This is a genomic window from Streptomyces sp. NBC_01267 (assembly GCF_036241575.1).
Lineage (GTDB): Bacteria > Actinomycetota > Actinomycetes > Streptomycetales > Streptomycetaceae > Streptomyces.
Genome location: NZ_CP108455.1, coordinates 4,388,014 through 4,443,714, shown reverse-complemented (window position 1 = coordinate 4,443,714; position 55,701 = coordinate 4,388,014). Strand labels below are relative to the sequence as shown.

Below are 55,701 nucleotides of genomic sequence, written 5' to 3'. Positions count from 1 at the left end.
GCGCTGGAGCGCGACGGCTTCCGGGTCACCGCGATGCCCGACGGGCTGTCGGGCCTCGACGCGTTCCGTACGAACCAGCCCGACATCGCACTGCTCGATGTGATGGTGCCGGGCCTGGACGGGGTCTCCCTGTGCCGCCGGATCCGTGACCAGTCGACCGTGCCGGTGATCATGCTGTCGGCGCGCGCCGACTCGATCGATGTCGTGCTGGGCCTGGAGGCCGGGGCCGACGACTACGTGACCAAGCCGTTCGACGGTGCGGTGCTGGTGGCCCGGATACGCGCCGTGCTGCGCCGCTTCGGGCATGCGAACGGCTCCGGTTCGGACGGCGGCACACAGCCGGACGAGCGCGGGGTGCTGGTCTTCGGTGCCATCGAGGTCGACACGGAGGGCATGGAGGTGCGCAAGCACGGCGAGCACGTGGCCCTGACCCCGACCGAGATGCGGCTGCTGCTGGAGTTCTCGTCGGCGCCGGGCACGGTGCTCTCCCGCGACAAGCTCCTCGAACGGGTCTGGGACTACGGCTGGGGCGGCGACACCCGGGTGGTCGACGTCCATGTACAGCGGCTGCGCACGAAGATCGGGCAGGACCGGATCGAAACGGTCCGCGGCTTCGGATACAAGCTCAAGGCATGAGGCACTTCGCACTGCGCACCGGGGTCCGGTGGAAGATCAGCATCGCGATCGCCGGGGTCGGCGCGCTGATCGCCATCGCGCTCAGTCTCGTCGTACACAACGCGGCGCGCGTCTCGATGCTCGACAACGCGCGGGACACCCAGGTCGGCCGGCTCCAGTTCGCCCTGCGGCTCTACGAGTCGAAGAAGCAGCAGCTGCCGCAGTTCGGCTCCAAGGTCAATGACCCGACCCTCCCCGCGGAACTGCGCCGGCGGGCAGCCGACAACCGGCTCTCCACCCTGATCGTCGAGCACGCCGACGACGTGCCCGACGTCTGGGCCGCCGCCCCGCTGGCCAACGGCAGCGTGCTGTCCCTGCACAGCCGCTACAGCAGCAACGCCACCGTGATGCAGGACCTGGACCGGGCCCTGGTCATCGGCTCGGTCTCGGTGGTGCTCGGCGGCAGCGCGCTGGGCGTGCTGATAGGGGGGCAGCTCTCACGGCGGCTCCGCAAGGCGGCAGCGGCGGCGAGCAAGGTCGCACACGGCGGTACGGATGTCCGGGTCAGGGACGCCATCGGCGGTTTCGTACGCGACGAGACCGACGAGCTGGCCCGCGCCGTGGACGCGATGACCGACACCCTCCAGGAGCGGGTGGAGGCCGAACGCCGGGTCACCGCGGACATCGCGCACGAGCTGCGGACACCGGTCACCGGGCTGCTGACGGCGGCGGAGCTGCTGCCGCCGGGCCGCCCCACGGAGCTGGTGCGCAACCGGGCGCAGGCGCTGCGGACGCTGGTCGAGGACGTACTGGAAGTGGCCAGGCTGGACAGCGCGTCCGAGCGGGCGGAGCTCCAGGAGATCGCGCTGGGCGAGTTCGTCAGCCGACGGGTGACGATCATGGCCCCGGACGCGACGGTGCGGGTGATCCACGAGTCGTGGGTCAACACCGATCCGCGACGGCTGGAGCGGATCATCGGCAATCTGCTCGGCAACGCGGCCAAGCACGGCGGTACGCCGGTGGAGGTCACGGTCGAGGGCCGGGTGGTACGGGTGCGGGATCACGGCCCCGGGTTCCCGGAGGATCTGCTGCGGGAGGGGCCGAGCCGGTTCCGCACCGGCAGCAGCGACCGGTCCGGCGTCGGACACGGCCTGGGGCTGACGATCGCGTCCGGGCAGGCCCGCGTGCTGGGTGCGCGGCTGACGTTCCGCAACGCGGCTCCGGAGGGCGCGAAGGAGACGGGCGGCGCCATCGCGGTGCTCTGGCTCCCGGAGCACGCCCCGACGAACACCGGCAGCTACCCGACGCTGACCCGGCCGAAGCCGTAGGGACGTCATGCCGGAGGGGCCCCGGGGTGCGTGCGCCCCGGGGCCCCTCCGTGTCTACGTCCGTGCTGGTCAGACGGTCTCGACCGCCGCCTTGACCTCGCCCTCCTGGGACGCCGCCGTGGGGGCCGGGCCGCCGCCGCGCAGCGCCACTTCCTTGACGAAGACCGCGGCCACGATCACGGCGAGACCGGCCACCGCGCCCAGCAGGAACCCGCCGTGCGTACCGGCCGCCACCGCGTACTGGTACGCGTCCCTGGCCTGCGCCGGCAGCTTCGCGAGGTGCGCCGCGTCCAGCTGCGCCGAGGGGAGCGAGACGCCCTTGCCCATCCGCGCGGCCATCTCGTCCTGCACCTTGCTGGTGAAGAGCGCGCCCATGATCGAGACGCCGAAGGAGGAGCCGAGGGTACGGAAGAGGGTGGTGGAGGACGAGGCGACGCCCATGTCCTTCAGCTCCACGCTGTTCTGCGCGACCAGCATGGTGATCTGCATCAGGAAGCCCATACCGGCACCGACCACGGCCATGTAGATGCCGGTCGTCAGGCGGGTGGTGTGGACGTCCATCGTCGACAGCAGGTACAGCCCGGCGACCATCAGGACGCCGCCCACGATCGGGAAGAGCTTGTACTTACCGGTGTTGGTGGTGATGCGGCCCGCGATCAGCGAGACGGCCATCATCGCCAGCAGCATCGGCATCAGCAGCAGACCCGAATTGGTCGCGGACGCGCCCTGCACCGACTGCTGGAACAGCGGCAGGAAGAGCATCGCGCCGAACATCACGAAGCCCGTGAGGAAGCCGATGACGGACATCAGCGTGAAGTTGCGGCTGCGGAAGATGTGCAGCGGCACGACCGGCTCGGCGGCCTTGGTCTCCCAGAAGACGAAGCCCAGCAGCGCCGCGATACCGATGAAGATCAGTTCCATGATGATGGCCGAGCCCCAGGCGTACTGCGAGCCGCCCCAGGTGGTGACCAGTACGATCGAGACGATGCCCACGGTGAGCAGCGCCGTACCCAGATAGTCGATCCGGCCCCGGGCCCGCTTCTTGGGCAGATGCAGTACGGCGGTGACCATCGCGAGCGCCACGGCGCCCAGCGGGAGGTTGATGTAGAAGGTCCAGCGCCAGCCGAGGTGGTCGGTGATCGCGCCGCCGACGAGCGGCCCGCCGATCATCGCGACCGCCATGACGCCGGCCATCATGCCCTGGTACTTGCCCCGCTCACGCGGCGGGATGAGGTCGCCGATGATCGCCATGACGCCGACCATCAGACCGCCCGCACCCAGCCCCTGGACGGCCCGGAAGCCGATCAGCTGGGACATGTCCTGGGCCATCCCGCTCAGCGCGGAGCCGACCAGGAAGATGACGATGGAGGCGAGGAAGGCGCCCTTGCGCCCGTACATGTCGCCGATCTTCCCCCAGATCGGCGTCGAAGCGGCCGTCGCGAGGGTGTATGCGGTCACCACCCAGGACAGATGTTCCAGTCCGCCCAGTTCGCCGACGATCGTCGGCATGGCCGTATTCACGATCATGTTGTCGAGCATCGCGAGCAGCATCGCGATCATCAGCGCGAACAGCACCACCCTGACACTGCGCGCCCGTGGCTCGGCTTTCGCCTCTGCCCCGGCCTTCGCCACATCTACGGTCTCCGACACGTACCCCACCACTCCCCTGGAAACTGCCGGCCCGACTCTGCACTTACTTGCCGCCCGGCTAGCTGACTACAATGCGGAAAGGTAGTCCCGCAACTAGCCGGGCGTCAAGTAAGTATCGCAGGAGAGCACCATGGGCAGCAGGGGCAACACTCGCCAGCGCATCCAGGACGTCGCCCTGGAGCTCTTCGTCGAGCACGGATACGAGAAAACATCGCTGCGGGAGATCGCCGAGAAGCTCGACGTCACCAAGGCGGCGCTCTACTACCACTTCAAGACCAAGGAAGACATCCTCATCAGCCTCTTCCGGGATCTCTCCGCGCCGATCGACGAAGTGATCGCCTGGGGCCAGTCGCAGCCGCGCACCCTGGAGACGAAGACCGAGGTCCTGCGCCGCTACAGCGAGGCGCTCAGCGGCGCCACCCCGCTCTTCCGCTTCATGCAGGAGAACCAGGGGACGGTGCGCGAGCTGAGCGTCGGCGAGAACTTCAAGGACCGGATGCTGGTCCTGCTCGACCTGGTCCGGGCGCCCGACGCCTCCCTGTCCGACCAGGTCCGCTGCTTCACGGCGCTGTTCACGATGCACGCCGGGCAGTTCGCGCTCAAGGACGCAGAAGGCGACCCCGAGGACAAGCGCGAAGCTGTCCTCGAGGTCGCCACCGAACTCATGACCCGGGCTCACCGGGACACGGGCACGGACTCCGTCACAGGTTGACGCCGTGGGCCTTCAGGAACGGGACCGGGTTGATGCCCGAGCCGTAGTTGGGGCCCGTACGGATCTCGAAGTGCAGGTGCGGACCGGTCACGTTGCCGGTGGCACCGGACTTGCCTATGACCTGGCCGGCCTTCACGGTCTGACCGACGTGGACATCGATCTGCGACAGGTGCGCGTACTGCGCGTACGTGGTGTTGCCGACCTTGATCTCGATGGCGTTGCCGTAGGCGGGGCCGTCGCCGCCACCGTTGGGGCCGGCCTTCACGATGGTGCCGTCGTGCACGGCCTTCACCGGGGTGCCGGTCGGCATGACGAAGTCCTGGCCCGAGTGCTTGTGGGACCACATCTTGCCGCCGATCCCGAAGGGCTCACCGATCACGACGTGGTCGACCGGCTTGACCCAGGCGTCCTGGGCGTTGGCCGCGTTCACGGTCTTGATGGGCGTCGTGGTCTTGGCCGCGGCCTGCGCCTGGGCTTCGGCCTGGTGGGCGACTGCGGTGGCGACGGACGAGGTCCCCGCCGAGGAGGACGGGTGTGCGTCGGCGGCCACCGCAGCACCGGCACCCAGCGCGACCGACACTCCGAGCCCGGCGGCTATGACCGCGGCGCGGCTACGGAACGGGGACAGGCGGGGCGTACGGAACTTGGTGTGCTTCTGCATACGTGCAACAACTCCGGGGCGTAAGAGGACCCAGCCGCACAGGCCGGGCTGACCACTCATTGGTAACCCGACCGGACACAACACCCAAAACGCCCATCTACGACATCAGGCCGTAGCGACGGCACCAGGAACCCGGCGCCGTTCGGCGGCCCCGGCGCGCTCCGCAGCGACCCGACCCGATCCGGCCGAGGCAGGAAACCGCAGCTGAACCCGGTACCGAGCTGTCCCGCACAGGGGTTCCACCGCGCAGGACGAAGGTCCCGGCCGCCGCCGGCCGGAAGGCCTGGCCGCCTGTACCGGCCGATCCCCTATTCCGCCTAGTAGGCCTCGAACCCCCTGTGGCCCTTGTCACCGGCGTGGGACCAATGCCTGCCGGTTCCGGGACCTTCGGCCCTCGGGCACAACGGGCTGATTCTGTGAGCCAGTTCACCGCCGGGCAGCGCTGAGCGGCGGTGAACCGAGGGACTCGGAGGGGTTCGGAGGACGCAGAAAGGGCGGCCCCGGAACCGATGTACTCGGTTCCGGGGCCGCCCTTCTGTCACTCGGGCCGTTCAACGCATCCGCGTCAGACGTCCTTCGTCATGTTCGGGCCGGAGCCACCCGCCGCCTGCTCGATCGGCGGGGCGTCGGGCAGTGCCGACTTCTCCTCGCCGCGGAAGGTGAACTTCTTCTCCTCACCCTCACCCTCGACGCCGACGACCACGATGTGACCGGGGCGCAGCTCACCGAAGAGGATCTTCTCGGAGAGGATGTCCTCGATCTCGCGCTGGATCGTGCGCCGCAGCGGACGCGCGCCCATCACCGGGTCGTACCCGTGCTTGGCGAGGAGCGCCTTGGCGTCCGGGCTGAGCTCAAGGCCCATGTCCCGGTCGCGCAGCCGCTCGTCGACCTTCTCGACCATGAGGTCGACGATCTGGATGATGTCTTCCTCGGTCAGCTGGTGGAAGACCACCGTGTCGTCGACACGGTTCAGGAACTCGGGGCGGAAGTGCTGCTTCAGCTCCTCGTTGACCTTGGCCTTCATCCGGTCGTAACCGGTCTTGACGTCGCCCTGGGCCGCGAAGCCGAGGTTGAAGCCCTTGGAGATGTCCCGGGTCCCGAGGTTGGTCGTCATGATGATGACCGTGTTCTTGAAGTCCACGACCCGGCCCTGGGAGTCGGTCAGACGACCGTCTTCCAGAATCTGGAGCAGGGAATTGAAGATATCGGGGTGGGCCTTCTCGACCTCGTCGAAGAGAACGACGGAGAACGGCTTCCTGCGCACCTTCTCGGTGAGCTGGCCGCCCTCTTCGTAACCCACGTATCCGGGGGGAGAACCGAAGAGACGGGAAACCGTGTGCTTCTCGCTGAACTCCGACATGTCGAGGGAGATCAGTGCGTCCTCGTCGCCGAAGAGGAATTCGGCGAGCGTCTTGGAGAGCTCGGTCTTACCGACACCGGACGGACCGGCGAAGATGAACGAGCCACCGGGGCGCTTCGGGTCCTTCAGTCCGGCCCGCGTACGGCGGATCGCCTGCGACAGGGCCTTGATGGCGTCCTTCTGCCCGATGACGCGCTTGTGCAGCTCGTCCTCCATGCGGAGCAGCCGCGAGGACTCCTCCTCGGTGAGCTTGAAGACCGGGATGCCCGTGGCCGTGGCCAGCACCTCGGCGATCAGCTCGCCGTCGACCTCGGCGACGACGTCCATGTCGCCGGCCTTCCACTCCTTCTCCCGCTTGGTCTTCGCGGCCAGCAGCTGCTTCTCCTTGTCGCGGAGTGAAGCTGCCTTCTCGAAGTCCTGGGAGTCGATGGCCGACTCCTTGTCGCGGCGGACGTTCGCGATCTTCTCGTCGAACTCGCGGAGGTCCGGCGGCGCGGTCATCCGGCGGATGCGCATCCGTGAGCCGGCCTCGTCGATCAGGTCGATCGCCTTGTCCGGCAGGAAGCGGTCCGAGATGTACCGGTCGGCCAGGGTGGCGGCCTGGACGAGGGCCTCGTCCGTGATGGAGACACGGTGGTGGGCCTCGTAGCGGTCCCGCAGGCCCTTGAGGATCTCGATGGTGTGCGGGAGGGACGGCTCCGCCACCTGGATCGGCTGGAAACGGCGCTCCAGCGCTGCGTCCTTCTCCAGGTGCTTGCGGTACTCGTCGAGCGTCGTGGCGCCGATGGTCTGGAGCTCACCACGGGCGAGCATCGGCTTCAGGATCGAAGCCGCATCGATCGCGCCCTCGGCGGCGCCCGCACCCACCAGGGTGTGGAGCTCGTCGATGAACAGGATGATGTCGCCGCGGGTGCGGATCTCCTTGAGGACCTTCTTCAGCCGCTCCTCGAAGTCACCGCGGTAGCGGGAACCCGCGACGAGCGCGCCGAGGTCGAGGGTGTAGAGGTGCTTGTCCTTGAGGGTCTCGGGCACCTCACCCTTGACGATGGCCTGCGCCAGCCCCTCGACGACCGCCGTCTTTCCGACGCCGGGCTCGCCGATGAGAACCGGGTTGTTCTTGGTACGGCGCGACAGCACCTGCATGACCCGCTCGATCTCCTTCTCGCGCCCGATGACCGGGTCGAGCTTGGATTCGCGGGCAGCCTGGGTGAGGTTGCGGCCGAACTGGTCCAGGACGAGCGAGGTCGAGGGCGTGCCCTCGGCGGGACCGCCTGCTGCGGCGGTCTCCTTGCCCTGGTAGCCGGAGAGCAGCTGGATGACCTGCTGCCGCACCCGGTTCAGATCGGCGCCCAGCTTCACGAGGACCTGGGCGGCTACGCCCTCGCCCTCGCGGATCAGGCCGAGCAGGATGTGCTCCGTACCGATGTAGTTGTGGCCGAGCTGAAGAGCCTCCCGGAGCGACAGCTCCAGGACCTTCTTGGCACGAGGGGTGAAGGGGATGTGGCCGGACGGGGCCTGCTGCCCCTGACCGATGATCTCCTCCACCTGCTGGCGGACCGCCTCGAGCGAAATCCCGAGGCTCTCCAGGGCCTTAGCGGCGACACCCTCACCCTCGTGGATAAGGCCCAGGAGAATGTGCTCGGTGCCGATGTAGTTGTGGTTGAGCATCCGGGCTTCTTCCTGAGCCAGGACGACAACCCGCCGCGCGCGGTCGGTGAACCTCTCGAACATCGTTAATCGCTCCTCAGAGCGGTCGGGCAGCGAGGGGTCGGTCCCCTCCCAGTCCTTCCGCATGCTAGTCCCGCGGGGCGGGACAGCTCATTCCAACTGCCGACACCCGTCCATGGCCTCCGGCCCCGAACAGCCGACAACTGCTCCAACCCGATGGTGCGAGACGATGTTCCCGCAGGCCAGGCAGATACCCCTGTCTCCAGTACGCCGATGGCGAACGTGAGACCGCCTGAACCGCGTGTCGCCCCTCCCCACTAGGTATGTCTTACCCGCAAGCACTGACAGTCCATGCGGCGCGCACCGGTTCCCTCCGCTACGGGCGAACAACTTGGCGCCTCTGAACGCGCGCGCACGCCTCTTGCACGTCAACGGAAAGCAATCAAACGGAAACGCTCCGTAACTCTCCCGCCTTCCGGGAGTTGCTCCGGGCATGGCCCTCACCGTTCCGTCCCCCCGCGAACCGGTCGCAGAAGGCGCCCGCGCCGGAATCAGCCACGGCGAAAGCATCACCCGGTGGTACGAGACGCGGCTCGGCTGGGCGGCGCTCGCGGGGCCGCCGGTGGAGTTGCTGACCGGACTGCGTTTCGACGTGATCGAGCTGCCGTCCGACGCCGGGTTCGCCCTGCTGCGCCGGGTGCCGGGCACCGGGCCGGTGGCTCTCTCGGGCCGCCGGATGCGGCTGCTGGTGGCCGCGGGCAGCGCCGACGAGCTACCGGGGCTGCTCGACTGGCTGGAGTGGGGCGGGATCGCGCTCGATCTGACCGCCATCGGTACGGGCGGCCGGATCACGGCCCCCGCACCTCCCGGCCCGGGTGGCTCGCAGGGGGTCGCCGGCTGGCTGCGACCCCCGGAGCCGGGGCACGAGGTTGAGCCTGCCCTGCCCGTGTTCAGCGGGTTCCGGAAGCACGGCAGCGCTCCCGATCTGGTGCGGCTCGTGGACGCGGCGGCAACGGAATGCCACCGGGCCCGGATGGTGCGTAACGCTGCTGCTTTCCGGAGAGCGCTCCCCGGAAACCGGACTGCAGTTGCCCGGGGGGCGACCCCCGGACCTCTCGGAAATCAGCCGTTGGCCTTCTCGTAAGCCTCGCGGATGTCAGCGGGCACACGGCCGCGGTCATTCACGTTGTAGCCGTTCTCCTTGGCCCACTTACGGATCTCCGCAGTGTCCTTGTTGCCACCGACCGCGATACGGGTCTTGCCACGGCCACCCGCGCCGCGGCCACCGGTGCGCCGGCCGCCCTTCGCGTACGGCTCCAGCAGCGTACGCAGCTTGTCCGCGTTCGCCGTGGTGAGGTCGATCTCGTAAGTCTTGCCATCCAGAGCGAACGTCACTGTCTCGTCCGCCTCGCCACCGTCGAGGTCATCGACAAGAAGGACCTGAACCTTCTGTGCCACCGGATTTCCTTTCATCGAAAAATTCAGTACGCGGAAAGGAAACCGCTTTTCCCAGGAAAACACAAACCCCCGGCAGAGGTTCAGGAGTGCAAGAACACGGGAAACATGCGCGATTCGGACATAGGGTTCCGACGGGGTTCCGACGGCTAGTGGCGCTCACAGGTGCAGAAGCATCCGGCTGTTGCCCAAGGTGTTCGGCTTCACTCGTTCGAGACCGAGGAACTCGGCGACTCCCTCGTCATAGGAACGCAGCAGCTCGCTGTAGACATCTCCGTCGACCGGAGTCTCGCCGATCTCGGTGAAGCCGTGCTTCGCGAAGAAGTCGACTTCGAAGGTCAGGCAGAATACCCGGCGCACACCGATCCACCGCGCGGTCTGCAACAGCTTGTCGAGAACCTGGTGTCCGACCCCGGCGCCCTTGAACTCGCGGTCCACCGCGAGAGTGCGCACTTCGGCGAGGTCTTCCCACATCACGTGGAGTGCTCCGCAGCCGACGACCCTGGCGTCGTCGTCGCGTTCCGCGACCCAGAACTCCTGGATGTCCTCGTAAAGAGTGACCGTCGCTTTGTCGAGCAGGATCCGCTCCCGTACGTACGCGTCCAGGAGTCTGCGTACTGCGGGCACATCGCTGGTCCTGGCCCTGCGGACCGTGAGGGCTTTTGCTGGCGTACCTGACATACGGCCGACGCTATCGGTCCGCGTCTCCGTCACGGTCATCGCGGTCCGCATCACCCTGAACGATGCGCAAAGCATCACGCAGCGCATCGCGCTGCTCGGACGACATCATGCCGAAGAAGGCGACAAGCGCGGCAGCGGAGTTGTCGCTCGTCGACCAGGCTTCGTTCATCAGTGCGGCGGAGTAGGCGGCACGGTTGGAGACCGCGGTATATCGATAGGCGCGGCCCGCCACTTCCCTGCGCACCCAGCCCTTCTGATGGAGATTGTCCAATACGGTCATGACGGTGGTGTAGGCGATGGAACGTTCCCGTTCGAGGTCTTCCAGGACTTCCCGGACGGTGACCGGTCGGTTCCACTCCCAGACCCGTGTCATGACGGCGTCTTCCAGCTCTCCCAATTGGCGGGGCACATACGCACCATAGTGCGAGATGTCATGAATGGCTGGCTATTTACACAGAAAAGGGCGTACGGCGTGAAATGAGCCGTACGCCCTTCGGGCACTGCTGCGATCAGGCGGAGCTGCCGCCTGCCGCCTGGGTCACAGCCTCGGCGCGGGCGAGAGCCTCGTCCACCGCCGCGTCTTCCTTGGCCTTGTTCGGGCCGCCTTGGGTCTTCACGATCGTCATCACGAGGAAGGTGAAGAAGACGGCCATCACCACGGGGGGCACAAGCGCGGAAACGTAGTCCATACGGACAGAGTAGCCAGGGGGTGTCCGGCCCGGTCGACCGGACACCCCTTAGTGACGGACTCAGCGGACCCGGACGGACTCAGCCCACCGCGAAGCGCTGTGCGGGAGGCGTGGCCGGTTTGCGGCGGGGCGGGAAGACCTCGGACGGTTTCGGGGCCGGGCGGGGCGGCACGGGGACGCCGTCGGGCGCCGGGCGCTTGGGCTGGACCGGCTCCCCCTCCTTCCGCCCGCCCGGCAGCGCCAGGAGCCGGGTGCGCTGGCCGGGGGCCGCCGTACGGCCCGCCAGTCCGGCCCGTACCGACCGCTCGGCCAGCGCCCGGCAGCGCCGTAGCAGGGCGTCGCCGGACGGCAGGTCCCGCAGGGTGCGCAGGGCGGCCAGGTCCTCGGCGCGGGGGTCGTAACCGGCGGCCAGGGCGTCCTGGAGGAGCTCGGTGTAGCTGCGGGCCGCACCGGGCAGGGCGTCGCGGTAGCGGGCGAGGTCGGCGAGGAGGAAGGCGCGCAGCCTGCCCGTCTCTCCGATGGCCTCGTCCACGGACTCGGCGAGACGCAGGCAGTCCTGGATGTCCTCGTCGGCGACGGGGGTCGGATTGAGGGCGATGGCAAGGGCGCGTCGGAGCACACGCAGCTCATCCGCGCTGAAGGCCATGCCGCCTCGGGAACCGTAGGGCGTGGGCATGGAACGACGATACGTACTAAAGGGGCAATATCTGCTTAATGCACCGGAAAGCGGCGCGGCGGGGATTTCGGCCCCGCCGCGCCGCTTTCCGGCCGGGTTCCGGCGGATCACATGCGGGAGACGTTGCGCTCGTACACCAGGCGCAGCCCGATCAGCGTCAGCCAGGGCTCGTGCTCGTCGATGACGGTGGCCTCGCTGAGCACCATCGGGGCGAGACCGCCCGTCGCGATGACGGTGACGTCCTCGGGATCGTCGGCCAGCTCGCGGGCCATCCGGGTCACGACGCCGTCGACCTGTCCGGCGAAGCCGTAGATGATGCCGGACTGCATGGCCTCGACGGTGTTCTTGCCGATCACGCTGCGCGGGCGGGCCAGCTCGATCTTGCGGAGCTGGGCGCCCTTCACACCGAGCGCCTCGACCGAGATCTCGATGCCGGGGGCGATCACCCCGCCGGTGTACTCGCCGCGCGCGGACACCGCGTCGAAGGTCGTCGCCGTACCGAAGTCGACGACGACGGCCGGGCCGCCGTAGAGCTCGACGGCCGCGACCGCGTTGATGATGCGGTCCGCGCCGACCTCCTTCGGGTTGTCCATCAGGATCGGGACGCCGGTCTTGATGCCGGGCTCGACGAGGACCGCGGGGACGTCGCCGTAGTACCGGCGGGTCACCTCGCGCAGTTCGTGCAGGACGGAGGGGACGGTGGAGCAGACCGCGATCCCCTCGATGCCGTCGCCCAGCTCGTCGCCGAGGAGGGGGTGCATGCCCATCAGGCCCTGGAGGAGTACGGCCAGCTCGTCGGCGGTGCGGCGGGCGTCCGTGGAGATGCGCCAGTGCTCGACGATCTCGTCGCCGTCGAAGAGACCGAGGACGGTGTGGGTGTTGCCGACGTCGATGGTGAGCAGCATGGGCTACTTCGCCTCGCGCAGGTCGAGACCGATGTCCAGGATCGGCGAGGAGTGGGTGAGCGCCCCGACCGCGAGGTAGTCGACGCCCGTCTCCGCATACGCCCGCGCGTTGTCCAGCGTCAGTCTTCCCGAGGACTCCAGGGCGGCCCGGCCGCCGACGAGGGCGACCGCCTCGGCGGTCTGTGCCGGGGTGAAGTTGTCCAGCAGGATCAGGTCGGCTCCGGCCGCCAGGACTTCGGTGACCTGGGGCAGGGTGTCCACCTCGACCTCGATGGCGAGATCGGGGAAGTCGGCCCGTACGAGCTTGAACGCCTCGGCCACACCGCCCGCCGCCACGACGTGGTTGTCCTTGACCAGGGCCGCGTCGGAGAGGGACATCCGGTGGTTGACACCGCCGCCGCAGCGCACCGCGTACTTCTCCAGGGCGCGCAGCCCCGGGGTGGTCTTGCGGGTGTCGCGGACCTGCGCCTTGGTGCCTTCCAGTGTGTCGGCCCACGCGCGGGTGGCCGTAGCGATGCCGGAGAGGCGGCAGAGCAGGTTGAGCGCGCTGCGCTCGGCGGTCAGCAGGTCCCGGGTGCGGGTGGTCACCGAGAGCAGCTTCTCGCCCGCCGCGACGCGAGCGCCGTCCTCGACGTGCCGTTCGACCTCGAAGGTCTCCGTGCAGACGATGGAGAGAACCGCTTCGGCGATGCGCAGACCGGCGACCGTACCGGCCTCGCGGGCGGTGAAGTCGGCGGTGGCGACGGCCTCTTCGGGCACGGTCGCGAAGGTGGTCACGTCCACGCCGCCGTCGAGGTCCTCGTCGATGGCGAGGTGCGCGATGTCCTCGACCAGGATGGGGTCGAGGCCGGAGTCGGCGAGCAGCGCGGCGAGATCGGGGTCGAGCCCGCACTCCATGGCCTCGGGGTCGTACGCGTCGTCGCCGCAGGCGCAGGCGTCTCCGCAGCCGCCCGCGGACACGGCGCCGTCGGCTTCGCCGCCGATCTGGTGGAGGGGGAGGTCGGGGGTGGTCACGGTCACTGCTCCTGGGGACGCTGGGGGAGGGTCGGGGGAAAGTCCGCGCTGGCCGTGGTGCGTACGTCCAGCGAACGGTCGTGTTGCAGCTGTACGACGAGGTGGCGGCGCCAGTCGGTGTCGTCCCGGTCGGCGTGGTCCTCGCGCCAGTGGCAGCCGCGGGTCTCCTCGCGGCGGAGTGCGGCGGCGGTGAGGACGCGGGCGACGCAGAGGAGGTTGGTGGCCTCCCACGCCTCGACGCCCGGTTCGGCGGGCTTGGCGGGTGTGGCGGACGTGGCAGGTGTGGCGGGCTTCGGTGCGGTGGCTGCTGTGTCCGCCGGTGCCGGTGGGTTCACAGATGCCGCTGTGCTCACAGGTGCGGGAGTGTCCACTTCCGCGCGGATGGCCTCCAGCTCCGCCGCGGCCGTCCTGAGGCTGTCCGCCGAGCGCAGCACTCCGGCGCCCGCCGTCATGATCCGCTGGATGCGGAGGCGGGACTCGGGGGCGAGCAGCGGAAGCGTGACGGGTTCGGCGGGGGCGACGGCCGCGGCGGCCTTCCTGGTGGTGGCAGCGACGTCGTCCGCGATGCGCTCCGCGAAGACCAGCCCCTCCAGGAGGGAGTTGGACGCCAGGCGGTTCGCGCCGTGCACGCCGGTGCAGGCGACCTCACCGCAGGCGTACAGACCGGGGACGGTCGTACGGCCGTGCAGATCGGTGCGGACGCCGCCCGAGGCGTAGTGCGCGGCGGGGGCCACCGGGATCGGCTCGGTCACCGGGTCGATGCCGTGGGCTCGGCAGGCGGCCAGGATCGTCGGGAAGCGCTGCTCCCACATCTCGGCGCCGAAGTGGCGGGCGTCGAGATACATGTGTTCCGCGCCGTGCTCGTGCATGCGGCGGGTGATGGCCTTGGCCACGATGTCGCGCGGGGCCAGTTCGGCCAGCTCGTGCTGACCGACCATGAACCGGACGCCCTCGGCGTCGACGAGGTGGGCGCCCTCGCCCCGTACCGCTTCGGAGACCAGTGGCTGCTGGCCCTCGGCGCCCGCGCCGAGGAAGAGCACCGTGGGGTGGAACTGGACGAATTCGAGGTCCGAGACGTCCGCGCCCGCGCGCAGGGCGAGGGCCACGCCGTCGCCGGTCGAGACGGACGGGTTGGTGGTCGCCGAGAAGATCTGGCCCATCCCACCGGTGGCGAGGACGACCGCGGGTGCACGGACGGCGCCCACGCCGTCGTGCTGGCCCTCCCCCATGACGTGCAGGGTGACACCCGCCGTACGGCCTTCGGCGTCGGTGAGGAGGTCGAGGACCAGGGCGTTCTCGACGGTGTGCAGCGCAGCGGCGCGGACCGCTTCGACCAGTGCGCGGGAGATCTCCGCGCCCGTCGCGTCGCCGCCCGCGTGGGCGATCCGGCGGCGGTGGTGGCCGCCCTCGCGGGCGAGCGCGAGGGTGCCGGTGGCGTCGGTGTCGAAGTGCGCGCCGGTCGCGATGAGGCGGCGTACGGCGTCGGGGCCCTCGGTGACCAGGGTGCGTACCGCGGTCTCGTCGCAGAGCCCGGCGCCGGCGACCAGCGTGTCGTCGAGGTGCTGTTCGGGGGTGTCGCCCTCACCGAGCGCGGCGGCGACGCCGCCCTGTGCCCAGCGGGTCGACCCGTCGTCGAGGCGGGCCTTGGTCACGACGACGGTGCGCAGGCCCGCCGCGGTGCAGCGCAGCGCGGCGGTGAGACCGGCGACGCCGGACCCGACGATCACGACGTCGGCGTCGAGCGACCAGCCGGGGACGGGTGCGTGCAGGCGTATTCCGGTTCCGGTCACTGTGGCTCCCCGAAGGTCAGCGGGATGTTGTCGATCAGGCGCGTCGCACCGACCCGGGCGGCGATCGCGAGGACCGCCCCGCCCTTGTGGTGGTCGTCGGCCTCGGTGAAGTCGGACGGGTCGATCAGGGACAGGTAGTCGAGGGTGAGCGGCGCGCCCGCGACGGCGGCCCGTGCCGCGGCGCGCACGGCCGCGGGGGTGGCGTCGCCGGTCGGCGACGGTGCCGCCGCCAGGACGTCCCGGCCCGCGAACAGGGCCCGGGAGAGGACCAGCGCGGTGGCGCGGTCCTCGGCGGAGAGGAAGCGGTTGCGGCTGGAGAGAGCCAGGCCGTCGGGCTCGCGGACCGTCGGTACGCCGACGATCTCGACCGGGAAGTTGAGATCGCGCGCCATCCGCCGGACCAGGGCGAGCTGTTGGGCGTCCTTCTGCCCGAACAGCGCGAGGCCGGGCCGGGTGAGGTGCAGCAGCTTGGCGACGACGGTGAGCATCCCGTCGAAGTGGCCGGGGCGCGCCGAGCCCTCGAAACGCTCGCCCATGGGGCCCGCCGCGATCCGCACCTGAGGCTCCCCACCCGGGTAGACCTCGTCCACGGCCGGGGCGAACACCGCGTCCGCACCGGCCAGTTCGGCGACGGCGAGGTCGGCTTCGAGGGTGCGGGGGTAGCGGTCGAGGTCTTCACCCGCACCGAACTGGAGCGGGTTGACGAAGATTGTGACGACGACCTGACCGGTCCTCCCCACCAGCTCCCTCGCCGTACGGATCAGGGTGGCGTGGCCCTCGTGGAGGGCGCCCATGGTCATGACGACGGCGCGCCTGTCGGTGGACGGCGCGGTGCGCGGCAGGGCGTCCAGCTCGGCGGCCGTGTGCAGCAGGGCGGTCATCGGGTCTCCTCCTCGCCGAGGACACCGAGCAGGTCCTCGGCCAGTTCCGGCTTGAGCAGACCGTGCGCGAGGGCGCGGTCCGCCGTCGTACGGGCCATCGCGAGATATCCGGCGACGGCCTGCGGGGCGTGCTTGCGCAACTCTTCGACGTGCGCCGACACCGTGCCCGCGTCGCCGCGGGCGACCGGTCCGGTCAGCGCCGCGTCACCGGACCTGAGGGCGTTGTCGAGGGCGGCGCCGAGGAGCGGGCCGAGCATCCGGTCGGGGGCGGCGACCCCGGCCGTACGCAGCAGCTCCATGGACTGGGCCACCAGGGTGACCAGGTGGTTCGCGCCGATGGCGAGCGCCGCGTGGTAGAGCGGCCGGGACTCCTCGGCGATCCACTCGGGCTCGCCGCCCATCTCGATGACCAGTGCCTCGGCGGCGAGCCGCAGCTCGTCGGGGGCGGTCACGCCGAAGGAGCAGCCGGCCAGCCGCTGGACGTCCACCGAGGTGCCGGTGAAGGTCATCGCCGGGTGCAGTGCCAGCGGCAGGGCTCCGGCGCGCAGCGCGGGGTCGAGCACCCGGGTGCCGAACCGGCCCGACGTGTGGACCAGGAGCTGTCCCGGGCGGACCGCGCCGGTCGCGGCCAGTCCCTCGACCAGCGCGGGCAGCGCGTCGTCGGGCACGGTCAGCAGGACCAGCTCGGCCCGCGCCAGCACCTCGGCCGGGGGGACCAGGGGGACATCGGGGAGCAGGACGGCGGCCCTGCGCACGGAGGCGTCGGACACACCGGACGCGGCGACCGGACGGTGCCCGGCCAGCTGGAGCGACGCGGCGAGCGCGGGGCCCACCCGGCCGGTGCCGACGACGCCGACGGTGAGCCGGGCGGGGCGGGTGTCTACTGATGCGTTCATGTGGGACGGCCTTCCGTTCCAGTCCGCGAGGGGTACCGGACGATTTCCCCGTCATGCTACGCCCAGGTTTCGGGGCACTCGGGAGACTGTCCACAGGCTGTGGGTGATGATCTGAATATGACCCATGACACGGACGAGAACGAGCAGGACGAGCAGAACGAGCGGGACGAGCAGAACGAGCGGCAGCGCAGAACGGCCGCGCTGCGGGGGGCGAAGCACATACTGTCGCGTCCGTCCGCGCACGCCACGCTGGGCGAGCGGCTGACGGCGCTGGCCGCGGACGCGGGAACGGTGTACGACCTCGGCGAATCCGTCGACCTGTACGGCGGCGGGGTCGTCGCCGCGTTGGAGGAGCGGGTGGCCTCGCTGCTCGGTTTCCCCGCGGCGGCCTTCTTCCCCACCGGCACGATGGCCCAGCAGGTCGCGCTGCGGTGCTGGGCGGAGCGCACGGGCAACGCCACGGTCGCCCTGCATCCGCTGGCGCACCCGGAGATGCACGAGGGGGGCGCTTTCGGGACGGTGAGCGGACTGCGTACGGTCCACCCGACGTCGGCGCCCCGGCTGCCCACCGCCGACGAGGTGCGCGACTTCGGCGAACCGTTCGGGACGCTGATGCTGGAACTTCCGCTGCGCGACGCCGGTTTCTCCCTGCCGACCTGGGACGAGCTGGTGGCGGTCGTCGATGCGGCCAGGGAACGTGACGCGGTGGTGCACTTCGACGGCGCACGGCTGTGGGAGTGCACCCCGCACTTCGGCCACGGCCTGAAGGAGATCGCGGGGCTCGCGGACAGTGTGTACGTGTCCTTCTACAAGTCGCTGGACGGCCTTTCGGGCGCGGTGCTCGCGGGTCCCGAAACGCTCGTCGACGAGGCGCGGGTCTGGCGGCACCGGTACGGCGGGCAGATCTTCCAGCAGTACCCGGCCGCGCTGTCGGCGCTGGTGGGGCTGGAGCGGGAGCTGCCGCGGCTGGCCTCGTACGTCGCTCAGGCGAAGGTGGTCGCGGCCGGGCTGGCGGAGGGGTTCCGGGAGGCCGGGCCGGCGTGGTTCCGGATCAACCCCGAGGTGCCGCACACGCACCAGTTCCAGGTGTGGCTCCCGTACGACGCGGAGATGCTGACCCGGGTGGCGGTCGAGCAGGCGGAGGAGACCGGGGTGGCGCTGTTCCACCCGTTCCATCCTGCGCCGGGCGGGGTGCCGGAACTCTCGTTCACCGAGGTGACGGTGGCGGGGCCGGGGCTGTCGTGGACGGTGGCGGACGTGGTGTCGGCGGTACGGGAGTTCGTGCGACGGGTGGGGTGACCGGCGGCGGACCTGCGAGGGGGAACCCGCGCCGTACCGGCTGCTTCAACCGGTTCTCCGCAGCAGGCCCCACCAGCGCCGCCGCCCTGCCCGTCGGCGCCCGGACGGTGCGGTCCCGGCGGACCGCGCCATCCGCGCCGTCCGCGCCATCTCCCCGATGGCCTCCCAGTCGTGCTTGCCGGGCAGCGGCGGAGCCAGTTCCCCCCGTTGGGCCGCACGGTAGGCGTCGAACATGTGCTGCTGATTGGCGTTCATGGCCCCACCCTGCGTGCCCGCTCCGGCCCCCTGAGCGCCGTTTGACGAGGCCCGTCAATCGACGGCCGGTTGTCAGTGGGGGCAGGCACCATGGATGCATGAGCGTGGACATCGACATCACCGGACTGCCGCCGGACGGGATCACTTTCGAGCCGTCGCCGCTGGCCGAGCTGGGCAACGCCCTGCATGTGCTGTCCGAGCCGGGGCACCACCCGGGACTGCACGGCTGGGCCACGGCGACGTCCGCCGCGCTCCCCGCGGACCTCGCCGACCGGCTGCACGAGGCGGAATTCCTGTGGCGCTCCACGTTCTCGGACATCTTCATGCCGTTCGCGGGGGTCCGGCCGGCGTACAGAGGGCGTACGGACGGCGGGCCCACGCACGGCGCGCACCTGGGTGACAGGCATACGGGCAGCAGGCCCGGAGCGACGCTGGCCGAGGACCTGGATCTGCTCGATCTGCTGCCGGACGACGAATTCGTCACCGTCGCGATGGAGTTCACCTGTTCCGTCACCTACAACATCGGTGGGCCCTCCCCGCTCTCGGACTCCGGAGTGCGGGCGCGTTCCCTGGACCTCGCGGCGGCGCGCGGCCCCAGACAGCTCGACTTCACCAGACAGCTGCTGAACGACCCGGTCACCGTCCGGGCGTGGATCCGGCGTCTCTTCGAGGACTGCGAGCAGGCGTTCTTCGGCGACACCTGGCGGCGCATACGGTTCCAGCTGGCCGCCGACGCCCGGCACAAGACCGAGCTGCTGCGGCACAAGGGCCTCGCCGAGGCCGTGACCGCGGTCTCCGCCGCCCTGTCGATGGACGAGACGGGTACCCGCATCAGCGCCGACAAGCTCTCGGAGGGCCGGTCGGTGGCCATGGGCTCGCCCGCCGGGGACGGACTCACCTTCGTACCGACGAGTTTCGGCTGGCCCCACCTGCTGGTGCTGCACCGCCCGGACTGGCGCCCGGTGGTCCAGTACCCGGTCGCGGCGCCCGAGCTGCCCTCCCCCGCCTCCGTGGAGCTGCTGAAGCTGCGGCTCGAAGCGCTGGCCCACCCGATGCGGATGCGACTGTGCAGAGATCTGGCCCGCGCCTCGCACACCACGGGCGAACTGGCCGACACGCACGGCATATCCGCGCCCGAGGTCTCCCGTCATCTGGCGCTGCTGAAGCGGGCCGGGCTGATCACCACCAGGCGCCGCGGACGGTACGTACTGCACCAGCTGGACCTCACCGTGGTGGCCCGGCTCGGCAGCGACTTCCTGGAGGGGGTACTCCGCTAGGACCTGCCCGACAGGAGCTGCCCGGCCGGATCTGCCCGGCCGGTCTCTGCCGGGCCTGCCTCCGACGGCGCGGCTCAGCGCGCTCCCGAGCCGCCCGCCCTGACCAGCCCCGTCTCGTACGCGAGCACCACCACCTGCACCCGGTCCCGGAGCTCCAGCTTGGTGAGGATGCGGCCCACGTGCGTCTTGACCGTGGCCTCGGACAGCACCAGGTGCGCCGCGATCTCGCCGTTCGACATGCCCTGGGCGACCAGCAGCATCACCTCGCGCTCGCGCTCGGTGAGCCGCCCGACGCCCTTGTGCTGGGGACCGGACGCCCGGCCCGGCAGCATCGGTGAGAAGCGGTCGAGCAGCCGCCTGGTCGTCGACGGCGCCACCACCGCGTCGCCGCTGTGCACCGAGCGGATCGCGGCGAGCAGTTCCGCCGGGGGCACGTCCTTCAGCATGAAGCCGCTGGCGCCCGCCTTCAGACCGGAGAAGGCGTACTCGTCCAGGTCGAAGGTCGTCAGGATCAGCACCTTGGGCGCGTTCGGCTGCGCACAGATCTGCCGGGTCGCCTCGACACCGTCGAGCCTCGGCATCCGGACATCCATCAGCACCACGTCGACCGCCGACGTCCTGAGGATGTCGATGGCCTCGGCGCCGTCGCCCGCCTCCGCGACGACCTCCATGTCCGGCTGGGCGGCGAGCACCATCCGGAAGCCGGTGCGGAGAAGCACCTGGTCGTCGACGAGCATTACCCGGATCGCCATTTCGTACAAATCCCTTCTAGTGGGCGGGCCTGAGCGGGAGCAGCGCGCTGATCCGGAAGCCGCCGCCGGGGCGCGGGCCCGCGTCCAGCGTGCCTCCGACCATCCCGATGCGCTCCCGCATCCCGATCAGACCGTGTCCCTGCCCGTCGGCGCCGCCGTCCGTGTACAGCTCGTGCGCCGCGCCGCGGCCGTCGTCCTCGACGAGCAGACCGAGCCCGTCGTCGAAGTACACGAGCCGAACGCTGGCGCCCACGTCGGGCCCGCCGTGCTTGCGCGTATTGGTGAGTGCTTCCTGCACAATGCGGTACGCCGTGAGCTCCACGCCACTGGGCAGCGGACGCGGTGTCCCCTCGACCTGGAAGTCCACGGTCAGTCCCGCGGTCCTGACCTGGTCGACCAGCTCCTGGATCTGCTCCACGTCGGGCTGCGGTACGTACTCCCCGCTCTCCTGCGCGTCCCCGGTCCGCAGCACCCCCAGCAGCCTGCGCATCTCGGCGAGCGCCTGGCGGCCGGTGGAGGAAATGGTCTCCAGGGCCTGCTTGGCCTGGTCGGGCGAGGCGTCCATGACGTAGGCGGCGCCGTCCGCCTGGACGACCATGACGGAGACGTTGTGCGCGACGACATCGTGCAGTTCGCGGGCGATGCGGGCCCGTTCACCCGCCACCGCCACCTTCGACTGCGCCTCGCGCTCCTTCTCCAGGCGGGCGGCCCGTTCCTCCAGCTGCGCCAGGTAGGCCCGGCGCGTGCTCATCGAGTCGCCGAGCACCCAGGCCAGGACGAACGGCACGGTCAGCACGACCGTGAAGAAGACCTCCTGGACCCAGTTGTGGACCGTCGGCTCGGGCCAGCGCAGCTGCGCGAGCGTGCCCGCGCTCAACGCGCCGACCAGGGCGAACCGCGAGGCCCAGCGCTTCCCGACGGCGGCGACCGTGTAGATCAGCAACAGCATCGCGAAGTCGGCCAGGGACGACTGGACGTCGAGGGCCAGCTGGGCGAGCCCCATCACGGCGGTCAGCACCAGCATCTTCTCGGGCGCGCGACGGCGCAGCGCGACGGCGGTGCACAGCCCGACGGCGATCGGGACGGCCGCGGCTCGCTCATGGGCCGGGTAGTTGCCCAACACGTACTGCACGCCGCAGATCCCGAGGAGGACGACGGCCCAGAAGCTGTCGACCCAGGTCGGGTGTCTGCGGATGAAGGCGTAGAGGCGCTGCACGTAACCCAGCGTAGGGAAGCCGAACAGGTGTCAGGGTCAACCGGAGGGCCGATCCGCTGCCCCGGGGAGTACTCCCCAAGGTGGAGACTTGACGCCGTGACTGATGAGTGGCGTGGGTGGCGTGAGGCGGCCGAGACCGCGCTGTACGGGGCGGACGGGTTCTATCTGCGGCCGGAGGGGCCCGCCGGCCACTTCCGCACCTCGGTGCACGCCTCCCCGCTGTTCGCCTCGGCGGTCGCCCGGCTGCTGACCGGTCTCGGCCTCCGCGAACCGGCCCTGGTCGACATGGGCGCGGGCCGCGGCGAACTGTTGTCGGGGGTGCTGGCCGCGCTGCCCGACGGTTTCCCGGTACGGGCGTACGCCGTCGAGCGGGCCGCCCGTCCGCCCGGCCTCGACGAGCGGGTCGTGTGGACCGCGGAGCCGCCGGCCGGGGTGTGCGGGCTGCTCTTCGCGAACGAGTGGCTGGACAACGTACCGGTCGATGTGGCGGAGGCGGACGCGGACGGGACGCCGCGCTACGTCCTGGTACGGACGTCGGACGGCGCGGAGCGGCTCGGGGATCCGGTAGCCGGGGCGGACGCGGAGTGGCTGGACCGCTGGTGGCCGCTGACCGAGCCGGGCCTGCGGGCCGAGATCGGCCGCCCGCGCGACGAGGCGTGGGCGGCTGCGGCCGGCACGCTCGACGGCGGTCTGGCGGTCGCCGTCGACTACTCCCACACGCGCGGGTCCCGGCCGCCCTTCGGCACGCTCACCGGTTTCCGCGCGGGCCGGGAGGCACGGCCGGTCCCGGACGGAAGCTGCGACATCACCGCGCACGTGGCCCTGGACGCGTGCGCGGCAGCCTGCGGCGGCGGAGACCTGCTCACCCAGCGGGAGGCACTGCACCGCCTGGGCGTGACCGGCGCACGCCCCCCGCTGACGCTGGCCTCCACGGATCCCACGGCGTACGTACGGGCGCTGGCGGCGGCGGGAGAGGCCGCGGAGCTGACGGACCGGGGCGGGCTGGGGGTGTTCGGCTGGCTGATGACGCCGGCAGGACCGGGCCCGCAGCCGGAGCCGAGCCAGGGGCGGGTGGGGAAACCACCGTCCGCACGGGGATACTGGCCCGCATGACGGAGACGACGGTATGACGGAGACGACGGTCGGCATCGGCGGTGCCGCGGAGACCACCGACATGGTGCTCAACATCGGCCCTCAGCACCCCTCCACTCACGGCGTGCTCCGCCTCCGCCTGATCCTGGACGGCGAACGCATCCAGCAGGCCGAGCCGGTCATCGGCTACATGCACCGCGGCGCGGAGAAACTCTTCGAGGCCCGCGACTACCGCCAGATCGTCATGCTCGCCAACCGCCACGACTGGCTCTCCGCCTTCTCGAACGAGCTGGGCGTCGTGATGGCCGTCGAGCGCATGCTCGGCATGGAGGTGCCGGAGCGGGCGGTCTGGATCCGTACGCTCCTCGCCGAGCTGAACCGGGTGCTCAACCACCTGATGTTCCTCGGCTCGTACCCGCTCGAACTGGGCGGGATCACCCCGGTGTTCCACGCCTTCCGCGAACGCGAAGTGATCCAGGCGGTGATGGAGGAGGTCTCCGGCGGCCGGATGCACTACATGTTCAACCGGGTCGGCGGCCTCAAGGAGGACCTTCCGGCGGGCTGGCTCGGCCGGGTGCGGGAGGCGGTGGCCGATGTCCGCTCGCGCATGGACGTGTACGACGACCTCGTCCTCGGCAACGAGATCTTCCGCGGCCGGACCCGCGGGGTGGGGGTCCTCTCCCGGGAGGCCGTGCACGCGTACGGCGTGAGCGGGCCCATCGCCCGCGGCTCGGGCGTCGACTTCGACCTGCGCCGCGACGAGCCGTACCTCGCGTACGGGGACCTTCAGGACACGCTGCGGGTCGTCACCCGGGACGAGGGCGACTGCCTCGCCCGTTTCGAGGTCCTGCTCGGCCAGACCCACAACGCGCTGGACCTGGCCGACGCGTGTCTGGACCGGATGGCCGGCCTGGCTCCCGGCCCGGTCAACCAGCGGCTGCCGAAGGTGCTCAAGGCCCCCGAGGGCCAGACGTACGCCTGGACCGAGAACCCGCTGGGCATCAACGGCTACTACCTGGTGTCCAAGGGCGAGAAGACGCCGTACCGCCTCAAGCTCCGCTCGGCGTCCTTCAACAACATCCAGGCGCTGACCGAGCTGCTGCCGGGCACCCTGGTCGCCGACATGGTGGCGATCCTGGGCTCGCTCTTCTTCGTCGTCGGCGACATCGACAAGTAGGACCGGCCGCCGCCCGGCCGGGAAGCCGGGTCGGGAAGCCGGGCGTTCGCGGACTCGCGGGTTCCGAGGGCTCGCGGGTTCGCGGGTTCGCGGGTTCGCGGGCTACGAGATCGCGCTGCGCAGCCCCGTCAGGTCGAGCTGTTCCGTCTCGTCGTGTGCGGTCAGATCGATGACCTGGCCGATCCCGCGCTCCTCGTCACCACCACGGCCGGCCTCGGCCTCGTGCGCCTCGATCGCCTCGGCGCCCACCACGTCCGCCAGGTCCTCGTTCTGCACGGACTCCAGCTGCGCGGGCTCCAGGGCCGCGGGCACCTTCTGCATGCCGAAGAAGTCGAAGCGGCCCACGGGCCGGTTCGCCCGGCCCTGCTGAGGGGTGTACGGCGCGACGGCCGTGGCCGGGACGTTGCGCGGGGCCGGGAGGTTCTGCGAAGCGGGGACGTGCCGGGGAGCCGGGAGGGCTGACGGCGGGTCCGTGTGCTCGCTGACGGCCGCCGAGTGCTTCCCCTCCGGTTCCACCGCTTCGGCTCGGTCCTGCCGTGCCTGCCGGTCCCGCTGCGCCTGCTGGGCCGCCGCGTTGCGCGTGAGGGCGTCCAGCGCCCGGACAGCGCTCGTGTACGCGGCCGGGGTGGGCGTGGAGTTCGCCGCGGGCAACGCGGCCCGTGCCGGGGCCGCCGCCTCGATCGCCAGGAGCCTGCGGCCTTCGAGCGCGCTGGCCCGCTCGGTCTCGGCGTTGGCGTACCGGCGCAGCAGGGCGGCGTGTTCGCCGCGCAGCCCGGCCAGTTCGATCCGCTTGGAGCGCAGCTTCGCCTCCAGCTTGACGCGCAGCGCGCGCGACTCCTCCAGGTCGCCCTCCAGTTCGGCGGCCCGCTCCTCGGCCTTCCACTCGTCCCCGGCCCGCGCACGGGTCAGTTCGGCGACGCGGCGGCCGGCCACCCGGTCCCAGCTGCGCATCAGGAACGCGCCGGTCACCGCGGCGGCTGCCGCGCCCGCGACCAGACAGCGAAGTACCAGAGGATCCGCGAACAGCCAGGCGCCGGCGGCGAGAAGAAGCGAAGCACCGGCTACGGCCGAGGGCTGGAGAAGCCTGTGCAGGGGTGGGGAATGGCGGTGGCGTCCACGTGGCATGGCTCGAAATTTACCGTGCGTGCGAGCCGAATGGACGACCGCACCGGGATTTGTTCCCCAGCGGTTACCTCCATTCCCCACCGGCCCACTAGTTGATCAAGCTCTTCGACTTCAGATAGTCCTTCGCCACATCGCCGGGCTTCGCGCGCTCGGAGTCGACCTTGCGGTTCAGCTGTACAAGATCATCTGTCGTCAGCACCTTGGTGAGCTTCGCCAGTGCCGCGGCGATCTCCGCGCTGCCCGCGTCCTTCGCATTCACGACGGGCAGGACGTTGTCCGCGTTCTGGAGGTGCTTGTCGTCCTGGAGCAGGACGAGCCCGTAGGTGTCCAGCGTCGCGTCGGTCGTGGTGGTCAGCACCAGTTGGTCGGTGCCGTCCTTGACGGCCTGCTTGGCCTGCGGGGTACCGACGCCCTTGGGGTCCACGCCGGTCACATCGATGCCGTACTTCGACTTCAGGCCCGGCTCGCAGAACGGCCGGATCGTGCATTCGTCGCCCGCCGCGATCTTGACCTTCGCCTTCGACCTGCCCAGATCCGAAAGGGACTTGAGCTTGTTCTTCGCGGCGAATTCCTTCGTCACCGCGAACGCGTTCTGGTCCACGGCGGCGCCGGCCGGAAGCGCCTTCAGTCCGCGCGGTCCGGCGAGCTTCTGCAGCGCCGCGACGGTCGCCGTCACATCCCCGGAAGCCACCGGCTTCTTCTCGGCCTGCTTCGCGCCGTTCGTCTTGGCGTTGAGGAATTCGGCGAGCGTCGCCGCGTATTCCGGTACGACGTCGATCTCGCCCTTCTCCAGCGAGGGTTCGTACAGTTCCCGGTTGTTCACCGTGGTGACCGAGGTCTTGTACCCCGCGTCGGCCAGCACCTGGCTGTACAGCTCGGCGAGCACCTTGGACTCGGTGAAACCGGCCGCGCCGATGACGAGCGAGCCCTTCTTTCCCGAGCCGGCCGCGGTGCTCGAATCCCCGCCGTTCTTGTCCTTCTCCAGACTGTTCCCGCCGCACGCCGCGAGGGAGCCCGTCAGAGCCACCACGCCGAGTACCGCGCCCGCTATCCGCGAGGTCTTGATCATGAGGTCCACTCCAAATGCCACGTGCCGGACGGCACGTGATAGGCGATACACAAGAGGCGATGCAAGACCGACCGGCACAGAGGGGCCGGTAGGTCCAGGAGTCGTGAAACGCGAGAAGCGACAGGCGTGGTGCCACGGAGGTGTGGTGCCACGGAGGCGTGGTGCCACGGAGGAATTCGGACCGGGCACGGTCAGGCGACCTTCCGACGCGGGTCGAGCAGCTTGTCGGCCACCACCAGCAGGACCTCGACGAGGAGCGCCAGCGCGGCGACGAGGAGCGCGCCCGCCACCACCTGCGCGGTGTCGTACGTGTTGAACCCGGCGGTGATGATCCGGCCGAGCCCGCCGCCGCCGGTCATCGCGGCGAGCGTCGCGGTGGCGATCACCTGGACGGCCGCGGACCTGAGCCCGGTCATGATCAGCGGGTACGCGAGGGGCAGTTCGACCCGTACGAACAACTGGCGCCCCGACATCCCCATCCCGCGGGCCGCCTCCACCACCGACCGGTCCACCTCGCGCATCCCGGTGTACGCGTTGGTCAGCAGCGGCGGCACCGCGAACAGCACCAGCGCGATCACCGTCGGCAGATCGCCCCGGGTGCGCAGCGGCGTCAGCAGCAGCAGGGCCAGCACCGCGAAGGTCGGTATCGCCCGGCCGATGTTGGAGATGTTCACGGCCAGCGCGCCGCCCCGCCCGAGATGCCCCAGCCAGAGCGCGACCGGCAGCGCGATGAGACACGCCAGCGCGAACGCGGTCCCGCTGACGGTCAGGTGCTCGGCCAGCCGGTGCCCCGCGCCGTTCTCCCCCGACCAGTTCGCCCCCGTCGTCAGCCAGGTCCAGGCATCGGTCAACTCGCCCATGGTCAGCCCGCCTCCGCCGCACGAACCGCCTTCGGCGTCCGTATTCGGGTCCAGGGCGTCAGCAGCCGCTGCACGCCGAGCAGCAGCAGATCGGCCACGACAGCCAGCAGTACGCAGAGCACGGAGGCGGTCAGCACCTGTGCCTTGAAGAGGGTCGGCAGCGCGTCCTGGATGAGATTGCCCAGGCCGCCTTTTCCGACGATCGACCCGACCGTGGTCAGCGCGACCGTCGAGACCGTCGCGATCCGCACCCCGGCCAGTACCGCGGGCAGCGCCAGGGGCAGTTCGACCTCCCAGAGCAGCCTGCCGGGTCCGTACCCCATCCCCCGCGCGGCCTCCCGCGCGTCCTCGGGCACCGCGGCGAGACCGGCCATGATGTTCCGTACGAGGATGGTCAGCGAATACAGCACGAGCCCCGTGATCACCAGCGCCGCCGACAGACCGAACCACGGCAGCAGCAGCGAGAACATCGCCAGCGAGGGCACCGTGTAGAGCACGGTCGTCAGGCCGAGCACCGGCCCGGCGAACATCCGCCCACGGCGCGCGAGCAGCGCCAGCGGGAACGCCACCACCAGCCCGATCGCCACCGAGACCACCGTGATCCAGATGTGCTGGACCGTCGCGTCGGTCAACTCCTGGCTGCGGGAGGTGACGTACTGCCAGCAGATCCAGTCATTGCGCTGTATGCATGTCTCGCCCGTCATCCCGTCCCCCTCCCCCGTCACGGTGACGCCTCGCGCCGTGATCCGAAACCCAATTACGGCAACTGAGTGGCGACCCTATCCCCGGCCACTGACAATGCCGGGATCCGTCGCACTGCAGCAACATGGCCTTCACAAAGGCCCCGTCACAATGGGGAATCATGATCCGATTCGAAAACGTCACCAAGCGGTACGCCGACGGCACCACTGCCGTCGGCAACCTCTCCTTCGAGGTGGCCCGAGGTGAACTGGTCACGCTCGTCGGACCGTCCGGCTGCGGGAAGACGACCACGATGAAAATGGTCAACCGTCTCATCGAGCCGACCGAGGGCCGGATATACGTCGACGGGGACGACATATCCGCCATCGACCCCGTCGAACTCCGCCGCCGGATCGGCTATGTGATCCAGCAGGTCGGGCTCTTTCCGCACAAGACGGTTCTCGACAACACCGCGACCGTTCCCCATCTGCTGGGCGTCAAGCGGGCGACGGCCCGTGCCCGCGCCGCCGAACTTCTGGAGCTGGTGGGTCTCGACCCGTCCGTCCACGGCGACCGGTACCCCGAGCAGCTCTCCGGCGGTCAGCGCCAACGGGTCGGTGTGGCACGGGCGTTGGCGGCGGATCCGCCGGTCCTGCTGATGGACGAGCCGTTCGGCGCGGTGGATCCCGTGGTCCGCGAGCACCTCCAGAACGAGTTCCTCGCGCTCCAGAAGGCCGTCCGCAAGACCGTCCTCTTCGTCACGCACGACATCGAGGAGGCGGTCCGGCTGGGGGACCGTATCGCCGTCTACGGGCACGGCACGATCGAGCAGTTCGACGCCCCGGCCGCCGTTCTCGGCGCGCCCGCCACGCCCTACGTCGCGGACTTCGTGGGCGCGGACCGGGGCCTCAAGCGGCTGTCCGTCACCCCGATCGAACCCGGCGACCTGGAGCAGCCGCCCGTCGTGCACCTCGACGACCCGCTGCCCGCGAACATCGCCCGGTGGGCCGTCGTGCTGGACTCCGACGACAATCTGCACGGGTGGATCTCCGCCGAACAGGCCGCCACCGCCAAGGGGACCGTGCGCGAGCACGCCCGGCGCATGGAGGCCTGGCTGCCCGTCGGGGCCTCGCTCAAGCAGGCTTTCGCCACGATGCTCCAGCACGACGCCGGCTGGATCGCGGTGATCGACGAGGACAGTGCGGGGCGCTTCCTCGGCGTCCTCACCCCGGCCCGGCTGCACGAGGCGCTGCGGCGTTCCACCGCCGCCGACGCGCGGGACGTCCCGCGGACCGAGGTGGAACTGGAGACCGTCAGCGGCCGGTGAGCCTGCTGCTCAGCCACACCAGGCTCGCGGGGATCTCGCGGCGCCAGGTGTTGAAGTTGTGCCCGCCGCTCGTCAGCGTGATCGAGGAGACCTCGGTGGGCGGCTTCACCTTCGCCATGAACCGCATCGTGCTGCGGTAGTTCCCCTCGCCCGCCTTGCTCGTGGTGACGAGGAGGGATGTCTTCGGGGCGGGCCGGTGCGTCAGGCTCCACAACAGGTCCGCCCGGTCCCGCTCCGCCTTGCTGCCCTGGAAGAGGTCACCGGTCGTCGGGTCCTCGGCCGCCCGGTAGTACGCGGAGAGTCCGGCCCCCGCGCCGTACACGTTCGGGTGATGGATCGCCAGCTTCAGCGCGCAGTAGCCACCGGTCGAATTACCGATGAAACCCCAGCTCCGGGGCCCGGTACCGACCCGGTACGTCGTCCGGACCGCCTCCGGCACATCCTTGGCGAAGAACGTCTCGCTCTGCGGACCGCCCGTGATGTCCACGCACTCCGTGTCCCGCGGCGGAGCCACCGTGGGCCGCAGCATCACCAGCACCATCGGCTTCATCTTCCCTGCTTTGACCTGGTCGTACTCCGTCCTCGGGAAGTGCAGACCCTTGAGCAGGTTCTCCGCGGTGCCGGGGTATCCGGTGAGGACCACGGACACCGGGAAAGTTCGTTTCGCGTACGCCTGCTGGAAGTACTGCGGCGGCAGATAGACGTACGCAGGACTGGCTATCTTCGACTTCCGGCCCTGGATCACGACCTTCTGGATCTGACCGCCGACCGCCGGTTTCGTACCGCCGGGGACGTCCAGGCCCTGCTTCCCCACGATGTGCACGTCCCGGCTGCCCACCTCGTGGTCGACCACCACACCCGGCGTCTGCTCCTGCCCGAAGAGGTCGGCCCAGGAGCCGTAGAAGAGGAAGGAGTTGTTGGCCATGAGTCCGACGGAGGCGAAGACCGCCACCTGCGTGACGAACAGCAGGCCGATGCGGCCCGCCACCGCGCGCCCGCTGCGGCGCGCCAGACGCGGCCAGAGCCAGACCGTCGCGGCGAAGGACACGACGGCCAGCAGTGCGGCAAGTGCCAGGACCTTGTGGCTGGTGAGACCCATGGGTAGGTGCGCTTTCTGCTGTGAGATTTTCCGGGCGGCGGATGAACCCGCCCCCCGGAAATGCCGTCCTAGAGGACACAAATGTCCGGATGCTGCGCCGGTCTCGGCGGCCGGCGGACACAGAACCTCTTGTGGAGCCGTGGGAAGCGATGTCTGTGCCGGTAGATGAGGAAAAGTCGGTAATGGTTCCGAAAAGCGTCCGGCGGATCGTCCAGGGACCCCGCCCGGAGACGGTTCCCGCCCTGATCGGTACGGCCTGCACGCTCGTCGGTCTGCTCGACGTCGCCGGAGGAGTGTTCCCCCGGTTCCGCCACAGCCGGATGCATGCCGTCGCCGAAGTGCTGCCCGGCGCTCTCGGCCCCTTCACCGCCGCACTCGCCCTCTGTGCCGGTGTGCTGCTGCTCCTCCTCGCCCACGGGCTGAAACGCCGTAAGCGCAGGGCCTGGCGGGCCGCGGTGGTACTGCTGCCCGCGGGCGCGGTGGCGCAGTTCGTCTACCGCCACTCCGTCGTCGGTGCGCTGATCTCCCTGGTGCTGCTGTCCCTGCTGGTGCGCCACCGGAGCGAGTTCGAAGCACTGCCCGATCCGCGCAGCCGCTGGAAGGCGCTCGCCAACTTCGTCCTGCTCGGCGCGGGCTCGCTGGGCCTCGGGCTGATCGTCGTCAGCGTCCACCCCGGCCGGGTCGTCGGCAGCCCGAGCATCGTCGACCGCCTCCAGCACGTGCTGTTCGGCCTGGTCGGCTTCGAGGGCCCGGTCGAGTACGCGGGCAACACCTCCTGGACCGTCGCCTACTCACTCGGCTCGCTCGGCCTGCTGACCGCGGTGACCACGATCTACCTGGCCTTCCGTCCCGAACATCCGGCCGCGCGCCTCACCGACGAGGACGAGAAGCAGCTGCGCGCCCTGCTGGCGAAGCACGGCGGCCGGGACTCGCTCGGCCACTTCGCGCTCCGCCGGGACAAGGGCGTCGTCTTCTCGCCGAGCGGCAAGGCGGCCGTCTGCTACCGCGTCGTCTCCGGCGTGATGCTCGCCAGCGGTGACCCGATCGGCGACGTGGAGGCGTGGCCCGGCGCCATCGAGCGCTTCATGGACGAGGCCAAGCTGCACTCCTGGACCCCCGCGGTGATGGGGTGCAGCGAGACCGGCGGTGAGGTCTGGACCCGCGAGACCGGGCTCGACGCGCTGGAACTGGGCGACGAGGCGGTGGTGGACGTGGTGGATTTCTCCCTCGCCGGACGGGCGATGCGCAACGTACGCCAGATGGTGAAGCGTATCGAGCGCGGTGGCTACGAGACGCGGGTCCGGCGCGTCCGTGACGTGAGCGAGGCGGAACTGGAGCGGATCCGGGCAGCAGCGGCGGCCTGGCGCGGCACCGACACCGAGCGCGGCTTCTCGATGGCGCTCGGCCGGATCGGCGACCCCGGCGACGGGGACTGCGTGATCGCCACGGCCCACAAGGCCGACGGGCCGGAATCCCCCTTCGGCGACCTGAAGGCGATCATCCACTTCGTACCGTGGGGTACGGACGGCATGTCCCTGGAACTGATGCGCCGCGACCGCGCCGCCGACCCGGGCATGAACGAGCTGCTGATCGTCGCCTCCCTGGAGGCCTCCCCCGCCCTCGGCATCGAGCGGGTCTCCCTCAACTTCGCGATGTTCCGCTCGGCCCTGGCCCGCGGCGAGAAGCTCGGCGCGGGTCCGGTGCTGCGGGGCTGGCGCGGGCTGCTGGTCTTCCTCTCCCGGTGGTTCCAGATCGAGTCGCTGTACAAGTTCAACGCGAAGTTCCGGCCGCGCTGGGAGCCGCGGTTCGTGGTCTTCCGCAACACCAGCGACCTGCCGCGCATCGGCTTCGCCGCGATGCAGGCCGAGGGGTTCGTCAATCTGGGCCTGCCGTGGCCGTTCTCCCGGCGGGAGCGGGTGCAGGAACGGCCGTGCGCGCATCTCGCGACGGAGAACGGCGCGGAGGCGGCGTAACGGGGCCGAGCGAGCCCGTCCGCCGGCCGGGGCCGCCCCTGGGCCGTACGGGCCGCCCGGCACCCCCTGTCGGCGTACGGACTCCACGGCCGGGCCCGTGGGCAGCGCTTAGGCTGGGGGTATGAGTACGTTGCGCGGGCGAGGCCTGGTTGCAGGACTGCCGGAGTGGGACCGCTGCGCGGTCATGGGTGTCGTCAATGTGACGCCCGATTCCTTCTCCGACGGAGGCCGCTGGTTCGACACCGGCACTGCGGTGAAACACGGCCTCGACCTCGTCGCGGAAGGCGCCGACCTGGTGGACGTGGGCGGTGAGTCCACCCGTCCGGGCGCCAGCCGGGTCGACGCCGACGAAGAGCTGCGCCGGGTGGTGCCCGTGGTGCGCGGCCTGGTCTCCGAGGGTGTCACCGTCTCCGTCGACACCATGCGCGCCGCCGTCGCCGAGCAGGCGATCGAGGCCGGTGCGCTGCTGGTCAACGACGTGAGCGGCGGACTGGCCGACCCCGCCATGATCCCGGTGGTCGCCGCCGCCGAGGCCCCCTTCGTGGTGATGCACTGGCGCGGTTTCAGCGAGTCCATGACCAGCCGGGCGGTCTACCGGGACGTGGTCGCCGAGGTCGTCGCCGAGCTGCGTGTCCGGGTGGACGCGGCGGTCGCCGGCGGTATCGCGCCGGAGCGGATCGTCGTCGACCCGGGCCTGGGCTTCGCCAAGGAAGCCGAGCACGACCTGGCCCTGGTCGCCCACCTCTCCGAGGTACGGGCCCTGGGCCACCCCCTGCTGGTCGCCGCCTCCCGCAAACGCTTCCTCGGCCGCGTACTGGCACGGGACGGCGCCACCCCGCCGCCCGCCCGCGAGCGGGACGCGGCCACCGCCGCCGTCTCCGCGCTCGCCGCCCACGAGGGCGCCTGGGCCGTCCGGGTCCACGAGGTACGGGCCACGGCCGACGCGGTCCGGGTGGCCCGCGCCGTAGAGGGAGCCAAGTGACCGCGAGCACCGAGGTCGAAGAGGTCGAGCTCGCCAACACCACCTTCTACGAGACGATGGAGCGGGGGGACTTCGAGGCCCTCTCCGGGCTGTGGCTGAACGACGAGATCTCCTGCGTCCACCCCGGCTGGCCGGTGCTCTCGGGGCGCGGCGACGTCCTCAGGTCGTACGCGCTGATCATGGCGAACACCGAGTACATCCAGTTCTTCCTGACCGATGTGAAGGTCGGTATCACCGCGGACACCGCCCTGGTGACCTGCACCGAGAACATCCTCAGCGGCGGCCCCGCCGAGGAGGCCGGTGAGCTGGGCCCGCTGGTCGGGCAGCTGGTCGTGGCCACCAATGTGTTCCGCAGGACGCCCGAGGGCTGGAAGCTCTGGTCGCACCACGGATCGCCGGTGCTGGCCGAGACCGGAGAGGACCCTTCCGGTGAAGGCGGTCCGGGCGGCGACGACGGCGAGGAAACGCCCGCCTGAGTGGGCGGCGGCTCCCACAGGGTTGACCCGGCGGACCCGGGGGTAGGGGCGAGTATCACCCACCCGGACTTCTGTACGCGCCCCCGTGATCGGGCGTTGTCAGTGGCCGCAGGTAGATTCGAATGTGTGGGCTACGCCGACCGCTCTCGGCGCCGCCCGCGCTACCGACGAACAGCAGGAGTGATTCGCGTGGATCGTGTCGCGCTGCGCGGCCTCAAGGCCCGTGGGCACCATGGCGTCTTCCCCCGGGAGCGCGAGGAGGGCCAGACCTTCATCGTGGACCTGGTGCTCGGCCTCGACACCCGCCCCGCGGCGGCCGACGACGACCTGACGAAGACCGTGCACTACGGCGTCGTGGCGGAAGAAGTCGTCGATGTCGTCAAGGGCGAACCGGTCGACCTGATCGAGACGCTGGCCGAGCGGATCGCCCAGCAGTGCCTCAAGCACGAAGGCGTCCAGGAGGTCGAGGTGGTCGTGCACAAGCCGGATGCCCCGATCACCGTGCCCTTCGACGACGTCACCATCACCATCATCCGGAGCCGAGTATGACCGTGTATCCCAGCGGGGCGCAGAGCGACCCGACCGTACAGCCGGTGCCCGCCTCCGTGGTCGCGCAGGTCGACGCGGCCGATGTGACACTGTCCAATCCGAAACGGGCGGTGATCTCCCTGGGCGCCAATCTGGGCAACCGCCTGGAGACCCTCCAGGGCGCCATCGACGCCCTGGAGGACACGCCCGGCCTCCGGGTCAAGGCCGTCTCGCCGGTGTACGAGACGGAGCCCTGGGGCGTCGACCCCGGCTCGCAGCCCTCGTACTTCAACGCGGTGGTCGTCGTGAAGACGACGCTGCCGCCGGACTCGCTCCTGGAGCGCGGCCAGGCCATCGAGGAGGCCTTCGACCGGGTCCGTGACGAGCGCTGGGGTCCGCGCACCATCGACGTGGACATCCTGTCGTACGCGGACGTGGTCTCCGACGACCCGGTGCTCACCCTTCCCCACCCGCGCGCCCACCAGCGGGCCTTCGTCCTGGTCCCGTGGCACGACGTGGACCCCGGCGCCGAGCTGCCCGGCCGCGGCCCGGTCGCGGATCTGCTGGCGACCGTCGGCAGCGAAGGTGTACTGGCGCGTGCCGATCTGGAACTCTGCCTGCCCGACTAGTCGTTAGCCTCTGAGGGTCCGGAGGCAGTTCGTGAGCAAGGAAGAGCAGAGTCACGTGAAGCAACTACGGCTCGGTGTACTGGCCGGTCTGTTCGTCGTCGCCGGAGTGCTGTCCTGGGCGGGTGCCCGGCTCTGGAATTCGGTGGGCACCCTGCCGGGCGTGCCGCTCGCCGCGCCCATCGTGCTGGCGGCGATCGCGGTCGTTCTGCTCGCCACGGCTCTCTCGCTGCGTGGGCGACTGCGCGCCCAGCGGGAGCGGCGCCCCGGAGCGAAGGGCGTCGACCCGCTGATGGCGGCCCGCGCGGTGGTCTTCGCGCAGGCCAGCGCGCTGGTCGTGTCGCTGGTCTGCGGGCTGTACGGCGGCACGGGGGTCTATCTGCTCAGCCACCTCGACGACCCGTCCCGCCGGGACCAGGCGATCTACGCCGGGTTCTCGGTGGTGGCCGGGATCGCGGTGGTCGCCGCGGCGTTCTTCCTGGAACGGGTGTGCAAGCTCCCGGACGACGAGGACAAGAACGGCCAGGGCGCGGCGGCCTGACCGGCGCAGCCCGGCCCGCCCGGTCCGCTCCCGTTCCATCAGCTTCCGTCCGGCCCGTTTTCGTTCAGGCCGCTTCCGTCCGCGCTGATCCGTTCCGCGCTGATCCGTTCAGCGCGCCATGATCAGGCTCATGGCCTCGGCCCGCGTCGCCGGATCGCGCAGCTGGCCGCGCACCGCCGAGGTGATGGTCTTCGCGCCGGGCTTGCGTATGCCGCGCATCGACATGCACATGTGCTCGCACTCCACCACCACGATCGCGCCACGCGGCTCCAGGATCTCCATCAGGGAGTCGGCGATCTGCGTGGTGAGACGCTCCTGCACCTGGGGGCGCCGGGCATAGACGTCGACCAGCCGGGCCAGCTTGGAGAGGCCGGTGATCTTGCCGCTGGTCGCCGGGATGTAGCCGACGTGCGCGACACCGTGGAACGGCACCAGGTGGTGCTCACAGGTCGAGAAGACCTCGATGTCCTTGACCAGGACCATCTCGTCGTGGCCGAGGTCGAACGTCGTCGTCAGGACGTCCTCGGGCTCCTGCCGCAGACCCGCGAAGATCTCCTTGTACGCCCGCGCGACCCGGGCCGGAGTCTCCAGCAGCCCTTCACGGTCCGGGTTCTCACCGACCGCGATGAGCAGCTCCCGTACGGCATTCTCGGCCCGCTTCTCGTCGAACTCGCGGATCCGGCTCTCGCCGTCCAGCGTTATCGGGTCCGTCATCTGTGCCTCGCTCCGTAAAAGAAAATGCCGCGTCCCCCAGGCTAGAACCTGGGGGACGCGGCATGCATTCCGGGGCTACCGGCAAGGGCGAGCGGTGATCAGCTCTCCGGCCGGTCCTCGGGAACGGACTCGATGCCGCTGTCCGCGGGGGTCGAGCCGTTGTTGCCCGAAGTGACCGCACCAGCAGCGCCGTTGGTGAGCGCCAGTTCCCTCGGGGAGAGCACCGGCGGCCGGGTCGACGGCGTACGCCGGGTGGAGCCGGTCCACGCCGGACGAGCCGGACGCTTCACGATCCCCGAGAAGACCTCGGCGATCTGCTCCTTGTTCAGCGTCTCCTTCTCGAGGAGCTGCAGGACCAGGTTGTCGAGGACGTCGCGGTTCTCGACCAGGATCTCCCAGGCCTCGTTGTGCGCGGTCTCGATGAGCTTCTTGACCTCTTCGTCGACCAGCGCGGCGACCTCTTCCGAGTAGTCGCGCTGGTGGCCCATCTCGCGGCCCACGAACGGTTCGGTGTTGTCCCCACCGAACTTGATCGCGCCGAGACGCTCGGTCATGCCGTACTGCGTGACCATCGCGCGAGCGGTGGCCGTGGCCTTCTCGATGTCGTTGGCCGCGCCCGTGGTCGGGTCGTGGAAGACAAGTTCCTCGGCCGCGCGCCCGCCCAGCATGTACGCCAGCTGGTCGAGCATCTCGTTGCGCGTGGTCGAGTACTTGTCCTCGTCGGGCAGGACCATGGTGTAACCCAGGGCCCGGCCGCGGGACAGGATCGTGATCTTGTGGACCGGGTCCGAGTTGGGAGATGCCGCCGCGACCAGGGCGTGTCCGCCCTCGTGGTACGCGGTGATCTTCTTCTCCTTGTCGGACATGATCCGGGTCCGCTTCTGCGGGCCCGCCACGACACGGTCGATCGCCTCGTCCAGCGCCTCGTTGTCGACGAGCTTCTGGTTGCCACGCGCGGTGAGGAGCGCGGCTTCGTTCAGCACGTTCGCCAGGTCGGCACCGGTGAAGCCGGGCGTACGACGGGCGACTGCGCCCAGATCGACGTCCGGGGCGACCGGCTTGCCCTTCTGGTGGACCTTGAGGATCTCCAGACGGCCCAGCATGTCCGGCCGGTCCACCGCGATCTGCCGGTCGAAACGGCCGGGACGCAGCAGCGCCGGGTCGAGGATGTCCGGCCGGTTCGTGGCGGCGATCAGAATGACGCCGCCCTTCACGTCGAAGCCGTCCATCTCGACGAGCAGCTGGTTGAGCGTCTGCTCACGCTCGTCGTGGCCACCGCCGAGACCTGCACCACGGTGCCGGCCGACGGCGTCGATCTCGTCGACGAAGACGATCGCCGGGGCGTTCGCCTTGGCCTGCTCGAAGAGGTCACGCACTCGGGAGGCACCGACACCGACGAACATCTCGACGAAGTCGGAACCGGAGATCGAGTAGAACGGGACGCCCGCCTCGCCTGCGACAGCGCGTGCCAGCAGCGTCTTACCCGTTCCCGGCGGCCCGTACAGCAGGACACCCTTGGGAATCTTGGCGCCGACGGCCTGGAACTTCGCCGGCTCCTGCAGAAACTCCTTGATCTCGTGGAGTTCTTCGACAGCCTCGTCGGACCCCGCCACATCGGCGAAGGTCGTCTTGGGGGTGTCCTTGGTGATCAGCTTGGCCTTGGACTTCCCGAACTGCATGACACGGGAGCCACCGCCCTGCATCTGATTCATCAGGAACAGGAAGACCACGACGATGAGCACGAAGGGCAGCAGCGAGAGCAGGATCCCGACGAACGGGTTCTGCTTCGACGGCGAGACCGTGTAGCCCTTCGCGATGTCGCCGCTGTCGACCTTGCTCTGCAGCTTCGCGGCGAGCGCGGTGCCCTGCGCATCGCCGATGTAGTTCGCCTGGAACTTGCTGCCCGACTCGCCACTGAGCTTCTGGCCGCTCTTCATCTCGATCTTGATGACGTTCTCGTCACCAGTCGTGACCTTGGCCTGCTCGACCTGGTTCTTGTCGATCGCCTGGACGACCTTGGAGGTGTCCACTGACTTGTAGCCGCCCGACGAGCCGACGACCTGCATCAACACGACCACGGCGAGGACGGCCAGCACGATCCACATGACCGGCCCACGGAAGTATCGCTTCACGTCCATCCATACGGGGCGGAACTACGCCCCGTCCCTCCTGCCCGTAGGTAAATGCTGCTGTGAGTAAAGAGTGTTCTTCGGACGGTACCCCAGCATCGCCGCCCGCGACCTCACGGGAGTGCACAGGAGTGCCTTCCCCTGCTCCAACGGCGGGAAATAGGTGAGGGTTCCCGTTCGGCTCACGGCTGAACTCCGGCCTGTCCGGCAGAGCCGGACGGGCCGTTATCCGCCGTAGACGTGCGGGGCCAGAGTGCCGACAAAGGGGAGGTTGCGGTACTTCTCCGCGTAGTCGAGTCCGTATCCGACGACGAATTCATTCGGAATGTCGAACCCGGCCCACTTCACGTCGAGCGAGACCTTTGCGGCATCCGGCTTGCGCAGCAGGGTGCAGACCTCCAGCGAGGCGGGCTCACGGGAACCGAGGTTCGACAGCAGCCAGGAAAGCGTCAGACCCGAGTCGATGATGTCCTCGACGATCAGCACGTGCTTGCCCTTGATGTCGGTGTCCAGGTCCTTGAGGATCCGGACCACACCCGACGACTGGGTGCCCGCGCCGTACGACGACACCGCCATCCAGTCCATCGTGACCGACGTGGACAGTGCACGGGCGAGGTCCGCCATCACCATCACGGCGCCCTTGAGAACACCGACGAGCAGCAGATCCTTGCCCGCGTACTCCGCGTCGATCTTCGCTGCCAGCTCCGCGAGCTTGGCGTCGATCTCTTCCTTGGTGATGAGCACCGACGCGAGGTCGGTGCCCATGTCTTTCTCGTTCACCCGGGCCACTTTCAGTTGCTTGTGCTTCGCCTGAGGCGCGGCTCTGCGTCAGCCTTGCCGGATAACCAGTCTGCCACCCTGCCGCTGAGCCTCCACCCGGCCGGGGAGGTTGATGGCCCCCTGCCCCCGCCAGCCGGTGATCAGCCGGTCGATCTCCTCGATGTGCCGGGCGAAGAGCGAACCCGCGGGTGAGCCCGCCGCGATGACCGAGCGGCGCAGCACCCGGCTGCGGACTGCGGGCGGCAGGGCGTTCAGCTTCGCGCACTCCAGTTGCCCGGTCTCGTCACGGGAGGACGCCTCGGCGTCCGCGGCCCAGGCGTCCAGGGCGTCGGCGTCGTCACGGGAGAGACGTGCGGTGCGGGCCAGCGCCTCGACGACGCCCTTGCCGAGCGACTTCTCCAGCGCGGGCAGGCCCTCGTGGCGCAGCCGGGAGCGGGTGTACGCGGGGTCGGTGTTGTGCGGGTCGTCCCAGACCGGCAGCTGCTGGATCAGGCACGCCTTGCGGGCGGTCTGCCGGTCGAGCTGGAGGAAGGGCCTGCGGTACCGGCCGGCCGCCCCCGAGACGGCCGCCATACCGGACAGCGAACGGATGCCGGAGCCGCGGGCCAGGCCGAGGAGGACCGTCTCCGCCTGGTCGTCGCGGGTGTGCCCGAGGAGGACGGCGGCGGCGCCGCGGCGCTCGGCCACCGCGTCCAGCGCGGCGTACCTGGCATCCCTCGCGGCAGCCTCGGGCCCGCCGGCCCGGCCGACGGCCACGGCGACCGATTCGACGGGGTCGAGCCCGAGGCCGCCGAGCCGGGAGACGACTTCGGCGGCCCGGAATTCCGAGCCGTCCTGGAGTCCGTGGTCGATGGTGACGCCGCCCGCGCGGACGGCGAGTTTACGGGCCTCGAAGGCCAGGGCGGAGGCGAGCGCCATGGAGTCGGCGCCACCGGAGCACGCGACCAGCACCAGCGGCTCGGGCCGTCCGTGCGGGGTGCTTCCGGGGTACGCACCGGCGAGGTGCGGGCTTGCGGGCTGTTCGGTCTGTTCGTTCAGTACGTCGTGGAGTACGCGGCGAACCGCCAGGCGTATCGCTGCGACCGCAGGATGGGGACCCATGTCCGGTGCCCTTCGGTGGAGTTGGGGGGGTGCCTCGGATAGACGACAGCGTCACACAGAGTGCATAGATGGTGACAGAAGCGGGCCGATACCCGAGCATTGCACGCCAACCCCTTGCCCACGGTCCCTCGGATGGGTGATGCTGCGCCTTTCTGGGAGACCCGGGGCCCTCCGCCGCGTACTTCAGCCGCGGACGGCCGGGAACGCCGGCCGGGTCAGAGCGACGGGTCGCCCTTGCGGTGCACCCGTGCGATCCAGTCGGCGGGGGCGGCGATCTCCGCCTTGGTGGGCAGCGTGTTCGGCGAGGTCCAGACGCGGTTGAAGCCGTCCATGCCGACCTCGTCGACCACGGTCCGTACGAACCGCTCTCCGTCGCGGTACTGCCGGAGTTTGGCGTCCAGGCCCAGCAGCTTGCGCAGTGCCTGGTCGAGGCGGCCCGCGCCCTGGGCCCGGCGCTGCTGGAACTTCTCGCGGATCTCGTCGACCGACGGCACGACCTGCGGGCCGACCCCGTCCATCACGTAGTCGGCGTGTCCTTCGAGCAGGGACATCACCGCGGTCAACCGGCCCAGGATGTCCCGCTGGGCCGGCGTCTGGACCAGTTCGACCAGCGAGTTCCCGCGGTCGGTGCCGGTGCTGTCGGACGCGTCGGAGCGGTTGCCCGCGAGCGACTGGGCGGCCTCGCGCAGCCGTTCCAGGACGGTCATCGGGTCGACCTCGGTCTCTTCGAGGAACGACTGGATCTCGCCCTCCAGATGGTCGCGCAGCCAGGGCACGGCGGTGAACTGGGTGCGGTGGGTCTCCTCGTGCAGGCAGACCCAGAGCCTGAAGTCGTGCGGGTCGACCTCCAGCTCGCGCTCCACGTGCACGATGTTCGGCGCGACGAGCAGCAGCCGTCCGCCGGTGCCCACGGAGGCCGGGAGGTCACGGTCGGCCGGGGCGAACGTCTCGTACTGCCCGAGCACCCGGGACGAGAGGAACGACAGCAGCATGCCCAGTTCGACGCCGGTCACCTTGCCGCCGACCGCGCCGAGCACCGCGCCGCCCGGCCCGCTGCCGCGCCGCTCCTGCATCTTCTCCAGCAGGGGCCGCAGGACCTCACGGAACCCGGCGACGTTGGCCTTCACCCAGCCCGCCCGGTCCACGACGAGCACCGGGGTGTCCTTGCGCTCGGTGTCCTCCGGGATCATCCGGGTGAAGGCCCGGACGTGTTCCTCGGCGGACTTGGCATGCCTGCGCAGCTCCGCCACCACCGCACGGGCTTCGTCCCTGCTGACGTCCGGACCCTGTTTCGCGAAGCGGGTCGCAGTCGCCGTGGCGAGGTTCCAGTCGACCATCTCGGCACCACCGATGCGCGTCATGTGTCAACCGTACGTTCTCCGATCCGCGGACGGTGAGGTGTTGGCCCTACCGCCCGCAGCCGCAGGACGCCACGGTCGTGCCCAGCCGGTCCAGCGCCGACTGGGCCGCGGTCGGGGAGTCCGTGTCCGAGGCCAGGAACGCGAAGGCGAGCAGCCTGCCCTGGGCGTCGACTACCGTGCCGGCCAGGGTGTTCACCCCGGTCAGGGTGCCGGTCTTGGCGCGGACCAGTCCGGTGGCGTCGGCCGAGTGCGTGTAGCGCTGGTCGAGGGTGCCGGTGAATCCGGCGATCGGCAGGCCGGTGAGGACCGGGCGCAGTTCGGGGTGGGCCGGGTCGCCTGCCCGGGTGAGGAGGGTGGCCAGGAGCGTCGCGGTGACCTTGTCGTGCCGGTTCAGTCCGCTGCCGTCGGCGAAGTGCGCCCCGTCCAGCGGCATGCCGAGCTTCTTGAGCCGATCCTGGACCGCCCGGCCCGCGCCGTCGAAGCTCGCGGGTTCGTGCGCGGCCAGCGCGGTCTGCCGGGCCACCGCCTCCGCGATGTCGTTGTCGCTGTTGGTGAGGGCCCGCTCCACCAGGGCGGACAGCGGCGCCGAGTACGTCCTGGCCACCGGCCGGGCGTCCTTCGGGGAGCGGCCGGACGTCGGTTCGTGCGCGCTGTGGACGGACCGGTGGGCCAGCATCGAGGCGAACAGCCGGGCCGTGTCGCCCGCCGGGTCGCCGGTACGCGGGGCCGGACCGTGATCGTCGCCGCCGCCGGAATTCCCGGAGGATCCGCTGTTCAGCCGTCCCTCGTCCGTCATCAGCGCGCTGACCGGGGCGATGTTGTCGTTGGGGCCGATGGGGTGGAGCGGGGGTCCGGAGTAGAGCGAGGTGTCGTACGAGATACGGACCGAGCTGACGCCCCGGTCGCGCAGCACCCGGGCGGTGTCGTCGGCGAGGGCCCGCAGCCCGTCCCGGTCCAGGGTCGGGTCGCCGCCGCCCGTCAGGGTGAGGCGTTTGCCGTCCGGGGTCGCCGTGACCGTGGTGGCGATGCGGTGGTCGGGGCCGAGCGCGGAGAGCCCGGCGACCATGGTGGCCAGCTTGACCGTGGAGGCCGGGGTCATCGGCTGGTCGGCGTGCGATCCGTACAACTGCTTGCCCGTGGCGGTGTCGATCACCACGCCGCTGCGGCTGCCGCCCAGCGCCGGGGCCCGCATCAGCGGGTCCAGAGCTCCGGCGAGCCCCTTGCCGTCGGGCAGCGCCCCCGCGGGTGCCCGGCCCTTGTCCGCCCCGGTACCGCCGAGCGCCACCAGTACGCCCGGCGCACTCGGTGCGGGGGCCGGACCGGCGGGGCGCGCGGCCCGGCCGTGATCTGCGCCACCTGTACCGCTCCTGGAGGCGGCCCAGTCCCGCTCGGCCTTACGCTGACCCGAGTCCCAGGGTCCGGACGCCGCGATCAGCCCGGCCGCGAGCGCGAGACCGATCACGGCGGAGCCCGCCGAGAGTTGCCATGTCGTCACCTTCGGCATCGGCACCTCGGAGCAGCCCCTTTCGCGATCACACATCGTCGTGGGGGACACTTAACCACTGCGTTTGCCGCGAGCACGGCACCCGGCGGGTCCGGCAGGACGCAGCACCACCCGAAGTTCGTGTTGATCATGGAGGAGCCACCCGTGGAGTTCGACGTCACCATCGAGATTCCGAAGGGTTCGCGGAACAAGTACGAGGTCGACCACGAGACCGGCCGGATCCGTCTGGACCGTCGGCTCTTCACCTCGACCAGCTACCCCGCGGACTACGGATTCGTCGAGAACACCCTGGGCGAGGACGGCGACCCGCTGGACGCCCTGGTCCTGCTGGACGAGCCGACCTTCCCCGGCTGTGTCATCAAGTGCCGCACGATCGGCATGTTCCGGATGACCGACGAGGCGGGCGGCGACGACAAGCTGCTCTGCGTCCCGGCCTCCGACCCGCGGGTCGAGCACCTGCGCGACATCCACCACGTGTCGGAGTTCGACCGTCTGGAGATCCAGCACTTCTTCGAGGTCTACAAGGACCTGGAGCCCGGCAAGTCCGTCGAGGGCGCCGACTGGGTCGGCCGCAGCGAGGCCGAGGCCGAGGTCGAGAACTCGTACAAGCGCCTTCAGGCACAGGGCGGATCGCACTGATCCACGGCTGATCCGGCGCCCCGGCGCGCCACCGATCGCTGCTCCCGCGGGCGGTGTCTCCCTCTGTGCTTGCCTCTGGGCCTGCCACCGGGGAGGCACCGCCCGCGGCCGTCAGCAGGCGGTGGGGCCCGTATCCGTGCTCATACTGGGCAGGCTGCAGACACGGTACGGAAGAGGTGGGAGCGGAGCGAGTGGTGGCTGACACGGACGGTCCCGAGGACCGCAAGCCGCAGTCGGACGAGGTACGCAGCGCGTTCGCGCCGCCGAGCGGCACGGAGTCGCCCGCCCCCGAGGACAGTTCCACCACTTCCGAGTTCGCCGTTCCGCCCGGTCTGTCCGCCGAGTCCGCGGCCGAGCCCGAGGGTTCCGCCTTCACCCCGCCGCAGACGTACAGCGCCCAGAACTCGCCGCCCGCCTTCACCCCGGCCCACGGCTTTCCCATGGTCCGGCTGGCCAAGGAGGCGCCCTGGCAGGACCGGATGCGCACCATGCTGCGGATGCCGGTCCACGAACGGCCCACGCTGGAGGCGGCCCAGAAGCACGACGAGGAGGCCGGGCCCGCGGTCCCCCGGGTGCTGGACCTGACGCTGCGTATCGGCGAGCTGCTGCTCGCGGGCGGCGAGGGGGCCGAGGACGTGGAGGCGGCGATGTTCGCCGTCACCCAGGCGTACGGCCTCGAACGCTGCGAGCCGACCGTCACCTTCACCCTGCTGTCGATCTCCCACCAGCCGTCGCTGGTGGACGACCCGGTGACGGCGAGCCGTACCGTACGCCGCCGGGGCACCGACTACACCCGACTGGCGGCCGTCTACCACCTCATCGACGACATCACGTCGGAGGACGTCGACGTCTCGCTGGAAGAGGCCTACCGCGGGCTCGCCGGGATCCGGCGGAACCGGCACCCGTACCCGGGCTGGGCGCTGACGCTCGCCAGCGGGACGCTGGCCGGAGCGGCCTCGGTGCTGGTCGGCGGCAGCACGCTGGTGTTCTTCGCCGCGATGGTGGGCGCCATGATGGGCGACCGGCTCGCCTGGCTGTGTGCCGGGCGCGGGCTGCCGGAGTTCTACCAGTTCGCGGTGGCCGCGATGCCGCCCGCGGCGATGGGGGTGGCGCTCACCCTCGCGAACGTGCCCGAACTGCGCGCCTCCGCGGTGATCACCGGTGGCCTCTTCGCCCTGCTCCCCGGGCGGGCCCTGGTCGCCGGGGTGCAGGACGGTCTGACCGGCTACTACATCACCGCGTCCGCGCGACTGCTCGAAGTCGTGTACTTCTTCATCTCGATCGTCATCGGCGTGCTGATCGTGCTGTACCTGGGGCTCAAGCTGGGCGCCGACCAGCTGGACGCGGAAGCGGCGCTGCTCACCGTGGACCGTCCGGTCATCCAGATCCTCGCCGCGATGATGCTCACCTTCGCCTTCGCGATCCTGCTCCAGCAGGACCGGTCCACGGTGCTGATGGTGACACTGAACGGTGGGGTGGCCTGGGTGATCTACGGGGCGCTGCACTACGCCGGGGGCTTCTCCCCCGTACCGTCGACGGCCATCGCGGCCGGGCTGGTGGGGCTGTTCGGGCAGTTGTTCTCGCGCTACCGGTACGCGTCGGCGCTGCCGTACGTCACCGCGGCGATCGGGCCGTTGCTGCCGGGCTCCGCGACGTACTTCGGGATGCTGTACATCGCGCACAACGACGTGAACCACGGCCTGGCCTCCCTGACCAAGGCCGCCGCGCTGGCGCTGGCCATCGCGATCGGGGTGAACCTGGGCGGGGAGATCTCACGGCTCTTCATGTATGCGCCGGGTGTGGTCGGCGGCCAGCGCCGCGCGGCGAAGCGGACGCGCGGGTTCTAGCGCGTTACGGCGGCCCGTGGCCCGCTGCCGTTCCCGGGCCGCCCAGCTCACCGTTTCCGCTCACCGCTACCGCTTCGCGTGCCGTCCGCGCGTGGTCGTCGGCACCGGTCCGTCGCCGGTCTCGCCCGCCGCGGCCTGCTTCTGCGCCTTGCCGCGGGCCCGCAGGTACTCGATCGCGATCGGGATCACCGAGACCAGCACGATCGCCACCAGGATCAGCTCGATGTGCTTGTTGACGAAGTCGATCTTGCCGAGGACCGCGCCGAGCAGCGTGACCCCCACGCCCCAGAGCGTGCCGCCGATGATGTTGAAGATCAGGAACGAGCGGTAGTTCATCCGGCTCACGCCCGCGATGATCGGCGTGAACGTCCGCACCACAGGCACGAAGCGGGCCAGGATCAGCGACTTCGGGCCGTACTTCTCGAAGAACTCGTGCGCCTTCTCGACGTTCTCCTGCTTGAAGAGCTTGGAGTCCGGGCGCTTGAACAGCGACGGGCCGACCTTGCGGCCGAAGAGGTAGCCGACCTGGTCGCCCACGATCGCGGCGATCGCGACCAGCGCGCAGAGCAGCCAGAGCGGGGTGCCGAGCTTGCCGGTGGTGACCAGCAGACCGCTGGTGAACAGCAGCGAGTCGCCGGGCAGGAAGAAGCCGATCAGCAGGCCTGATTCGGCGAAGACGATCGCCAGCAGACCGGCCACCCCGAAGGTGCTGATCAGGTAGTCCGGGTCCAGCCAGCTCGGTCCGAGCGCGAGAGTGGTCACGGGTTCCGGGCTCCTGGGGTCAGTCGGCATGGGTGCCATGCGGGTAATGGCTGGCCAAAGTTATCAACGCCCGCAGCCGAATCCTGGTTCCATCACATCACCGAGGGTGCGATATGTGCATTTTCAGGCAAAAGTGATCACCAGGAGGTGGATGCCGATGAGCATCGAGAATTACGGCGGCGGACAGACCCCTCAGTCCGACGTACTGGTCGTCACGACGAACGATGTCCCGGGCTACGCGGTCCAGCAGGTGATCGGCGAGGTGTTCGGCCTCACCGTCCGCTCCCGCCATCTGGGCAGCCAGATCGGGGCCGGACTGAAGTCGATGATGGGCGGCGAGCTCAAGGGGCTGACGAAGACCCTGGTGCAGACCCGTAACCAGGCCATGGAGCGGCTGATCGAACAGGCCCGCGTGCGGGGCGCCAACGGGGTGCTCGCGATGCGGTTCGACGTCACCGAGGCGGCCGATGTCGGCACCGAGGTGTGCGCGTACGGCACGGCGGTCGTGATCGGCAAGCTGTGACGTGACCCGGGGTGGCGCCGCCCGGGACGTCCGGGCCGCGCCACCCCGCCCCGCCGCACACGCCCGCGGCCCGGCGAGCCGTCCGGGGTATTTGTCCGTATCGTCGCCGCAGGGGGTCTCAGGAGGAGGTTCATCGCATGCCCACGTCCGTGGATCCCGTGAAGATCGCCGTCATCTACTACTCCAGCACCGGCACCGTCGCCACCATCGCCAGGGAGATCACCCGGAGTTCGGAGGCGGCGGGAGCCGAGGTACGGCTGCGCAGGGCCCAGGAGCTGGCCCCGCAGGCAGCCATCGACTCCACCCCCGCCTGGGCGGCCAATGTGCAGGCCACGGCGGACATTCCCGAGGCCCAGCCCGACGACATGATCTGGGCGGACGCCGTGGTCTTCGGCACCCCCACCCGCTTCGGCAACGTCACCTCCCAGCTCAAGCAGTTCATCGACACGCTCGGCGGACTGTGGCAGGCGGGACAGCTGGCCGACAAGGTGTACAGCGGGTTCACGTCGACCGCGACCACGCACGGCGGGCAGGAGTCCACGCTCCTGGCCCTGTACAACACCGTTCACCACTTCGGCGGTATCCTCGTCGCCCCCGGGTACACGGATCCCTCGAAGTTCATCGACGGCAACCCGTACGGCACTTCTCATGTGGCGGGGCAGGGCGACATCCCCGTGGGAGAGCAGACCCTGATCGCGGCACGGGTCCAGGCCGAGCGGGTCGTCCAGATCACCCGGGCCCTCAAGGCCGGTCGGGCCGCCGACAGTTGACGGACCTGCGGGCCGGTCGGACCAGCTAGCGGAAGGCGAGCGCGAACCATGGCACTGCACCGAGGCGCGGACGGATCCAAGGCGAAGAGGGCGGCGACCGTCGCGGTCAACCCCTTCTTCGGCGAAGCGAATCCGGTCGCCGGTATGGACACCGCGCCGCCCAAGCACCGGCTCCCCGACGGCCCACTGCCGCCGTCGAGCGCGTACCAACTGGTCCATGACGAGCTGATGCTGGACGGCAACTCCCGGCTCAACCTGGCCACGTTCGTCACGACGTGGATGGAGCCGCAGGCCGATGTGCTCCTCGCGGAGTGCCGGGACAAGAACATGATCGACAAGGACGAGTACCCGCGCACCGCCGAACTGGAGCGGCGCTGTGTCGTGATGCTCGCCGATCTGTGGAACGCACCGGATCCCGCGACGGCCGTGGGCTGTTCCACGACCGGCTCCAGCGAGGCGTGCATGCTCGCGGGCATGGCGCTGAAGCGCCGCTGGGCGAAGCGGAACGCGGACCGCTATCCGGCGACCGCCCGGCCGAACCTCGTCATGGGCGTCAACGTCCAGGTCTGCTGGGAGAAGTTCTGCAACTTCTGGGAGGTCGAGGCGCGCCTGGTCCCCATGGAGGGTGACCGTTTCCACCTCGACCCGCAGGCCGCGGCGGACCTCTGTGACGAGAACACCATCGGCGTGGTGGCCGTGCTCGGCTCCACCTTCGACGGTTCGTACGAACCGGTCGCCGAGCTCTGCGCGGCCCTGGACGCCCTCCAGGAACGGACCGGCCTGGACATCCCCGTCCATGTCGACGGCGCGTCCGGCGCGATGGTCGCCCCCTTCCTGGACGAGGACCTGGTCTGGGACTTCAGGCTGCCGCGGGTCTCCTCGATCAACACCTCGGGCCACAAGTACGGCCTCGTCTACCCCGGTGTCGGCTGGGCCCTGTGGCGGTCCGCCGAGGAGCTGCCCGAGGAACTGGTCTTCCGCGTCAACTACTTGGGCGGCGACATGCCGACCTTCGCGCTCAACTTCTCCCGGCCGGGAGCACAAGTGGTGGCGCAGTACTACTCGTTCCTGCGGCTCGGGAAGGACGGCTACCGGGCCGTCCAGCAGACGAGCAGGACCATCGCGGAGAAACTGGCCGGGCGGATCGAGGCGTTCGGCGACTTCCGGCTCCTGACGCGGGGCAACGAACTGCCGGTGTTCGCCTTCACCACCGCCCCCGACAACACGCACTTCGACGTCTTCGACGTGTCCCGGCGGCTGCGCGAACGGGGCTGGCTGGTACCGGCGTACACCTTCCCCGAGAACCGGCAGGACCTCTCGGTGCTGCGGGTGGTCTGCCGCAACGGCTTCTCCGAGGACCTGTCGGACCTCCTGGTGGGCGACCTGGAAGGGCTGCTGCCCGAACTGCGGCGCCAGTCGGCGCCGTTGGAGCGGAGCAAGACGCTGGCGACGGCCTTCCACCACTAGGACCTGTGCTGGGACCTGCCCTGGGACCTGTCCGGCCGGACAAGGGTCCTGGGCGTTCGGATCAGGCCGGGCTCACGGGTTCCGGGCGTTCGGATCGGGCCGGGCGTACGGGTTCTCCTCGCCCTCGGCGAGGACCCCCACGAAGGGCTCGCCCTCGCCCGCGAACACGTACGCCCCGCCCTCGATCCGCTCGATCAGCCCGCGCGTCCACTCGGCCCCGCCGTCCGCCGTATGGACCCAGAGGTTCATGATCTCGCCGATGTGACCGAGCTGCTGCGGCCCCTCCTCGGGGATGTAGCGCTCGGTCACCTCGGCCCGCCAGGCCTCGATCCCGCGCACCCGTTCCTTCAGCAGCCCGACGGCCTCGGCCCGCTCCAGGTCGACGATGCAGCCGAGCGCCGCCGACAGCACGTCCATCTTCTGGTCGTGGCCGACCAGGGCCGCACGCAGCAGTCCGAGGTACTCGGACCGGCCGGCCGGCGTCAGCTCGTACTCGGTGCGCGGCGGCCCGCCCGCGGTGCTCGGCGCGGTCTCGTGGGCCAGCAGCAGGCCTTGCTTCGCCAGCTGCTTCAGGGCGTGGTAGATGGAGCCCGGCTTGGCGCTGGACCACTCGTGGGCGCCCCAGTACTCCAGGTCGTTGCGCACCTGGTAGCCGTGTGCCCGCCCGTGCTGGCGGACCGCACCGAGGACGAGCAGACGGATCGCTGACATGGGCCCAGCGTAGAGCCTTCGCTCGCGCGCCCGGCCTGCTCAGCCGACGGCATCCGACCGCGGCACGTCAGACCACGGCACGTCAGGCCGCAGCACGTCCCGGCACATCAGAACGGGAAGTCCGTACGGCCGTGCTGGATCGAGATCCACTTCTGGGTGGTGAACGCCTCCACCGTCGAGTCACCGTTCAGCCGCCCGAGCCCCGAGTACTTCTCACCGCCGAAGGCCACCAGCGGCTCGTCCTGGATCGTCGAGTCGTTGACATGCATCATGCCGGTGACGACCCGCTTGGCGAACCGCACGCCCCGCTCCACATCGGCGGTGTGCACGGCGCCGCTCAGGCCGTACGGGCTGTCGTTGGCCAGCCGTACGGCGTCGTCCTCACCGTCGAAGGTCACCAGCAGCACCACCGGACCGAAGATCTCCTGCTGGTGCAGCGGGGAGTCGGCGGGCAGCCCGGCCAGGACCGTGGGTTCGACCAGATTGCCGTGCGTGGTGCCCCGGACGAGCGCCGTGGCGCCCTCCGCCACGGCCTGGTCCACGAGGTTGGTCAGCGCCTCGGCCTGGAAGCCGTTGATGACCGGGCCGATGTGGGTCTCCGGGTCGGCGGGATCGCCGGTCCTGAGCGCCGCCACGCGCTCGGTGAACTTCTCGGCGAACCGGTCCGCGACGCCGCGGTCCACCAGGATCCGGTTGGCCGCCATGCAGACCTGACCCTGGTACGCGAAACGGCTGAAAATCGCCGCGTCGACCGCGTAGTCCAGGTCCGCGTCGTCGAGCACCACGAGGGCGCTGTTGCCGCTGAGTTCCAGGATGGCCCGCTTGAAGTGGCTGCCCGCGACCGCGCCGACGTGGCGGCCCACCCGGTCGGAGCCCGCGAACGAGATCACCTTGGGCACCGGGTGCTCGATGAGCGCGTCACCGATCTCGGCGATGTCGGTGACGAGGACGTTCAGCAGCCCGCCCGGCAGGCCCGCGTCCTCGAAGATCTTGGCGATCAGGCCGCCGCCGACGACGGGCGCGTTCTGGTTCGGCTTGACGACCACCGCGTTGCCCAGCGCCAGCGCGGGCGCGACCGACTTGAGGGTGATCAGGAACGGGAAGTTGAAGGGGCTGATCACACCGACGACGCCGACCGGCAGCCGGTAGACGCGGTTCTCCTTGCCGTCCACCGGGGACGGCAGGATCCGTCCCTCCGGGCGCACCGCGAGCTGTATCGCCTCGCGCAGGAACTCCTTCGCCGCGCGGACCTCGTACTCCGCCTTGACCCGGGTCCCGCCGAGTTCCTCGATCATCGCCTCGACGATCGCGGTCTCGCGCTCCTCGGTGATCCGCAGCGCCCGCTCGAAGACGAGCCGGCGGGTGTACGGATTGGTCTGCGCCCAGGCCTGCTGCGCGCGTTCGGCGGCACGGTAGGCCTCGTCGACCTCGTCGACCGTCGCCACGGTGATCGAGGCCAGCTTCTCGCCGTTGTACGGGTTGAAGTCGATGATGTCCCACGAGCCACTGCCGGTCCGCCACGCGCCGTCGATGTACTGGTGGGCCAGCTCGGTGAAGAAGGACATGTCATCCCCTACTGCTACTGCTGGTACAGACTCCTGATGTGACGTCATCGTACTTACGTATTACGAGAGTTGGAGTAGACCACGGAGAACGTCCCGGCTGCCCGCCGGATCCGGGCTCTCGCGCTGGAGTTCCTCCATGACCTGCTCGTACTGCGCGACCTCTTCGGGCTTGTCCAGATACAGCGAACTGGTCAGCTGTTCCAGGTAGACGAGGTCCGACAGATCGGACTCCGGGAAGCGCAGCAGCGTGAAGGCGCCGCTCTCCCCCGCGTGCCCGCCGAAGCTGAAGGGCATCACCTGGAGCGTGACGTTCGGCTGCTCGGAGATCTCCATGAGGTGCTGCAACTGGCCCCGCATCACGTTCCGGTCGCCGTACGGGCGGCGCAGCGCCGCTTCGTCGAGTACGGCATGGAGTTGCGGCGCGCTCTCCGAGACCAGCGCCTTCTGCCGCTCCAGGCGCAGCGCGACGCGCCGGTCGATCTCGGCGGTCGACGCCTTGGGGTTGCCGCGCGAGACGACCGCGTGGGCGTACGCCTCGGTCTGCAACAAGCCGTGCACGAACTGCACTTCGTACGCACGGATCAGCGAGGCAGCGCCTTCGAGTCCGACGTACGTCTGGAACCAGCCGGGCAGTACGTCGCCGTAACTGTGCCACCAGCCCGCCAAGTTGGCCTCCTTGGCCAGACCGAGGAGGGCCGCTCGCTCCGCGTCGTCGATCACTCCGTAGAGCGTGAGGAGATCCTCTACGTCCCTGGCCTTGAAGCTCACCCGTCCCAACTCCATGCGGCTGATCTTGGATTCGGACGCGCGGATCGAATATCCGGCCGCCTCGCGGGTGATCCCGCGTGATTCGCGCAGGCGCCTGAGCTGTGAGCCCAGCAGAATGCGCCGTACAACAGAACCTCCCCCGGGGCTCAACGTCTGGGGAGAACCCCATGACTCGCCTCCTGGCACGTTTCCAACCCTCCCCGGTCGCGATGTGACGCGCAGTCTGCCATCAAAACGCTTCACCCCGTACTCAATCGATTACAGAAAGAGCAAAGCTCGAAAATCAGCCGCAGGAAGAAATGACCAAGAAACGGTACGGGCCCGCGCAAGTCCGGCGCGTGCACGTGCATCTGCCCTTGCATCTGCCCTGCGCATTCGGAACCATGGTCCCCGCGCACCTGCGTTCTCGTACCACCGCACGCTGGCTACGGCCGCGAATCCCGGGAGTGCCTCGCATGGGGACGAATGGATCGACCATGCTCGAGCCGTTAAGGCAGGGGCTTCCCCCCATCGACCCCGCGGCCGTGTCCAGTTCTGCTTCGTGCTCGCTGCCGCCACGCTTCGAAGCGGTGCGCGGGGCGCGGCAGTTCACCAAGTCGACGCTCGGCTCCTGGGGTCTCTGCGAACGGTTCGACGACGTCGCGCTGGTCGCGTCCGAACTCGTCACCAACGCGTTGCGGCACGCGCTGCCCGCCGACGCCCCGAGGAACGAGGACGCCCCGGTCCGGCTGCACCTGATGCGGTGGACCTCACGGCTGGTGTGCGCGGTCCGTGACCCCAGCGACGAGGGCCCCAGCGCGCGCGACGTGGGCGACTTCGCCGCCGAGTCGGGCCGCGGGCTCTTCCTGGTGGACTCCTTCGCCGACAGCTGGGGATGGCACCCGTTGGCGGGCACGCTGAGCGGCAAGGTGGTCTGGGCACTCTTCCGGCTGCACACCGCCGACTAGAGGATCTGTCCGGCCGGTCTTCGCCGGGCGCCGTACAGCGTCGCACGGCGTGGGCAGGGCCGGCTACGGCTGGTCCGTTTCCGCCCCGGCCACGAGGTGGTCGAACTCCCCGGCCTTCACGCCGATCAGCATGGCCGCTATCTCCGCCGGGGTGTAGACGAGGGCCGGCCCTTCGGGATGGCGTGAATTGCGCACCGCCACATCACCGCCGGGCAGTTTGGCGAACTCCACGCACGATCCCTGCGAGTTGCTCTGCTCACTCTTCTGCCAGACGACCCCGTGAAGTGCTGTGGCCGCCATGCCGTTGTACGCGTGGTGCACAGGTCGCTCCCGGGAAGTGCAGAAGTACGGAAGTACAGATGTCAACTGTCCTGGATCATAGCTGTGTTCACATGCCGATGCATGAGCAAATGCACGTGCACACGGGGTGTTCGTTCCACTACAGCTTTGCCCCTGAAAGCGTTCTCATTCACTGTGACGCGCGGCGCTTCGATCCGGCTCCCTGGTAGTTTGGCGCGTTCCGCGCTTCCGGCGTTCCGGCGCTCCGGCGCGCCCGTCTCGAACTCAGGGGGAGATGAAGTGAACAGGTTCGTACGTACCAGCGGCGCAGCCCTCGCGGGTCTGGCAACGGTCCTGGTGATCAGCGGCTGTTCCAGCAGCAACGACAAGAGTTCCGACGCCTCGGACAGTCAGAAGACCGCCGCCCCCGCCCCGTCGGCGAGCTCCGGCGGCGCCGGGAGCGGCGACAGCGGTGCGAAGTCAGCTGACGTCGAGGGCAGTTGGCTCGCCACCACCGACGGGAAGTCCACGGCGCTGGTGATCCAGGGCAAGCAGGCCGCCATCGCGGGCCAGCACGTCTGCACGGGCACGGTGGCCGACATGGGCAAGCCGATGCTGTCGCTCACGTGCCCGGACGGGAACACCGACCGGACCATGGGGTCGATCGAGTCCGCCGACGGCAGGACCATGACGGTCTCGTGGGACGCCGGGCTCAAGGACACCTTCAAGAAGACCGACGGCGGGAAGCTCCCGGGCGGGCTGAAGCTGCCGAACCCGTAGCGGGTGGGTCCGGAGCGGGTGCGGGGGCCGGGAGGCGCCGTCCGGGACCGTCACGCCCCTCCGGACCGCGGGGCCAAGTCGCCCTTGGCGCGCGGCCCTTCGTCGTCCAGAGCGTCGGTGAGTTCGTCGAGGGCGTCCAGGAGCAGGTCGGCCCCGCTGCGTACGACCTGGTCGGGAACGCCTTCGCCGTCCCAGCGGGCGAGCGCCTCCCGCACCTCGTCCCAGTGCGGCACCCGCCGGGCCCGGATGTCCCTGGCGCCCCGCTCGGTGGCCCGCCGCAGCGCGTCGGCCACCTGCTGCGCCGCCGGTACGGGGGCGGTGGTGCGGCCGGGCAGATGCGCCTCCATCAGCATGGCGGCGCGGCTCAGCTGGGCCATCGCGTCCTCGGCGTCGGAGGCCGCCGCGCGGGAGATCCCCCGGTGACGCACGGGCTCGTGGGCCGCCCGCTCCACGGCTTCCTGCCAGTCGATGCGGGCGGCGCGGGCGGCCAGCACCGCCTCGCGCACGGCGGTCTGGCGGGCGCCCGCGGGGTCCGCGTAGTACGCGATCACCGCGGCGGCGTAGCGGCCGTCGGCGATCAGCCAGTCGGCGAGGCGGTTGCGCAGCCGGGGCGTCTCCCAGGCCGGGTAGACGGCGTACGAGACCATCGCGAGCAGTCCGCCGACGAGCGTGAGGACGACGCGGTCCCGGATGGTCTGGCCGAGTTCGAGTCCGCTCATGTCGAGCAGGAAGACGACGTACGCCGCGATACAGGCCGAGGTGGCGGCGTAGCCCGTACGCATCAGCAGGAAGTTCAGCCCGGCGCAGAGCACCGCGAGGGCCCCCGAGACGACGGGTCCCGGGTCGGCCAGCTGGACGACCGCGGTGGCGAACGCGACCCCGAGGAGGGTGCCGCACAGCCGGGCGACCGCGCGGCCGTACGTCTGGGAGAAGTCCGGGCGCATCACCATCACGGCGGCCAGCGGCACCCAGTAGCCGTGGCCGAACGGGAGCGCGATGCCGATGAGATAGCCGCCGGCGGCGACCACCGAGGTGCGGATCGCGTGCCGCAGGACGGCTGATTCGTGGGTGCGCAGCTCCTTGCGCATCTTCTCCAGTGCGGACGGGACCATGCGTACCAGCGCGGGGCGCAGCAGGGGTTCGGACTCGGGCCTGCTGCCCTCGCCCTGCGCCGCCTCGGTCACATCGCGGAGCAGGGCGGACAGGCGGACCGCGGCGCGGCGGGCGGGGCCGGTGAGCACTTCGGCGTTGTCGGGGGCCTCCAGTACGGCGAGAGCCTGGGTGGGGGAGGCGACCGGTTCGCCGTGCCGGATGGTGCGGGCCGCGGTGTCCAGTACGGAGGCGGCGGCGGCCAGCAGTTCCAGCGCCCGGTCCCGCTCCGCCCCCTCGGCGGCGGCTCCGACGGCCGGGTCGGCGAGCGAGGCGAGCACCGGCCTGACGCGCTCGGCGAGGCCCCGGGTGCCGTGCAGGGCGGCGGGGCGGCGGCGGGCCTCGCGCGGGGTGACGGCCGCGGCCTGGCGGGCGTCCATGAACGGCACCGGGTCGAAGGGCGCGACCGGATCCTGGCGCAGCCGCCGGGCGTAGTCGGCCTCGGCGGCGAGCGCGTCCGCGAGGGAGTCGCGCTGGTGGCCCCAGCGGCGGACCGGGAAGAGGACGACGAGTCCGGCCTGGACGAGCGCGCCCACCGCGATCATCGCGGCATGGCCCACGGCGGTGAG

Annotated in this window: 55 protein-coding genes (2 of these 55 cut by a window edge); 22 read left to right on the top strand and 33 right to left on the bottom strand. The window is 70.2% G+C overall.

From position 1 onward, the window contains the following. Together cseB and cseC are read left to right on the top strand one after the other, a co-directional pair. Positions 1 to 636, top strand: the 3' portion of a protein-coding gene (cseB, locus tag OG709_RS20415) for a two-component system response regulator CseB (protein WP_250305437.1). It extends 63 nt beyond the left edge of the window; the window shows 636 of its 699 coding nt (coding positions 64–699); its start codon lies beyond the left edge, outside the window; the stop codon is at positions 634 to 636. Continuing rightward, positions 633 to 1,943, top strand: a complete 1,311-nt coding sequence (gene cseC / locus OG709_RS20410) for a two-component system sensor histidine kinase CseC (RefSeq protein WP_250305438.1) — start codon at positions 633 to 635, stop codon at positions 1,941 to 1,943. The genes cseB and cseC overlap by 4 nt, the downstream gene beginning before the upstream one ends. Before the next feature lie 69 nt (positions 1,944 to 2,012). On the opposite strand, the gene OG709_RS20405 is transcribed toward cseC, so the two are convergent. Further along, positions 2,013 to 3,593 carry an MDR family MFS transporter gene (locus OG709_RS20405; RefSeq protein WP_250305439.1) on the bottom strand — a complete coding sequence of 527 codons (1,581 nt, stop codon included), beginning with the start codon at positions 3,591 to 3,593 and terminating at the stop codon, positions 2,013 to 2,015. A gap of 130 nt (positions 3,594 to 3,723) precedes the next feature. Here OG709_RS20405 and OG709_RS20400 point away from each other — a divergent pair, with 130 nt between their 5' ends. Further along, complete coding sequence (locus OG709_RS20400) at positions 3,724 to 4,305, top strand: TetR/AcrR family transcriptional regulator (protein WP_250305440.1); 582 nt, start codon at positions 3,724 to 3,726, stop codon at positions 4,303 to 4,305. On the opposite strand, the gene OG709_RS20395 is transcribed toward OG709_RS20400, so the two are convergent. Both OG709_RS20395 and OG709_RS20390 read right to left on the bottom strand, forming a co-directional pair. After that, the gene (locus OG709_RS20395) at positions 4,295 to 4,966 is read right to left on the bottom strand and encodes a M23 family metallopeptidase (protein ID WP_250305441.1); all 672 of its coding nucleotides are present in this window, start codon (positions 4,964 to 4,966) and stop codon (positions 4,295 to 4,297) included. The two genes, OG709_RS20400 and OG709_RS20395, sit on opposite strands and share 11 nt — an antisense overlap. A gap of 565 nt (positions 4,967 to 5,531) precedes the next feature. Then, positions 5,532 to 8,057, bottom strand: a complete 2,526-nt coding sequence (locus tag OG709_RS20390; RefSeq protein ID WP_250305442.1) for an ATP-dependent Clp protease ATP-binding subunit — start codon at positions 8,055 to 8,057, stop codon at positions 5,532 to 5,534. Between the two features lie 430 nt (positions 8,058 to 8,487). On the opposite strand from OG709_RS20390, the gene OG709_RS20385 reads away from it, so the two are divergent. Beyond that, positions 8,488 to 9,138 (top strand): SCO3374 family protein, encoded by a 651-nt coding sequence (locus OG709_RS20385; RefSeq protein WP_329167319.1) that lies wholly within the window; start codon positions 8,488 to 8,490, stop codon positions 9,136 to 9,138. Here the strand turns inward: OG709_RS20385 and OG709_RS20380 are convergent. From OG709_RS20380 to OG709_RS20335, 10 genes are all read right to left on the bottom strand, one after another. Beyond that, positions 9,117 to 9,452, bottom strand: a complete 336-nt coding sequence (locus tag OG709_RS20380; RefSeq protein ID WP_250305444.1) for a histone-like nucleoid-structuring protein Lsr2 — start codon at positions 9,450 to 9,452, stop codon at positions 9,117 to 9,119. The genes OG709_RS20385 and OG709_RS20380 overlap by 22 nt on opposite strands. A 156-nt stretch (positions 9,453 to 9,608) precedes the next feature. Continuing rightward, positions 9,609 to 10,130, bottom strand: coding sequence for an amino-acid N-acetyltransferase (locus OG709_RS20375; RefSeq protein ID WP_250305445.1), 522 nt, complete (start codon positions 10,128 to 10,130; stop codon positions 9,609 to 9,611). A 10-nt stretch (positions 10,131 to 10,140) separates the two neighbouring features. Then, the gene (locus OG709_RS20370) at positions 10,141 to 10,539 is read right to left on the bottom strand and encodes a BlaI/MecI/CopY family transcriptional regulator (RefSeq protein WP_250305446.1); all 399 of its coding nucleotides are present in this window, start codon (positions 10,537 to 10,539) and stop codon (positions 10,141 to 10,143) included. Between the two features lie 100 nt (positions 10,540 to 10,639). Further along, the gene (locus OG709_RS20365; RefSeq protein WP_250305447.1) at positions 10,640 to 10,819 is read right to left on the bottom strand and encodes a hypothetical protein; all 180 of its coding nucleotides are present in this window, start codon (positions 10,817 to 10,819) and stop codon (positions 10,640 to 10,642) included. Between the two features lie 79 nt (positions 10,820 to 10,898). After that, complete coding sequence (locus OG709_RS20360; protein ID WP_329169156.1) at positions 10,899 to 11,465, bottom strand: hypothetical protein; 567 nt, start codon at positions 11,463 to 11,465, stop codon at positions 10,899 to 10,901. 137 nt (positions 11,466 to 11,602) lie between these two features. Further along, positions 11,603 to 12,400: a type III pantothenate kinase gene (locus OG709_RS20355; RefSeq protein WP_250305448.1), complete on the bottom strand. Its 798-nt coding sequence runs from the start codon at positions 12,398 to 12,400 to the stop codon at positions 11,603 to 11,605. Between the two features lie 3 nt (positions 12,401 to 12,403). Beyond that, on the bottom strand, positions 12,404 to 13,414 hold the full coding sequence (gene nadC, locus OG709_RS20350; protein ID WP_250305449.1) for a carboxylating nicotinate-nucleotide diphosphorylase: 1,011 nt from the start codon (positions 13,412 to 13,414) through the stop codon (positions 12,404 to 12,406). 2 nt (positions 13,415 to 13,416) lie between these two features. Continuing rightward, the gene (locus tag OG709_RS20345) at positions 13,417 to 15,204 is read right to left on the bottom strand and encodes an L-aspartate oxidase (RefSeq protein WP_326694292.1); all 1,788 of its coding nucleotides are present in this window, start codon (positions 15,202 to 15,204) and stop codon (positions 13,417 to 13,419) included. Next, positions 15,201 to 16,085 carry a pantoate--beta-alanine ligase gene (gene panC / locus OG709_RS20340; RefSeq protein ID WP_329167315.1) on the bottom strand — a complete coding sequence of 295 codons (885 nt, stop codon included), beginning with the start codon at positions 16,083 to 16,085 and terminating at the stop codon, positions 15,201 to 15,203. The genes OG709_RS20345 and panC overlap by 4 nt, the downstream gene beginning before the upstream one ends. Further along, complete coding sequence (locus OG709_RS20335) at positions 16,082 to 16,981, bottom strand: Rossmann-like and DUF2520 domain-containing protein (protein ID WP_250305452.1); 900 nt, start codon at positions 16,979 to 16,981, stop codon at positions 16,082 to 16,084. The genes panC and OG709_RS20335 overlap by 4 nt, the downstream gene beginning before the upstream one ends. 117 nt (positions 16,982 to 17,098) lie before the next feature. Here OG709_RS20335 and OG709_RS20330 point away from each other — a divergent pair, with 117 nt between their 5' ends. After that, positions 17,099 to 18,280 (top strand): threonine aldolase family protein, encoded by a 1,182-nt coding sequence (locus tag OG709_RS20330; protein WP_329167312.1) that lies wholly within the window; start codon positions 17,099 to 17,101, stop codon positions 18,278 to 18,280. A 45-nt stretch (positions 18,281 to 18,325) separates the two neighbouring features. Here the strand turns inward: OG709_RS20330 and OG709_RS20325 are convergent, their stop codons facing one another. After that, positions 18,326 to 18,535: a hypothetical protein gene (locus tag OG709_RS20325; protein WP_250305454.1), complete on the bottom strand. Its 210-nt coding sequence runs from the start codon at positions 18,533 to 18,535 to the stop codon at positions 18,326 to 18,328. Positions 18,536 to 18,639: 104 nt separating this feature from the next. Here OG709_RS20325 and OG709_RS20320 point away from each other — a divergent pair, with 104 nt between their 5' ends. Continuing rightward, the gene (locus tag OG709_RS20320) at positions 18,640 to 19,812 is read left to right on the top strand and encodes a DUF5937 family protein (RefSeq protein ID WP_266644932.1); all 1,173 of its coding nucleotides are present in this window, start codon (positions 18,640 to 18,642) and stop codon (positions 19,810 to 19,812) included. Between the two features lie 74 nt (positions 19,813 to 19,886). On the opposite strand, the gene OG709_RS20315 is transcribed toward OG709_RS20320, so the two are convergent. Both OG709_RS20315 and OG709_RS20310 read right to left on the bottom strand, forming a co-directional pair. Next, positions 19,887 to 20,564 (bottom strand): response regulator transcription factor, encoded by a 678-nt coding sequence (locus tag OG709_RS20315; RefSeq protein WP_250305455.1) that lies wholly within the window; start codon positions 20,562 to 20,564, stop codon positions 19,887 to 19,889. A 16-nt stretch (positions 20,565 to 20,580) separates the two neighbouring features. Next, a complete protein-coding gene (locus OG709_RS20310) occupies positions 20,581 to 21,780 on the bottom strand; it encodes a sensor histidine kinase (RefSeq protein WP_250305456.1) in 1,200 nt (399 codons plus the stop codon). Positions 21,781 to 21,876: 96 nt separating this feature from the next. Between OG709_RS20310 and OG709_RS20305 the strand changes: the two genes are divergently transcribed. Next, a complete protein-coding gene (locus OG709_RS20305) occupies positions 21,877 to 22,893 on the top strand; it encodes an SAM-dependent methyltransferase (protein WP_329167307.1) in 1,017 nt (338 codons plus the stop codon). Positions 22,894 to 22,906: 13 nt separating this feature from the next. Then, positions 22,907 to 24,049 carry an NADH-quinone oxidoreductase subunit D gene (locus tag OG709_RS20300; RefSeq protein WP_250305458.1) on the top strand — a complete coding sequence of 381 codons (1,143 nt, stop codon included), beginning with the start codon at positions 22,907 to 22,909 and terminating at the stop codon, positions 24,047 to 24,049. Positions 24,050 to 24,151: 102 nt separating this feature from the next. Here the strand turns inward: OG709_RS20300 and OG709_RS20295 are convergent, their stop codons facing one another. The 4 genes from OG709_RS20295 to OG709_RS20280 all read right to left on the bottom strand — a co-directional run bounded on the left by OG709_RS20295 (position 24,152) and on the right by OG709_RS20280 (position 27,807). Further along, the gene (locus OG709_RS20295; protein WP_250305459.1) at positions 24,152 to 25,174 is read right to left on the bottom strand and encodes a hypothetical protein; all 1,023 of its coding nucleotides are present in this window, start codon (positions 25,172 to 25,174) and stop codon (positions 24,152 to 24,154) included. An 88-nt stretch (positions 25,175 to 25,262) separates the two neighbouring features. Continuing rightward, entirely contained in the window at positions 25,263 to 26,243 is a 981-nt protein-coding gene (locus OG709_RS20290; RefSeq protein ID WP_250305460.1) for an ABC transporter substrate-binding protein, read from the bottom strand. A gap of 191 nt (positions 26,244 to 26,434) precedes the next feature. After that, positions 26,435 to 27,103, bottom strand: a complete 669-nt coding sequence (locus OG709_RS20285; protein WP_250305461.1) for an ABC transporter permease — start codon at positions 27,101 to 27,103, stop codon at positions 26,435 to 26,437. A 2-nt stretch (positions 27,104 to 27,105) separates the two neighbouring features. Then, positions 27,106 to 27,807 (bottom strand): ABC transporter permease, encoded by a 702-nt coding sequence (locus tag OG709_RS20280; protein WP_250305462.1) that lies wholly within the window; start codon positions 27,805 to 27,807, stop codon positions 27,106 to 27,108. A gap of 158 nt (positions 27,808 to 27,965) precedes the next feature. Between OG709_RS20280 and OG709_RS20275 the strand changes: the two genes are divergently transcribed. Further along, positions 27,966 to 29,111 (top strand): ABC transporter ATP-binding protein, encoded by a 1,146-nt coding sequence (locus OG709_RS20275; RefSeq protein ID WP_250305463.1) that lies wholly within the window; start codon positions 27,966 to 27,968, stop codon positions 29,109 to 29,111. Here OG709_RS20275 and OG709_RS20270 read toward each other — a convergent pair. Next, entirely contained in the window at positions 29,098 to 30,210 is a 1,113-nt protein-coding gene (locus tag OG709_RS20270) for an alpha/beta hydrolase (protein WP_250305464.1), read from the bottom strand. The genes OG709_RS20275 and OG709_RS20270 overlap by 14 nt on opposite strands. 182 nt (positions 30,211 to 30,392) lie before the next feature. On the opposite strand from OG709_RS20270, the gene OG709_RS20265 reads away from it, so the two are divergent. From OG709_RS20265 to OG709_RS20240, 6 genes are all read left to right on the top strand, one after another. Further along, positions 30,393 to 32,183 (top strand): phosphatidylglycerol lysyltransferase domain-containing protein, encoded by a 1,791-nt coding sequence (locus OG709_RS20265; RefSeq protein WP_250305465.1) that lies wholly within the window; start codon positions 30,393 to 30,395, stop codon positions 32,181 to 32,183. Between the two features lie 121 nt (positions 32,184 to 32,304). Next, positions 32,305 to 33,165: a dihydropteroate synthase gene (gene folP, locus OG709_RS20260; protein WP_250305466.1), complete on the top strand. Its 861-nt coding sequence runs from the start codon at positions 32,305 to 32,307 to the stop codon at positions 33,163 to 33,165. Beyond that, entirely contained in the window at positions 33,162 to 33,641 is a 480-nt protein-coding gene (locus OG709_RS20255) for a nuclear transport factor 2 family protein (protein WP_266641542.1), read from the top strand. The genes folP and OG709_RS20255 overlap by 4 nt, the downstream gene beginning before the upstream one ends. Positions 33,642 to 33,830: 189 nt before the next feature. Beyond that, complete coding sequence (gene folB, locus OG709_RS20250; protein WP_250305467.1) at positions 33,831 to 34,190, top strand: dihydroneopterin aldolase; 360 nt, start codon at positions 33,831 to 33,833, stop codon at positions 34,188 to 34,190. After that, a complete protein-coding gene (folK, locus tag OG709_RS20245; RefSeq protein WP_250305468.1) occupies positions 34,187 to 34,798 on the top strand; it encodes a 2-amino-4-hydroxy-6-hydroxymethyldihydropteridine diphosphokinase in 612 nt (203 codons plus the stop codon). Before folB ends, folK begins: the two co-directional genes overlap by 4 nt. 55 nt (positions 34,799 to 34,853) lie before the next feature. Next, positions 34,854 to 35,336 carry a DUF3180 domain-containing protein gene (locus OG709_RS20240; RefSeq protein ID WP_250305593.1) on the top strand — a complete coding sequence of 161 codons (483 nt, stop codon included), beginning with the start codon at positions 34,854 to 34,856 and terminating at the stop codon, positions 35,334 to 35,336. Between the two features lie 108 nt (positions 35,337 to 35,444). Here the strand turns inward: OG709_RS20240 and folE are convergent, their stop codons facing one another. The 6 genes from folE to dacB all read right to left on the bottom strand — a co-directional run bounded on the left by folE (position 35,445) and on the right by dacB (position 42,925). Then, on the bottom strand, positions 35,445 to 36,050 hold the full coding sequence (gene folE, locus OG709_RS20235; protein WP_250305469.1) for a GTP cyclohydrolase I FolE: 606 nt from the start codon (positions 36,048 to 36,050) through the stop codon (positions 35,445 to 35,447). A gap of 98 nt (positions 36,051 to 36,148) precedes the next feature. Then, the gene (gene ftsH, locus OG709_RS20230; RefSeq protein WP_250305470.1) at positions 36,149 to 38,188 is read right to left on the bottom strand and encodes an ATP-dependent zinc metalloprotease FtsH; all 2,040 of its coding nucleotides are present in this window, start codon (positions 38,186 to 38,188) and stop codon (positions 36,149 to 36,151) included. Positions 38,189 to 38,404: 216 nt separating this feature from the next. Then, positions 38,405 to 38,944 (bottom strand): hypoxanthine phosphoribosyltransferase, encoded by a 540-nt coding sequence (gene hpt / locus OG709_RS20225; protein ID WP_250305594.1) that lies wholly within the window; start codon positions 38,942 to 38,944, stop codon positions 38,405 to 38,407. Between the two features lie 63 nt (positions 38,945 to 39,007). After that, positions 39,008 to 40,060, bottom strand: a complete 1,053-nt coding sequence (gene tilS / locus OG709_RS20220) for a tRNA lysidine(34) synthetase TilS (RefSeq protein WP_250305471.1) — start codon at positions 40,058 to 40,060, stop codon at positions 39,008 to 39,010. A 215-nt stretch (positions 40,061 to 40,275) separates the two neighbouring features. Further along, positions 40,276 to 41,421 carry a zinc-dependent metalloprotease gene (locus OG709_RS20215; protein WP_250305472.1) on the bottom strand — a complete coding sequence of 382 codons (1,146 nt, stop codon included), beginning with the start codon at positions 41,419 to 41,421 and terminating at the stop codon, positions 40,276 to 40,278. A 46-nt stretch (positions 41,422 to 41,467) separates the two neighbouring features. Further along, positions 41,468 to 42,925 (bottom strand): D-alanyl-D-alanine carboxypeptidase/D-alanyl-D-alanine endopeptidase, encoded by a 1,458-nt coding sequence (gene dacB / locus OG709_RS20210; RefSeq protein WP_329169155.1) that lies wholly within the window; start codon positions 42,923 to 42,925, stop codon positions 41,468 to 41,470. A gap of 144 nt (positions 42,926 to 43,069) precedes the next feature. On the opposite strand from dacB, the gene OG709_RS20205 reads away from it, so the two are divergent. Beyond that, the gene (locus tag OG709_RS20205; protein ID WP_250305473.1) at positions 43,070 to 43,564 is read left to right on the top strand and encodes an inorganic diphosphatase; all 495 of its coding nucleotides are present in this window, start codon (positions 43,070 to 43,072) and stop codon (positions 43,562 to 43,564) included. A 191-nt stretch (positions 43,565 to 43,755) separates the two neighbouring features. Then, entirely contained in the window at positions 43,756 to 45,411 is a 1,656-nt protein-coding gene (locus tag OG709_RS20200; RefSeq protein ID WP_250305474.1) for a threonine/serine ThrE exporter family protein, read from the top strand. 66 nt (positions 45,412 to 45,477) lie between these two features. Here the strand turns inward: OG709_RS20200 and OG709_RS20195 are convergent, their stop codons facing one another. Then, a complete protein-coding gene (locus OG709_RS20195; protein ID WP_250305475.1) occupies positions 45,478 to 46,173 on the bottom strand; it encodes a DedA family protein in 696 nt (231 codons plus the stop codon). Between the two features lie 157 nt (positions 46,174 to 46,330). Here OG709_RS20195 and OG709_RS20190 point away from each other — a divergent pair, with 157 nt between their 5' ends. The 3 genes from OG709_RS20190 (at position 46,331) to OG709_RS20180 (ending at position 48,933) form a co-directional block, all read left to right on the top strand. Further along, positions 46,331 to 46,696 carry a YbjQ family protein gene (locus OG709_RS20190; RefSeq protein ID WP_250305476.1) on the top strand — a complete coding sequence of 122 codons (366 nt, stop codon included), beginning with the start codon at positions 46,331 to 46,333 and terminating at the stop codon, positions 46,694 to 46,696. A gap of 137 nt (positions 46,697 to 46,833) precedes the next feature. Next, positions 46,834 to 47,466 carry an NAD(P)H:quinone oxidoreductase gene (wrbA, locus tag OG709_RS20185; protein ID WP_250305477.1) on the top strand — a complete coding sequence of 211 codons (633 nt, stop codon included), beginning with the start codon at positions 46,834 to 46,836 and terminating at the stop codon, positions 47,464 to 47,466. Positions 47,467 to 47,514: 48 nt separating this feature from the next. Then, positions 47,515 to 48,933 (top strand): glutamate decarboxylase, encoded by a 1,419-nt coding sequence (locus tag OG709_RS20180; RefSeq protein ID WP_250305478.1) that lies wholly within the window; start codon positions 47,515 to 47,517, stop codon positions 48,931 to 48,933. 72 nt (positions 48,934 to 49,005) lie between these two features. Here the strand turns inward: OG709_RS20180 and OG709_RS20175 are convergent, their stop codons facing one another. The 3 genes from OG709_RS20175 to OG709_RS20165 form a co-directional block, all read right to left on the bottom strand. Further along, positions 49,006 to 49,644, bottom strand: a complete 639-nt coding sequence (locus tag OG709_RS20175; RefSeq protein WP_250305479.1) for a PadR family transcriptional regulator — start codon at positions 49,642 to 49,644, stop codon at positions 49,006 to 49,008. A gap of 107 nt (positions 49,645 to 49,751) precedes the next feature. Next, positions 49,752 to 51,209 carry an aldehyde dehydrogenase family protein gene (locus OG709_RS20170; protein WP_250305480.1) on the bottom strand — a complete coding sequence of 486 codons (1,458 nt, stop codon included), beginning with the start codon at positions 51,207 to 51,209 and terminating at the stop codon, positions 49,752 to 49,754. 60 nt (positions 51,210 to 51,269) lie between these two features. Next, the gene (locus tag OG709_RS20165) at positions 51,270 to 52,163 is read right to left on the bottom strand and encodes a helix-turn-helix domain-containing protein (protein ID WP_374211361.1); all 894 of its coding nucleotides are present in this window, start codon (positions 52,161 to 52,163) and stop codon (positions 51,270 to 51,272) included. 269 nt (positions 52,164 to 52,432) lie between these two features. Between OG709_RS20165 and OG709_RS20160 the strand changes: the two genes are divergently transcribed. Further along, positions 52,433 to 52,924, top strand: a complete 492-nt coding sequence (locus OG709_RS20160) for an ATP-binding protein (RefSeq protein ID WP_250305482.1) — start codon at positions 52,433 to 52,435, stop codon at positions 52,922 to 52,924. A 63-nt stretch (positions 52,925 to 52,987) separates the two neighbouring features. Here OG709_RS20160 and OG709_RS20155 read toward each other — a convergent pair whose 3' ends face one another. Then, positions 52,988 to 53,245 (bottom strand): DUF397 domain-containing protein, encoded by a 258-nt coding sequence (locus OG709_RS20155; protein WP_250305483.1) that lies wholly within the window; start codon positions 53,243 to 53,245, stop codon positions 52,988 to 52,990. A gap of 258 nt (positions 53,246 to 53,503) precedes the next feature. On the opposite strand from OG709_RS20155, the gene OG709_RS20150 reads away from it, so the two are divergent. Then, positions 53,504 to 53,983, top strand: a complete 480-nt coding sequence (locus OG709_RS20150; RefSeq protein ID WP_266641550.1) for a hypothetical protein — start codon at positions 53,504 to 53,506, stop codon at positions 53,981 to 53,983. Positions 53,984 to 54,033: 50 nt separating this feature from the next. Here the strand turns inward: OG709_RS20150 and OG709_RS20145 are convergent, their stop codons facing one another. After that, on the bottom strand, positions 54,034 to 55,701 hold the 3' portion of the coding sequence (locus OG709_RS20145) for an FUSC family protein (RefSeq protein ID WP_329167293.1). Its footprint extends 426 nt past the window's final position; 1,668 of the gene's 2,094 nt are visible here — the last part of the coding sequence; its start codon lies beyond the right edge, outside the window; the stop codon is at positions 54,034 to 54,036.

What these genes read in the sequence shown, in the direction of transcription:
- cseC (WP_250305438.1), top strand. Translation starts at nt 633, where the DNA reads ATGAGGCACTTCGCACTGCGCACCGGGGTCCGGTGGAAGATCAGCATC.
- OG709_RS20400 (WP_250305440.1), top strand. Translation starts at nt 3,724, where the DNA reads ATGGGCAGCAGGGGCAACACTCGCCAGCGCATCCAGGACGTCGCCCTG.
- OG709_RS20395 (WP_250305441.1), bottom strand. Translation starts at nt 4,966, where the DNA reads ATGCAGAAGCACACCAAGTTCCGTACGCCCCGCCTGTCCCCGTTCCGT.
- OG709_RS20390 (WP_250305442.1), bottom strand. Translation starts at nt 8,057, where the DNA reads ATGTTCGAGAGGTTCACCGACCGCGCGCGGCGGGTTGTCGTCCTGGCT.
- OG709_RS20385 (WP_329167319.1), top strand. Translation starts at nt 8,488, where the DNA reads ATGGCCCTCACCGTTCCGTCCCCCCGCGAACCGGTCGCAGAAGGCGCC.
- OG709_RS20375 (WP_250305445.1), bottom strand. Translation starts at nt 10,130, where the DNA reads ATGTCAGGTACGCCAGCAAAAGCCCTCACGGTCCGCAGGGCCAGGACC.
- OG709_RS20365 (WP_250305447.1), bottom strand. Translation starts at nt 10,819, where the DNA reads ATGGACTACGTTTCCGCGCTTGTGCCCCCCGTGGTGATGGCCGTCTTC.
- OG709_RS20360 (WP_329169156.1), bottom strand. Translation starts at nt 11,465, where the DNA reads ATGGCCTTCAGCGCGGATGAGCTGCGTGTGCTCCGACGCGCCCTTGCC.
- OG709_RS20355 (WP_250305448.1), bottom strand. Translation starts at nt 12,400, where the DNA reads ATGCTGCTCACCATCGACGTCGGCAACACCCACACCGTCCTCGGTCTC.
- panC (WP_329167315.1), bottom strand. Translation starts at nt 16,085, where the DNA reads ATGACCGCCCTGCTGCACACGGCCGCCGAGCTGGACGCCCTGCCGCGC.
- OG709_RS20335 (WP_250305452.1), bottom strand. Translation starts at nt 16,981, where the DNA reads ATGAACGCATCAGTAGACACCCGCCCCGCCCGGCTCACCGTCGGCGTC.
- OG709_RS20330 (WP_329167312.1), top strand. Translation starts at nt 17,099, where the DNA reads ATGACCCATGACACGGACGAGAACGAGCAGGACGAGCAGAACGAGCGG.
- OG709_RS20325 (WP_250305454.1), bottom strand. Translation starts at nt 18,535, where the DNA reads ATGAACGCCAATCAGCAGCACATGTTCGACGCCTACCGTGCGGCCCAA.
- OG709_RS20315 (WP_250305455.1), bottom strand. Translation starts at nt 20,564, where the DNA reads ATGGCGATCCGGGTAATGCTCGTCGACGACCAGGTGCTTCTCCGCACC.
- OG709_RS20300 (WP_250305458.1), top strand. Translation starts at nt 22,907, where the DNA reads ATGACGGAGACGACGGTCGGCATCGGCGGTGCCGCGGAGACCACCGAC.
- OG709_RS20295 (WP_250305459.1), bottom strand. Translation starts at nt 25,174, where the DNA reads ATGCCACGTGGACGCCACCGCCATTCCCCACCCCTGCACAGGCTTCTC.
- OG709_RS20290 (WP_250305460.1), bottom strand. Translation starts at nt 26,243, where the DNA reads ATGATCAAGACCTCGCGGATAGCGGGCGCGGTACTCGGCGTGGTGGCT.
- OG709_RS20285 (WP_250305461.1), bottom strand. Translation starts at nt 27,103, where the DNA reads ATGGGCGAGTTGACCGATGCCTGGACCTGGCTGACGACGGGGGCGAAC.
- OG709_RS20280 (WP_250305462.1), bottom strand. Translation starts at nt 27,807, where the DNA reads ATGACGGGCGAGACATGCATACAGCGCAATGACTGGATCTGCTGGCAG.
- OG709_RS20275 (WP_250305463.1), top strand. Translation starts at nt 27,966, where the DNA reads ATGATCCGATTCGAAAACGTCACCAAGCGGTACGCCGACGGCACCACT.
- OG709_RS20270 (WP_250305464.1), bottom strand. Translation starts at nt 30,210, where the DNA reads ATGGGTCTCACCAGCCACAAGGTCCTGGCACTTGCCGCACTGCTGGCC.
- OG709_RS20265 (WP_250305465.1), top strand. Translation starts at nt 30,393, where the DNA reads ATGGTTCCGAAAAGCGTCCGGCGGATCGTCCAGGGACCCCGCCCGGAG.
- folP (WP_250305466.1), top strand. Translation starts at nt 32,305, where the DNA reads ATGAGTACGTTGCGCGGGCGAGGCCTGGTTGCAGGACTGCCGGAGTGG.
- folK (WP_250305468.1), top strand. Translation starts at nt 34,187, where the DNA reads ATGACCGTGTATCCCAGCGGGGCGCAGAGCGACCCGACCGTACAGCCG.
- folE (WP_250305469.1), bottom strand. Translation starts at nt 36,050, where the DNA reads ATGACGGACCCGATAACGCTGGACGGCGAGAGCCGGATCCGCGAGTTC.
- ftsH (WP_250305470.1), bottom strand. Translation starts at nt 38,188, where the DNA reads ATGGACGTGAAGCGATACTTCCGTGGGCCGGTCATGTGGATCGTGCTG.
- hpt (WP_250305594.1), bottom strand. Translation starts at nt 38,944, where the DNA reads ATGGGCACCGACCTCGCGTCGGTGCTCATCACCAAGGAAGAGATCGAC.
- tilS (WP_250305471.1), bottom strand. Translation starts at nt 40,060, where the DNA reads ATGGGTCCCCATCCTGCGGTCGCAGCGATACGCCTGGCGGTTCGCCGC.
- OG709_RS20215 (WP_250305472.1), bottom strand. Translation starts at nt 41,421, where the DNA reads ATGACGCGCATCGGTGGTGCCGAGATGGTCGACTGGAACCTCGCCACG.
- dacB (WP_329169155.1), bottom strand. Translation starts at nt 42,925, where the DNA reads ATGCCGAAGGTGACGACATGGCAACTCTCGGCGGGCTCCGCCGTGATC.
- OG709_RS20190 (WP_250305476.1), top strand. Translation starts at nt 46,331, where the DNA reads ATGAGCATCGAGAATTACGGCGGCGGACAGACCCCTCAGTCCGACGTA.
- wrbA (WP_250305477.1), top strand. Translation starts at nt 46,834, where the DNA reads ATGCCCACGTCCGTGGATCCCGTGAAGATCGCCGTCATCTACTACTCC.
- OG709_RS20180 (WP_250305478.1), top strand. Translation starts at nt 47,515, where the DNA reads ATGGCACTGCACCGAGGCGCGGACGGATCCAAGGCGAAGAGGGCGGCG.
- OG709_RS20175 (WP_250305479.1), bottom strand. Translation starts at nt 49,644, where the DNA reads ATGTCAGCGATCCGTCTGCTCGTCCTCGGTGCGGTCCGCCAGCACGGG.
- OG709_RS20170 (WP_250305480.1), bottom strand. Translation starts at nt 51,209, where the DNA reads ATGTCCTTCTTCACCGAGCTGGCCCACCAGTACATCGACGGCGCGTGG.
- OG709_RS20160 (WP_250305482.1), top strand. Translation starts at nt 52,433, where the DNA reads ATGGGGACGAATGGATCGACCATGCTCGAGCCGTTAAGGCAGGGGCTT.